This window comes from Actinoplanes sp. NPDC021490 (assembly GCF_055562135.1).
In genome coordinates, this window is sequence record NZ_JBVHFW010000016.1 from 226,971 (window position 1) to 269,256 (window position 42,286).

Genomic DNA, 42,286 nt, shown 5'->3' on the forward strand with positions numbered 1-42,286 from the left:
AGCAGCACGCCGGAGGCCAGCATCGCGGGCACCCCGCGCCGGCCCTTGCCGGCCCAGAGCACGCCGATCAGCAGGCCGACGAACGGCATCGAGAAGGCGAAGACCCGGTAGATCGCCTCGCCGCCGTAGTTGCCGGCGACCAGGGTGACCATGGGCAGGAAGCCGATCAGCGCAGGCACCAGCACCCGGCCCAGCTTCTTGCGGGTCAGGAAGACGGCGATCAGGGCGGCGAGCCAGACGCCGATGGCCAGGGCCCGCGAGACGGTCGCCGAGAACTCCTGCTCCGGCGTGTTCCAGCTGGCCGAGTTGCCCGAGGCGTTGGACAGCAGGTCGAAGCTGAACAGGCTGTACTGGCTGTTCACCGTGCCCAGGCGGGGCACGAAGAAGAGCAGCATGAGCGCGACGAGGCCGGCCAGGAACGTGCGCGGCCGCAGGATGCCGAGGATCGTCAGCGCGAACAGCGGCACCATCATCAGCACCGGGGTGAGCTGGTGCGACACGATGATCGCGGCGAACAGGCCGGTGGCGCCGAGGGCGGCGAAACGACGCGTACGGGCGTCGGTCTCGATCCGGGCCGGCATGCCCCGCACGGCCCAGGCCCGCAGCCGGCCGATGCGGCCCTTGGGCTCGGTCTTGATCTCGGGGGCGCCGACCAGCCAGCGGGTCACGATCACCCAGAAGGCCAGCATCAGCGCGAACACCATCGCCTGCGGCGAGAAGTAGCCGATGTCGACCCACATGCAGGCCTGGAAGAGCAGCACGGCCAGCGCCATGACCCGGCGGTCCTTGGTGAACTGGCGCAGCAGGGCCGCCGTCATCAGCGAGGTGACCAGCGCGAACAACAGCGAGGACCAGGCCGCGAAGGACAGCCCGTCGACGCCCGAGACCTGCGACAGCCCGGCGACCGCGGCGAAGAAGCCCGGCCACTGCTGGTAGATGTCGCTGCCGCTGATCAGGCTGCCGTTCTCGCGGATCAGGTCGACCACGCCGATGTGCTTGTACGTCCAGGCGTATTCGATCGTGCCGTCGAGCAGCGGCACGGTGGCCTGCATGATGATCGGGACCACGATCAGCGTGGCCGTGAGCACCAGCGGGCGGGCCCGGCCGAACAGCTCGACCGCGAAGCCGATGAACAGCAGCACGACGCCGACGACGAAGGGCACGCCGAGCGCGGCGCTGAAGCCGTACAGGCCGACCTCGTCGGGGGAGATCTGGGCCAGCGCGAGGATCCACAGGCCGACACCGGCGGCCAGGGTCACGAACGGGATGGCGCCGAGCGCGATGCCGTTGTCGACCGTGTCGTACGGCTTGCCGACCCGGCTCAGGATGAGCGGCACCCCGGCCCGGGTGAGACGGAAGAACTGGTAGGCCGACCCGAGGACCGTGACGCCGGCGAGCGCGCTCAGCCAGGCCACCGGCTCCCACACCCGCAGCCACAAGGTGACCGAGGACAGGAGCGTGACGATCGCGAGGCTGCCGGCCACGGCGAGCGCCCAGGAGACCAGGCGGTTGCGCACGTTGGCCACCGACAGCACCGCCGCGCCCGGGCCGAACAGGGCCAGGACGAGCAGCAGGATCAGACGGCCGGGCCCCTCGGGGACGACCTGTCCGACCAGGCCCAGCACCCCGGCGACGATGCCGGCGAGCGCGAACTCGGGCCGGTGGTCGGCGCCGGACTCGTGGTCGGCCGCGGCCGCCGGCTCCTCGATCAGCGCGGGCGCGGCGCCCCCCGTGGTGATCACCGGGGCGGGCATGAACCGGGTCTGCGACGAGTCGTCGGGACCCATCGGGATCCGTACGGTCTTGTCACCGATCTCGAGCCGGGTCGTCGCGTCCTTGTCGACGGTGGAGATAACCGCGGTCGCGTCCGGTGCCGGCTGGGCCTCGCCGGCGGCGCCGAGAACGATCCGGACAGTGGAGTCCGGCTGGTCCGGCTTATCGGCCGAGCGTTGCTGCATTGGTTCTGGGCCTCCGTCGTGACGCTGGGGCCGGGACGCGTCACGGGCAGACGCGCATCCCGGTCGATGTTTCTAAGCCTGGCTGGCGCGTACCTTAGCCCGCGCGGCCCGCCGAGACGTGAAGTAGGCTCGCGGACCCGCCAGCATGCCACGGCGGTTCGCCGAGAGCAGCTCGGAAGGGAAGTCTTCGCGGATGGTCGCAGTTCGGGCAGTGTCCTTGCCGGTCATGTCCTTCATCGCGCTCGGCACCAGCCGCAGCAGCGGGAAGATCAAAGCCGGGCGGGACACCAGCAGGCTCGTGTACGCCGCCACCAGGCCCGTGCCGTAGCCCACCATCTGCTTGCGCAGGCCCTCGAGATCGCGCCGGTGGTAGTGCCGGGTGATCGCCGAGGGCTGATAGACGATCGTGCCCCCGGTCAGCAGCACCTGGGTGAAAGCCAGCGTGTCCTCGGAGCCCATGGCCGGGGTGCCGGCGCCGAGCGCGGTGTCGAACAGGCCGATCCGCTCGATCACGCCGGGCCGGAAGGTCATGTTCGCGCCGGTGCCGAACGGCGGCAGCGGGTAGAGCGGGCTCTGCACGTGCCGGGTGTGCGGGCCGAACTCGTCCGGCTTGAACCCGCGGCCCTTGCTGTGCCCACCGAACTGCTCGAACCAGATCTGTGCCCTGGTCTCGAGCTCGGCCGGCACGATCACGCCGGAGATCACGTCGGCGTCCGGGTGCTCGTGCAGCGCCCGGGCGACCTCGGCCAGCCAGTGCGGGTCGGCCACCTCGTCGTCGTCGAGCCAGGCCAGGATCTCGCCCGGCGCGGCCTTGACGGCGGCGTTGCGGGCGAAGGAGAGACCGCCCTTGGGCTCGACCAGGTAGTCGACCGGGCCACGGGCGGCGGCCGCCCGGACCACCTCGGCGGTCGCGTCGCTGACCGGCGCGTTGTCGACGACCAGCACACGGAACGCGGGGTACTCCTGGGCGAGCAGGCTGTCGAGGCACTTGGTGAGCTCGGCCGGGTGCTCGCGGGTGCAGACCACGACGGTGATGTGCGGCGCCGTGGTGAGCACGAACCGGCGCTTGGCCAGGAAGTCGGGCTCGCTGGCCGGGTTGAGGCCGTGCACCGGAACGGCGACGTCACCGAGGCGTTCGCGTACGGCGTCACCCAGCTCGGCCTCGACCGCCCGGGCCAGCTCGGCCGGTGTCAGGCCCGCCGCCGGGATGTCGAGCAGCAGGGCGCCCAGCGGCTCGGAGAACAGGCGGATCAGCAGCCACGCCTGCTCGGCGCGGCGGCCGTCGGGCTGCACGGCCGGGATGGTCCGCAGCGGCTCGGACAGCTCGAGGTCGCGGACGATGCCCGGCAACGAGTCGTCGGGTGCGCTGCGCTGCGCCGGGATGACGCTGCGGCCGAGATCGGCGCTCATCGTGCGGCCTCCAGCGTCTTGGGAACCTTGGGGGCGCGCTTGGCGGCGACCGTCTCGACGACGCCACCCCAGCCCGCCGCGGCCACGCCGGCGACGATGCCGCCGGCGCGCAGGAAGTTCTCGGCGCCCTTGCCGGTCAGGCCGGCGCCCAGGTTGCGCAGCGCCGCCTTGGGCAGCGACCACAGGTAGGAGCGTTCGGCGCCCAGCGTGTCGCTACCGCCGTCGTCCAGGCCGGCCATCTGCACCTTGCCCCGGCCCTCGGCGTAGCAGCGCTTGACGAACCACGGGAAGGTCGAGCGGTTCGCCGGCACCTCGTGCCGGATCATCGCGCCCGGCACGTACATCCAGTGGCCGCCGTTGTGCGCGCTCATCCGCAGGCAGAGCTCGGTGTCCTCGGGGCGGTTGCGGTCGCCCAGCTTGCCGAAGCCGACCCGGAAGCCGCCGACCGCGTCGAACGTCTCGCGGCGCACCACCATGCTCGCCGACCAGACGTTGCGGATCGGCGAGGTCTCGGTGGGCATGCCGGCGTACGAGCCGCCGACCGCCCACAGGAACTCCGCGGGCATCCAGCGTGGTTCCGGACCCTCCCAGGCGGGGATGATGCCGCCGCCGGTGCCGACCACGGAGGGGTCGCTGAAGGGCGCGATGAGCCGCTCCAGCCAGTCCGGGCCGGCCGTGATGTCGTCGTCCATGAAGGCGACGAGGGCGGTCTTCGCGTGGAAGGCGCCGGTGTTGCGGTTGCCGGAGACGCCCTTGGCGTAGGCGTTCTCGAGGACGGTCACCCCCGGCAGGTCCCGCTGGATGCGGCGGAACAGCTCGGGGTTGTGATCGACGACCACGACCACCTCGGCCGGCTCGGGCTCCTGCGATCGGGCGCAGGCGACCGTCCGTACGAGCGAGGACCAGCGTTCCTCCGTATGGGTCGGGATCACGATGGTCGTGTCGAGGGGGGTGGTTTCCACGGGAGGCGTCTCCTGAAGCGAGGGGTGGGGACGGGTCTCGGTGTGGTCAGCTCAGCCGGTTGACGTCGGTGCTCACGGCGCCGACCTCGTCGCGCTCGCGCTGGGCCGGGGCCGGCGCCGGGGTGCTGCTGGGGCCGTGGGTGCGGCGGCCCGGCTGCTGGTGCACGATGACGCCACCGGGACGGCGCACGCCGTTGCGCTTCTGGCTGCGCATGCGGCCGTACTCGCTGAAGATGGTGCGCAGCACGCGGAAGCCGTCGCGGAAGGTGTTGAGGTTGGTCTCGCCGTGGATGCGGCGGTGCTCGATGCTGCCGACCTCGCCGACCTTCATCCCGTCGACCGCGGCCCGGATGTTGATCATGGTCTCGATCTCGAAGCCGTCGCCCCAGTGCTTGGTGCCGTCGGTCTTCTTCGGCAGCCGGGTGTCGGGCAGGTCGAGCACCGGCACGACGCTGGCCCAGAACGCGTTGTAGCCGTAGCAGAGGTCGGTGAACTTCGTCCCGAACAGGACGTTGACCACCACGTTGAGCCCGTCGTTGCCCAGCTTGCGCAGCTTGGTGATGTCGTGGCTGTGCCCGCCGTGGTTGAACCGGCTGCCCTTCACGAAGTCGGCGCCGTCGGTCAGCTTCTTGACGAACAGCGGGATCTCGGCCGGGTCGGTCGAGCCGTCGGCGTCGATCATCACGATGATGTCGCCGGTGCAGGCGGCGAAGCCACAGGCGAGCGCATTGCCCTTGCCCGTACGGGTCTGGTGCACCACGACGACGTCGGGGCGCAACTCGCGTGCGACCTCGACGGTCCGGTCCTTCGAGCCGCCGTCGACCAGAACCACCTCGTTGATGCTCGCCGGCAGCTTGGCGAACACGTGCGGGAGGTTGCGCTCCTCGTTCAGGGTCGGAATCACCACGCTCACGGTCGGTGACGTCCCTCCGTCACCCCTCGTGTTCGCAGCGGGCGTCGAAAACTCCATGTCGGTCCCTTCCCGGGGCGGCAATGCGGTTCGATCAGCAAATCTGGCGGCAAGAAGCGTAGGGCTTTCGCTTCTGTCGACCAACGTAGCAAGACGCTACGAAGCGTCAACTGTCCGAAAAGACAACGTAGGGGCGGCTGGGTGGATCATTGTCTCCAACCGGATGACCGCAGTGTATTCACACGGGCAACTGGGAACGATTTTCGTCACTTCGTTACCGCAGGTAACGGACATATGTGGCCGCGAAAGGCGTGTCACCCATCAAGACGACAAGTTACGCATAGCCGGGGTTAAATCCCGCAAAGCGTCCATGTCGACTTTGCCGGATTACTCGCTGTGAATCGAGTCACCGCATACGGACATTACTGTGCGTACTTGTTCGGTTGCAATCCGGTTGCCGGCTCATTGATGGGTGGCTAATGCCTGAGCTGGGTAGGTATCGACCCGGGCGGAAATCGGCCGCGCCCCCGTAGCCTGCGGGCCGCCTTACCGTTGGTGAGACGATGAACGCTGATGAAGCCCGCTGTGTCTGCGGGCATGCGCACAGTGCCCACGAGCACTACCGGCAAGGAACCGAATGCGCTCTGTGCGGTCCCGGGCAATGCCCGCGATTCCGGCGCGTCACCTGGTGGCGCCGGCTGCTGACCCCGTAGCTGAGACGGGAGTGGCGAACACCTACTAGATCTGTAGGCTAAGTCTCACTTCGAGCGAGAACTCGCAGGTCGCGATGTCTCCGCACGACAGGAGGGACTCCCATGGCACTACCCGATTTCCTGATCGCCGGCGTGCCGAAGGCGGGCACGACCGCGCTGCACGCGGCGCTCGTCGGTCATCCCGGGCTCTTCCTGCCCGCGGTCAAGGAGCCCAAATTCTTTCTCTCCGACGGGCCGCCGCCCGCGCACGGCGGGCCCGGCGATGTGCAGACCTATCAGGAACACGTCTGGCGGCAATCCGACTACGAGGCGCTGTTCGATCCGGCCCGGGAGGGCGCCCTGCTCGGGGAGGCCACCCCGTTCTATCTGCACGATCTCGCCTCGCACGAGCGGATCAAGGCGCTGATCCCGTCGGCCCGGCTGATCCTGCTGCTGCGCGACCCGGTCGACCGCGCCCACTCGAACTGGACCCACCTGTGGAACGCCGGCCTCGAGCCGGAGGCCGACTTCCTCACCGCGTGCCGGGCCGAGCCCGAGCGCGTCGCCGCCGGGTGGGCCGCGTTCTGGCACTACCTGGGCCTGGGCCGCTACGGCGAGCAGGTGCGCCGCCTGTACGAGCACTTCCCGCGCGAGCAGGTGCTGCTGCTGCGCTACAAGCAGCTCAAGGACGAGCCGGCCGCCACCCTCGACCGCGTCTGTGAATTCCTCGGGGTGAAAACCGGGGTGCTGACCGCCGTGCCGCGCGAGAACGTGAACCGGCATGTCGTCGAGGACAACGGCGTGAACCAGGTTCTGCGCTTCCTCCTGCGCGGCGGGGGCACCTTCGGGCATCGCTTCCCGGTGCCACTGCGACTGGCCGCTCGCGGTCCGTTGCTGACCCTGCTGCACCGCAAGCACGGGAACCGGCCGGTCACGACGCCGGCCGAGCGGGCCGCGCTGCTGCCCTCGTTCGCCGACGACATCGCCCTGCTGACCGAGGTGACGGGGGAGTCGTACGACGACTGGCTCTCGGTGGACCGACACGCCGCGCGCGCCTAATCCCCACTTTGCCGATAGATAATGCACACTTGTGCCGATACTCTTCGCACCCTGATCTGCCGACTCGACGAGGAGCCGCCTTGACCACCGGAACCTTCACCCTGCCGCTGCCGCGCTGGGACGACTCCACCGTCGTGGTCGAGCCGCCCGGTGACGAACCGGGGGCGTGGTCGGGTGCGCCCAGCTCGATCGTCGCGGACGGGCACGTCTACCTGGCGTACCGGCTGCGGCTCCCGATCGGCGAGGGCCGTGGCATCGCCAACGTGGTGGCGCGCTCGTCCGACGGCGTGACGTTCGAGACGATCGCCGAGGTGACCAAGGAACAGTTCGGCGCCGAGTCGCTTGAACGGCCCGCCCTGGTGCGTACGGGCGACGGCCGCTGGCGGCTCTACGTCAGCGCGGCCACCCCCGGCACCAAGCACTGGCGGGTCGAGCTGCTCGAGGCGGCCACCCCGGAGGGCCTGGCCACGGCCACCCCGCGGGTCGTGCTGTCCGGCGACGAGACAGTCGGCGTCAAGGATCCGGTGCTGCACCACGACGCGTACGGGTGGCATCTGTGGGCCTCGGTGCACCCGCTGGAGAGCTGGGACGACGCCGACCGGATGACCACCGAGTACGCGACCAGCCCCGACGGCGTGCACTGGACGTGGCGGGGCACCGCCCTCGCGCCCCGGCCCGGCGAATGGGACGCCCGGGGCGTACGGGTGTCATCGGTGCAGGTGGAAGGCGACGAGATCACCGTTGCCTACGACGGCCGCGCGACGGCCGGCGAGAACTGGGAGGAGCGCACCGGCGTCGCCCGCGGCAAGCGCTCGGCCGACGGCAGCTTCGGGCCGCTCACCGCCGAACCGGGGGAGCCGCTGGGCAGCCCGCACGCCCCCAACGGCCTGCGCTACCTGAGCCTGATCGAGCTGCCCGACGGCCGCCGGCGCGTCTACTACGAGGCGACCCGGGCCGACGGCGCACACGACCTGCGCACGGAACTGATCTGACGTGTTACCGCAGGTAGTGGGCGATGTTAGCGCCATCACGATTCCCGGGGCTGGTGGCCGGGGATCGACGGCGTTCCTCTAGCTTGAGAACCGACGAAAGGTGCGCGCGGTAAACGGCCGCACCGTCGGTGGCGGGGTCCCTCCCACAAGGAGAGGCTCCGCCATTTTCTTTCCCGGCCTGCTCCCGTCGTGCACCCGGCGTTTTGCTGCAGCCTCCCCGCCCGCCGCCGATGGTGCCCTCGTTCGACAAGACGAACCGAGGGGTCAAGGGGAGAGATCACATGGTCGGAGCAGCGATTTCCATGGTGCCGGCGTTCATCGCGCCAGTGAGCGGCTACCCCGCTCCCGTCGCGGACTGGGTCACCGACCTGGCCGAGCCGACCATCCTGGTCGCCGACGACGACGAGGACGTGCGTGACCTGGTCACCAGCAAGCTCGTGGCGGCCGGCTACCGGGTGATCACCGCCGACGACGGCGCCTCCGCCCTGCGCCAGGTGGTCACCGAGCAGCCCGACATGGTGATCCTCGACGTGTCGATGCCCGGCCTCGACGGGCTCAGCGTCTGCTACGAACTGCACTCGTCGGTCGACACCGCCCAGATCCCGGTGCTGATGTTGAGCGGCCACTCCCGGCAGGTCGACATCGACCTCGGCATGACCGTCGGCGCCGACGACTACCTGGTCAAGCCGTTCAACCCGGCCGAGCTGGTCCGCCGCGTGCGCTGGCTTCTGCTCGCCAACGAGGACTGAGGCTCCGCAGAAAAGATCCCAACGCGTTCCCGTACGGGGTGAGCGTCGTCAGATCGACATATTCGCTCGCCCCGTGCTGGCCGTCACCACCCGGCCCGAAGATCACCGCGTCCACGCCCACCGCCGTGTAGTGCCGCCCGTCAGCGGCGCCGTGCTTGGCCAGCAGCGTGCCCGGGAACCCGGCGTCGCGCGCGGCCTGCCGCAACAGCTTCACCTCGGCACTCCCCGGATCGGCGTGATGCGGGTGCCCCAGCGCCTCGACCGTCGCCGTCACACCGGTGATCTCGCTCAGCCGAGCCGCGATCAACCCCGCGCTCGACCAGTCCCCGTCCTCGGCCGGGAACCGGATGTCGAGCCACGCGCTCGCCTCGTCCGGCACCTGGTTGACGGCCGAGTTCGGCGTGTCGATGCGGGCCACGTTCACCGTCGGCCGCCACACCTCCTCCTGCGGCACCGGATAGCGCCGCAGCAGCCGGGCGACCCCCTCCGTCACCTTGACCAGGGCATTGTCGCCGAGCCACGGGTACGCCGCGTGGGCCGCGCGCCCCTTCGCGGTGAGCCGGACATGAGCCAGCCCGCGCGACTCGTTGACGATCCGGAGCCGGCTCTGCTCCCCGATGACGACGAACCCGCCCCGGACCCCCTGCGCGATCTGATGGGCCGTGCCGTCGGCGCCGCCCACCTCCTCATCGGTGACCAGCTGCAGCGCGATCGGAATGTCGAGCTCCGGCGCCAGCTCACGGAACACGGCCGCCATGACCAGCGCGGCGGCCTTCATGTCTTGCGCGCCGCGGCCGTACAGGCGGTCGCCCTCGACCTGCGGCACGAACTGCTCCGGAGCGGCCGGGACGACGTCCAGATGGGCGTTGAGAATGACCCGGAAGTCGTCCGCCCCCGCCAGGCTCACCAGCGCGCTGGGCTTGCCGTTCGACTCGAACCGCCGCACGGCGAACCCCGGGCCGACCTCGGCCAGCACGAACTCGAGGGCCCGGGCCAGCTCGCCCGGCCGATCCGACGTGGACGGAATCGAGATCAGCCGACCGGTCCGCTCCACGAGTTCCCGCAGGTCAAGCTGCATGTCCGCACCTCCACCCGAGGATCGCCCCCAAGATCGCTCCCAGCCCAGAGGCCCACCCTCCCGGGGGCCCCCGCCACCGTAGGCGATGTCAAGCCACGCCCGGCACCTTGTCCACAAACACCCTGTCATGCCTGCGAGCCCTCGTGGAGTTATCCACAGCCCCGACCGTGCCGACTTCGCCGAACGGCACCAGGTTGCGGCCGGGAGCTGCCCCAGGCTGAGCCGCTCGGGCAGGGCGCGCCGGTGATCGCCCGTAGTCGCGGCGTTGGGCGGTGGGGGAGTCGTGAGGTCGGCCGCGCGGTGAAGCTGGGTCGGATCGGGTGACAGCGCGGCACCGGACGGCCGATGAGATGGCAGCAGATACGCCCTGTTCAGCCCAGCGACGCCATGGTCACGCTCCCACGCGACAAGCGGGCGGGCGGGGCCTTGCGGAGGCGAACCGGGCCTGTATGCTCCTCGCGACCCAAATAGGGCAGGCCCGGCGACCGGCAGCGCATCCAAGGCCCGGCGCCAATTCAGGCCGCATTCTCAACGTAATCTTCCGGCAACAATGGGTCAGATCTCCGACTGCCCGAAATCCGGCACGGACGAAGAACCACTTAATGTGCGGTTAATTCTCGCCGTTCTGTTGCGTCGTCAAGAAAATAGGCGGCCGGGACGGGCGCGTGTCTGATCACAGTGGGTGGTCGGCGAACACGGAGAGTGTGCCGCCGTGACTGGCTGATGTGGTCGGTGGAGTCGGGCGCGGGCCCAGCCGCGTGGTAGACATGCGCCGTGGCGGACGGGCGGCGCAAGCGGGAAGACGTCCTGGCCGCGGCCTGTGCCGTGGTGGCCCAGCGCGGCGCCGACGCGACCCGGTTCTCCGATGTGAGCGCGGCCACCGGGGTCGGGGTGTCCACGCTGCAGTATTTCTTCGGCAGCCGGGAGGACATGCTGCTCGCGGTGTTCCGGCACTCGGCGCGCGGCGACTTCGAGGCGGTGGCGGGGCAGTTGGACGGCCTGACCGACCCCTGGCGCCGGCTTGTGGTGATCGCCTCCTATCTCAGCGGCGCCGTGGACGGCGACACGTCGTGGCGGGTCTGGGTCGAGTCCTGGCGGTGGGCCCTGCGTGACGAGGGGCTCCGGGCCGAGGTGCTCGCCGGCTACACGCGATGGCGCGAGCTCCTCGCCGCCGAGATCGAGGTTCTCGTACGGGGAAAGGACCTGGATCCTCTCGACGTGGCTCGCCAGGCGCTGGCGCTCGTCGACGGGCTCGCGCTGCCGGTGGTGCTCGGCGACCCGGCAATGGACCGCGCCGCGGCCGGACGCCTGCTGATCGACGCCCTGGCCCGCCTGACCGGGGGCACGCGGTGAAGCTTCGCCGGGCCCGGGACGACGACGCGGAGGCCGTCGCCCGCATCTGGTCGGCCGGGTGGCGGGACGGTCATCTCGGCCACGTCCCGGAAGCCCTGGTAGCCCTCCGCACCCCCGAGACGTTTCGCACGCGGGCCGCGCAGCGAACAGGTGACACGACCGTGGCGGTCGAAGGCGACGCGGTGGCCGGTTTCGTGATGGTGGTCGCCGACGAGGTGGAGCAGGTCTACGTGGACGCGGCGTTCCGCGGCGGCGGCGTGGCCCGTGCGCTTCTGGCCGAGGCGGAACGGCAGGTCGCGGCGGCCGGGCATCGGGTGGCGTGGCTGGCCGTGGTGCCGGGCAACACGCGGGCCCGGCGGTTCTACGAGCGGTCGGGCTGGGCCGACGAGGGCGCCTTCGACTACTCGGCCGCCGAGGTGCGGGTGCCCTGCCGGAGATACACCAAGCCGGTTCAGGAGTAGTCACTGCCGTACAAATGCCGCCCGGGGTGATCGCGGAAGAGCAGGCAATGGTTGTCGTCCTGCTCCGAGGGGGCCCGCACGGCCGCGCACTGCGGGATCGCGTTGATCTCGGAGGCGGACAGCGTCCACTGCACCCACCAGCCCGTGCCGGCCGCGTGCTGGCCCAGGCCGGCGTGCGCGCCCTCGTGGGGATGCTCGAGCTCGCAGTGCAGGATCCGGTCGAGCCCGTGCGCCGGCCGGGGGAGCCGGCTCAGCCAGCCGACCTGCTGGTGGTCGAGCTCGATGCGGGCGGGGCAGCGGTACGCGTCGATCACGGCCAGGCTGGTGACGAAGTTGCCGGCGCCCTTGCGTGACGAGATCAGGCCTTCGGTGCGCAGCACGCGCAGCGCCGACTGGACCGTGGTGCGGGCGACCCGATGCTCGCCGGCGAGCGTGTGCTCGGAGGGGAGTTTCGCGCCGACGCTCAGGCCGCCGGTGAAGATCTGATGTCGCAGCTCGGCCGCGATCTGCTGGTACGGGGAGAGTGCCGTGTCGGGGGACATGCAAGGCATGCTGCGTGGCTGGTCAGGCCGGAACAAGTGCGCAACCGCGACTGTCTGTTACGAATCCGCGGGCGGCAGCGAGCGCTGACGATCGCGCGGCGGCAGCGACGGCGGGGTCTCGCGGGCGCTCAGAGGGGGCTGCGTGCCGCGGCCCTCGAGCAGCGGCGTGGCCCGGTTCCATGGGGGACCACCTGCGTCTTTTCGGCGGCGCGCCATGCCCGACAGGGCCTCCAGCACGACCCGGTTGCCCAGCATCGCGGTGATGTCGGCGTGGTCGAACGGGGGTGCCACCTCGACGAGATCCATGCCTACTACGGGTAGTTCGTGGCAGACCCGCGAGACGCTGTCGAGCAGCTGCCGCGCGGTCAGGCCGCCGGGTTCGGGGGTGCCGGTGCCGGGGGCGTGCCCGGGGTCGCAGACGTCGATGTCGACCGAGAGGAAGACGCCGTCGCAGTCGTCGAGCGCGATCTCGAAGGCCTGGTCGAGCACGGCGTCGAGGCCGCGGCCGACGATCTCGCTCATGTGGAACGAGTGCATGCCCTGGTCGGCCATCCAGTCGAGGGTTTCCGGACCGGGCCAGTATCCGCGCAAACCCAACTGCAGAAAGCGGTCCCCCCGTACGGCGCCCGACTCGATCAGGCGGCGCATGGGCTGGCCGTGGCCGTAGAGCGACCCGAACTCGATGTCCCCGGTGTCGGCGTGGGCGTCGAAGTGGATGACCGAGATCCGCCCGGCGCCGTGCTGACGGGCCACGCCGGCCACGTCGGGCCACGTGATGGTGTGGTCGCCGCCGAGCACGACCGGGATCGCGCCGTGCGAACTCACGTACGCGACCGCGTCCTCGATGTTGTCGCAGCTGCGCTGGATCTCACCGCTGAACACCTCGAGATCCCCGGCGTCCCGTACGGTCAGATCGCCGCTGAGCGCATCGACCCGCATCGCCATGTGCGGGCGCGAGCCGTCGTGCGGCAGATAGTCGGTGCCCCGGATGACCTGCGGCCCGAAGCGGGCGCCGGGCCGGTGGGAGGTGCCGCCGTCGAAGGGCGCGCCGAGGATCACGACGTCGGCATCCGCGTACGTCTCCGGGTCCTGCCAGTCGCAGGCGGGCACTCCGAGGAAGGTGTAATCGGGGCCGTACATGGGTCCGTAGCGCGTCACGACGGGACTGTATCTCCATACAGTAAGTGAGTACAGCGTTTCTGCCTGGGGATCGGAGGGTACCGCCATCCGAAGATTTGATCGGGAGGTCGGTACATGCGGATGCTGGGTGGGCGTTACCAGCTCGTGCGGCGCATCGGCGTCGGCGGCATGTCCGAGGTGTGGCTCGGCCACGACCGGGTGCTCGACCGTCCGGTGGCCGTCAAGATAATGGGCCCCTCGATGGAGGGCACGATGGGCGACGCGGCGAGTGTCGATCTCGTACGCACCGAGGCCCGTTCGGCCGCCAAACTGGCGCACCCGAACGTGGCCGGCGTGCACGACTTCGGCACCTCGCCGTCGGGACCGGCCTCCCGTGACGTGCCGTACATCGTGATGGAACTGGTCGAGGGGCAGACGCTGAGCGCCCATCTGGCCGCGGGCCCGATCGACTGGCGGATCGGGGTGCGGATCTGTGCCGAGGTCGCGGCCGCGCTGGCCGCCGCGCACGCCGAGCTGATCGTGCACCGCGACATCAAGCCCGCGAACGTCATGCTCACCCCGTCCGGCGCCAAGGTGCTCGACTTCGGCATCGCGGCCTCGGCCGACACCCCGGAGCCGGATCCCGGCGTGCCGGTGATGGGCACCCCGGCCTACGTCGCCCCCGAACTGTTCGAGGGCGCCGCGGCCACCCCGGCCAGCGACATGTTCGCCCTCGGCACGCTCCTGCACCAGTGCATCAGCGGGCATCTGCCGTGGCGGGCCGAGTCGCCGACCGAGCTGGTCTACGCCCAGCGCTATCGGGATCCCGACCCGCTGCCCGAGCTCGACGGCCTGCCGCCCGAGGTCGAGGATCTGGTGTCGCGCTGCCTCAACCGTGACCCGGCCGAGCGCCCGACGGCCATGGTGGCCGCGCTGCTGCTGGCCGAGGCCGTGGACGCCCGGGTCTATGTGCCCATCCAGGACCTGCAGGCCGAGAACGCGCACCCGGCGATCTCGCCGTGGGACAAGCGCGCCGCGGAGGAGCCCACCTCCATGGCCGTGCAGGCCGGAGGCGGGCGCCACCGCGCCGACTAGCGGTCAGCCGCTGCGGGGCACGACCACCAAGGGCCGGCAGGCCCGGCGGATCAGCCGGGTCGAGACACCGCCGAGCAGCACCCGGCGTGCCGGGCCGTAGCCGCGCGAGCCGCAATAGAGCACGTCCACGTCGGTCAGGTCGGCCAGCGTGTCGACCACGTCACCGGCCACCACCTGCCATTCGGCCGTGACTCCGGGCACCGAGGCGGCCGCCGTGCGCAGCGACTGCTCGTACGTCTCCCGGGCCGTCTCGAGGAACGCGCGCTCGACATCGTCGCCGATCAGGAACGGCAGCGAGGCGTCCCCCTCGGCGACCACGGTGTAGAGCTTGAGCGTGTCCCCGGTGCGGCGGGCGGTCTCGGCCGCGGCGGCCAGCGCGGTCCGGCCGTCCGGCGTGTCCACGTAGGCCACGCCGATCCGGCGCTGCTCGGAGGGCGGGGCGGGCATCGACGCCGGGGCGATGGCGATCGGGCAGACGCTGCCGGCCAGCAGCCGCTCGGCGGTGCTGCCGGCCATCAGCCGCTCCCGGGTGGCATGCCGTCCCGAGCCGATGACCAGCATCGACGCCTGCCTCTCCTCGGCCAGGTCGTGCAGCCCGTGTGCGGCCGACGACGAGGCCACCATGGAGAAGGCCACTTCCTCCCGTACGCCCTCGAGCGTCTTGCGGGCGTCGTCGAGCACCCGCTGGGCGGCGCGGTGCCGGTCGGCGACCCACTCGGCGTCGACCCGGCCCGAGCCCAGGGCGGCCGGCGCCGGGTGCACGACGGCGACCTCGAGCGAGGCCCCGAGGGCCTCGGCGAACCAGTGCCCCAGGGCCAGCGCGTCGGCCGCCGACGAGCTGCCGTCCACCCCGGCGATCACCGGCCCGGTCATGACGGATCACCGTCCTCGGGCGTACGGGGATCGGACTCGCGGGCCCAGCCCGGGGTGGCGGTCTCCTCGCGGCGCAGGCGGGAGTTCTTGTAGCCGTACAGCCAGTAGATCAGCACGCCGATCACCAGCCAGACCACGAACCGGACCCAGGTGTCCCAGGGCAGGTCGGTCATCAGATAGAGGGCGAAGGCGATGCCCAGCACCGGCAGCACCGGCGACCAGGGCACCCGATAGGGCCGCGGCATCTCGGGGCGGGTGCGCCGCAGCACCAGCACGCCGATGTTGACCAGCACGAACGCGAACAGCGTGCCGATGTTGACCAGCTTGACGATCTCGCTGAGCGGCACCAGCGCGGCCAGGATCGAGATCAGCCCGCCGAGGATGAGGGTCAGCCGGGCCGGGGTGCCGTACCGTTGGTTGACCTTGGCCAGTCGCTGGGGGAGCAGGCCGTCGCGGCACATCGCGAAGAAGATGCGGGTCTGGCCGTACATGATGACCAGAACCACGCTGGTGATGGCCACGACCGCGCCGAGCGCGAGAATCGCGGCCGCCCAGCTGATCCCGGCGCCCTGGTCGAGCGCGGCGGCCAGCGGCGCGTCGCTGCTCTCGAGCTGCTCGGGCGAGGCGATGCCGACCGCGCCGACCGCGGTCAGCACGTAGAAGATCGTGCAGATGATCAGCGAGCCGATGATGGCCAGCGGCAGGTCGCGGGCGGGCTGCTTGGCCTCCTCGCTGCCGGTCGAGACCGCGTCGAAGCCGATATAGGCAAAGAAGATCACCGCCGCGGCCGCGGTCACCCCGTCCACTCCCTCGGGCGCGAACGGCTGGAAGTTGCCGGTGCCGAAGTTGGCGAACGCCACGACGATGAAGAACACCAGCACGATCAGCTTGACGGCGACCATCACCAGGTTGACGCGCGCGCTCTCGGTGACACCCCGGATGAGCAGGAACGTGATCGCCAGGACGACGAAGACGGCCGGCAGGTTGAAGATGCCGCCGTCCTCGGGCGACTTGGCGATCGCATCCGGCAGGGCCACCCCGAAGGCGGCGTCGAGGAACGCGTTGAGGTTGCCGCCCCAGCCCACGGCGATGGCCGCGACCGAGACGCCGTACTCCAGGATCAGGTCCCACCCGATGATCCAGGCGACCAGTTCGCCCAGGGTGGCGTACGTGTAGGTGTACGCGCTGCCGGCCACCGGGATCGACGACGCCAGCTCCGCGTAGGACAGCGCCGAGAACGCGCAGGCCACCGCGGCCAGGATGAAGGACAGGATGACCGCGGGCCCGGCGATGCCGGCCCCCTCGCCGATCACCACGAAGATGCCGGTGCCGATGATCGCGCCGACACCCATCGCGGTCAGTTGCGTGGCACCGACTGCTTTCTTGAGACCGTGGCCCTCCTCGGCCGTCTCGGTGATGAGGGACCGGACGTCGCGCACCGCGAAGATGCCCGGCCGTCCCGTTGCTCTGGCCATGCCTTCCCCCTCCCGTCATCGGCTCTCGCCTATGTGACTTTGGGCATACTGATCGTCACTCCGCAACCGGAGAGCGAGATTGGGCAGGTCGTGTCGGTGATCGGGGGCAGCCGCGCACCCGGTGTCCGCTGTGGCGCCGGAAACATGCGGCAGCCTGCGAGGACATAGAGACCAGAGGTACGGTGGCCTGACAAGCCCCAGGTGACGGAGGTTCGGCGGTGGGCGAGGCGGTGATGACGACGCGACGCCAGGCGGACGGCGCGATCGTCGTCGACGTGCGCGGCTCCCTCGACGCCGCGACCGTGGGCGCGCTGCGCGAGACCGTGCTGGGCACGCTTCAGCGCGAGCGCCCGCTGAGCCTGATCGTCGACCTCATGTATGTGACGTTCATGGATTCCCAGGGCATCGGCACCCTGGTCACGGGTTACAACGCGGCCCGCGAGACCGGCACCCGGTTCGTGCTGCGCAACCCGAGCGAGTTCGTCCACCGGCAGCTCCGGGTGACCGGCCTGACCGCCATGTTCGGGCTGCCCCCGTCGTCCTCGCCGAGCCAGACCTACACGCCCTGAATCCCGCTCCGCAGATGACGCGCGGGCGCACGACGCTGCGGCTAGTGTGCGTTCATGGAGCGGAGGCGTGATCCCGATTGGTGGACGCTTCCCGCCGCGGCCGGGTCGTGGTCGACGATCGACCTGCCCGTCAAGGCGCTGCGGGCCGAGCTGAGCATCCGGGTCTGGTCGCCGGCCGAAGCCACCGACCGCGTGCTGGTCGCCCACGACGGGCCCGACTACGACAAGCACGCCGACCTCGGGCGGTACGCCGCTGCCTCGATCACCGCGGGCCGCATCGAGCCCTGCCACGTCGTGCTGCTCCCGGCCGGTGACCGCAACGAGTGGTACGCGGCCCTCCCGGCGTACGCGCGCGGTCTTGGCCTGGAGATCCTGCCCCGGCTGACCGATCGCCTTTCGGGTGGCCGCCCGGTGGCCGCGATCGGCGCCAGCCTCGGCGCGCTCTCCCTGCTGCACTGCCAGCGTCGCCACCCCGAGCCGTTCGCCGGGCTGTTCCTGCAGTCCGGCAGCTTCTTCCAGCCTCGGTTCGACCGGCAGGAATCGGGGTTCGCGCGCTATCTGCCGATCGTGCGCTGGACCGGACGCGTGCTGCGCTCGGCGAGCGGCCCCGCCGTGCCGGCCACGCTCACCTGCGGCAGGCTCGAAGAAAATCTCGCGAACAACCGGAGCATGGCCGAGGCGCTGCGCGGGCAGGGTTATCCGGTCACCTTCGCGCAGATCGAGGGCGGTCACGACTGGCCGGCGTGGCGCGACGCCCTGGAACCGCACCTGACATCCCTGCTAAGACGAATCTGGCCGTGAGATGGGGAGGCACCCGTGGCGGACGTCGAGCACACCATCGGACTTCTACTGGGAACTGAAGACGACTGGCCGCGGGCCTTCGAGGCACTGCTGCGCCGCCTCGGGGTGATCAACGGGCCGGACGGCAAGACCCATCGGATCCTCTCCGAGCGCGTCACCATCGAGCCGTTCAACCTGCGCGACAAGCCCCGCCACGAGCTGGTCATCGACCGGCTGGCCTACTGGTACTACCACCCTCGCGAGTGGCTCAAGAAGATCGCGCTGATGGACGACGTGTACCTGCTGAACAGCCCGTTCACGTTCCAGTCGATGGAGAAGCACGCGGCCTACTGCGCGATGATCCGGCTCGGTCTCAAGGTGCCCGAGACGGTCCTCGTGCCGTACAAGAACCCCCTGGACAACAGCCGGTACGCGTACACGGCGGCCCGCTACAACCAGGCGTTCGACCTCGACGCGACGGCGGCGCAGGTCGGCTATCCGATGTTCATGAAGCCGTACGACGGTGGCGCCTGGGTCGGGGTTTCCAAGATCCGCGATCCCGAGGAGCTGCACGCCGCGTACGACGCCTCGGGCGAACGGCTCATGCACCTGCAGGCGTCGGTCGAGAACTACGACGTGTTCGCCCGCTCGCTGACCATCGGCCCCGAGACGATGGTCATGAAGTTCCGCCCCGACCAGCCCATGCACTCCCGGTACGAGGTCGACCACGGCTTCCTCGGCGCCGCGCAGGGCGACGAGGTGGTCACCATCTCGCGGCTGGTCAACGCGTTCTTCCGCTGGGAGTTCAACTCGTGCGAGTCGCTGGTGCGCGGCACCGACGTGTACCCCATCGACTACGCCAACGCCTGCCCCGACGTCGCGCTGACCTCGCTGCACTACTACTTCCCGTGGGCCATGGCGGCGCTGCTGCGCTGGTCGGTGTTCTGCGTGGTGACCGGCCGCAAGCCGCGCCTCGACACCGACACGTCGGCCTATTTCGCCATCGGTGACGACACTTCCCTCTCGTACGAGGAAAAGCTGGCCGGTTATCGCAAGCTCGCCGACGACTACTTCGAGGCCGACCGGTACGCCGACTTCTGCGACCGCTACCTCGGCAACGTCGACGAGATCGTCTACGACTGGGTCACCTCCGACGAGTTCCGCTCGCTGCTGCGCGAGACCGTCCGGGCCATGTACCCGGTGCACGAGCACGAGAAGTTCCTCGCCCACTTCGGCGGCCTGCTCGACGCCTGGGTCCGCGACCGCAGCCGCTAAATCTGTCGGACCCGGCGGCTAGGGTTCTCAGCGTGAGGATCCGGATCGAGGCGAGCGACCTGCCCGCCGCTCGCACGGGGGCCCAGGCCGATGCGCTGCGCCTGGCCAACGTGCATGTGGGGGTGCAGCGCCAGCGGGAGGTGGTCTCGCTGTTCCCGGCGTGGGCCGAGTCGGCCACCTGGGAATTCGAGATCACCTCGCGCGAGGTCGACGAGCTGCTCGACGTGGGCGGCCCCTGGGTGCACGGCCGTCCGGGCGCCCGGTTCCTCTATCTGAGCTGGGGCAATGTCGACGGCGAGGCCTTCGCCATGTTCCGGCGGGCCAAGCTCCTGTTCGGCGACGTGCCGACGGCCCTGCTGCGCGGCGCCCACGAGAGCGAGGCGGTGCTCACCGCCTCGCTCGGGCTGACCGACGAGCTCGGCGGCCCGCTGTCGGCCCGCGTCCGGCCACCGGCGATCGTCTGGGAGCTGCGGTGACCAGCCTCGTCCAGGCCGAGGTGCGGGTGCTGCACGGTTTCGTCGGCCGCGACGGCTCGATCAACCTGTGGGGTGAGGGCGGGCCGTCGGGTGAGTCCGGGCATCCGTTCGCGCTGCCGGCCGCACGGCTGCCCGCGGGTCAGGCCCGAGCGGCCACGCTCGTGCTGCCGTCCACCAGCGCCGGCCCGCTGCCGTCGCCCCAGCTCGGCCTGCCGCCCCGGCGCGGCACCCCCAAGCTGCGGGCCTGGCCGGTGCCGGCCGTGACCGTCCCGTTCCTTGACGCCGAGGTGGCCGCCGAGTTCGACGGGCGGCTCGGCCGCTCGGTCGAGTGGCTCATCGAGCTCTGCGAGTTCGCCGCGAGCCTGGTGCGCCGCGGCCGCGTGCTGCCGGCCGTGCACCCGCACGGCCCGACCGCGCGCTGGCGGCCTGTGCTCACCGGCTTCGACGTCGTCCACCGCGACGATCTGCTGCGCCGGCTGCCCGCCGCCGCCCGGGCCGAACGCGCCCGCCCCGGCGACGTGGCCGGGCTGCCCGCCGAGGACGCGCTGGCCGCGGCGCTCGACCGCCTCGTCGACGGTCTGGTCCGCACCCGGCTGGCCGAGGCCGGCGTGCGACTGGGCGACGGCTGGCTGGCCGCGCTCACCGGCGAACCGGCCTTCCCGGGCGCCCCCGCGCTGGCCGACGAACTGGCCGAGCGCCTCGGCGAGTGGCACACCAGCGCGGTCACCGGCGCCGCCGTCCGGCTCTGCTTCCGCCTCAGCCACCTGGCCGACCTCGAACCCGACGAGCCCGACGCGGTCGACCCCGGCCCGGCCGCGATCCCGGTCCGCGACGCCTGGCTGCTCGAGTTCCTGCTGCAGGCGGTCGACGAGCCCAGCGCCCTGGTCACCGCGGCCGACATCTGGCAGGACAGCTACGCCCCACTGCGCCGCTGGACCCACCACCCGCAGGAACGCCTGCTCGGCGCGCTGGGCCGCGCCGCACGCCTCTATCCCGACCTCGACGCCGCGCTGCACGTGCCCCGCCCGGTCGACATGGTGCTCGACACCGAGGAGGCGCACCGCTTCCTCACCCACGCGGCCACGCTGGAAGAGGCCGGCTACGGCGTCCTGCTGCCGGCCTGGTGGCGTGACAAACCCGGTCTCGGGCTCGGCCTCAACCTGCGCCCCCGCGATCCGATCCCCGCCGTGCTGCGCGACCAGACCGCCGACCTGGCCCATCTGGTCGACTACGACTGGGGGCTGGCCCTGGGCGGGCGCGTGCTCACCAGCGAAGAGCTCGCCGACCTGGCCAAGGCCAAGGTCCCTCTCGTGCGGCTGAGGGGCCGCTGGGTCTATCTTGACGCCGAGCGCCTCGACGCCGGGCTGCGCTTCCTCGCCCGCGGCGGCGGCACGATGACCGCGGGCAACGCGCTGCGCACGATCAAGCTGCTGCCGCCCGAGGAACTTCCGCTGCCGGTCACCGCCACCAGCGGCGCGGGATGGGCGGCCGACCTGCTCTCGGGCGAGCTCGAACACCGCCTCGAGCTGCTCGACGCGCCGGCCGATCTGCGGGGCGAGCTCCGGGCGTACCAGCGAAGGGGTTTCTCCTGGCTGGCCTTCCTCGATCAGCTCGGCCTGGGCGCGTGCCTGGCCGACGACATGGGTCTGGGCAAGACCGTGCAACTGCTGGCCCTGCTGCTGCATCGGCGCTCGGGGCCGGCCCTGCTGATCTGCCCGCTGTCGGTGCTCGGGAATTGGCAGCGGGAGGCCGCCCGGTTCGCGCCGTCGCTGCGGGTGCATGTGCTGCACGGCGCCGACCGGGTTGTCGACGCCGACGCCGACATCGTGCTGACGACGTATTCCACCGCCGTACGCGATGCCGACCAGCTGGCCGCCGTGCAGTGGGACCGGGTCGTGCTCGACGAGGCCCAGCACGTGAAGAACAGCGCCGGTGAGGCCGCGCGGGCCATCCGCCGCTTCCCGTCGCGCATGCGGGTCGCGCTGACCGGCACCCCGGTGGAAAACCGGCTGGCCGAGCTGTGGTCGATCCTCGACTATCTCAATCCCGGAGTGCTCGCGTCGGCCCACACGTTCCGGGCCCGCTTCGCCGTGCCCATCGAGCGCTACGCCGACGAGGACGCGGCCGCACGCCTGCGCCAGGCCACCCGGCCGTTCCTGCTGCGGCGGGTCAAGAGCGACCCGGTCGTCATCAGCGACCTCCCCGACAAGCAGCACGTACGCCACCTGTGCGGGCTCACCGGCGAGCAGACCACCCTCTATCGGGCGATCCTCGACGAGATGACCAACCGGCTGGACGAGAGCACCGACCGCTGGAACAAGGGCATCGTGCTGGCCGGCATGACCAAGCTCAAACAGGCCTGCGTGCACCCGGCGCTGCTGCTGGGCGACGGGTCGCCGCTCCCCGGGCGCTCGGGCAAGCTGGAACGCCTCGAGGAGATCGTCGACGGGGCGCTGGCCCAGGGCGAGAGCGTGCTGTGCTTCACCCAGTTCGCCAAGTTCGGCGCGATGCTGACCCCGCATCTGGCCGCCCGGTTCGGCGCCCCCGTACGTTTTCTGCACGGCGGCCTGACCCGGGGCGCCCGCGACGCTCTCGTCAGCGGCTTCCAGAACGACGATCGTCCCGGCGTCTTCGTGCTCTCGCTCAAGGCCGGTGGCACCGGGCTCAACCTCACGGCGGCCAACCACGTCGTGCATGTCGACCGGTGGTGGAACCCGGCCACCGAGGAGCAGGCGACCGACCGGGCCTTCCGCATCGGCCAGCAGCGCGACGTCACCGTCCACACGCTGGTCTGCCTGGGCACGCTGGAGGAACGCATCGACCGCTTGCTGGCCGACAAGGGCGTGCTGGCCGCGCGCGTGGTCGGCAACGGCGAGAGCTGGCTGACCGCCCTGTCCACCACCGAGCTGCGGGATCTGCTCACGCTCGCCCCGGAGGCCATCGTTGACTGACTTGCCGGTGGCCTTCCTGGGCACGTTCGAGTCGCTGCGGATGGGCCCGACCTTCTCACGCGGCCGGCGCGACGAGCGGGCCGGGCACGTCCGCAGCCTGACCATCTCGTCCAGCCTGGTGGTGGCCCAGGTCCGGGGGCCGGACGACTCGCGCGCCTTCCGCTCGCGGATCGCGGTGCGGGCCTTCGGGGCCTCCGAGTGGGCGGCCCTCGAGGCCTCGCTGGCCCGGGAGGCCCGCTTCACGGCCCAGCTGCTCGACGGCCGGATGCCCGCGGGGATAGGCGAGGTGTTCGCGGCGGCCGGGTTGAGCCTGGTGCCGTTGGCCCTCGACGAGGTGGCCCTGGACTGCACGTGCGAACGCTGGCCGATGCCCTGCATCCACCTGGCCGCCACGTGTTACGCGCTGGCCCGCAGCTTCCGCGAAGACCCGTTCGGCGCCTTCGCCTGGCGTGGCCGCGGCCGCGACGAGCTGCTGTCCCACTTGCGCGACCTGCGAAGCGCCCTCGCCGTCACCGAAGCCGGCAAGCCCTCCCACGCCGCTTCACGCCCGCCCTCGGCCACCGCAACGCCGCCGCCCACCTTCGCGGCCGGCTCCTCAGAAGACGCCACTTCCGCGGCCGGCTCCTCCGCGCCCTCTGCCTCCGCGGCCGGCCAAACGTCGGGATACTCCTCCGACCCCGGCGGTGATCTTGGTGAGCGGCTCGGTGAAGTGGCCGAGTTCTGGGGATCGCCGACGCCGGCTGTGTCGCTCGGGGGACGGCCCGGGGCGGTCAGCCGGCCGGACGCGCTTCTTGACCAGCTTGATCCGCCGCGGCTGTCCGAGGGAGGACGGCCGATCGCGGAGGTTCTGCGGCCCGCCTATCTCGCGCTGCCGGACGAGTAGCGGCCCCTACCCGTTCTCATGATCGGCTCCTCGGCCGTTCGGCCCATGCTCGGACCCTAACGGGGTACACGCTCCGAAACGTGTCTGTGACATTCCGTGAGCGTGATGTCCTTTTCTCGGCATAGCGTTTTGTCAAGAGAAGGTGGATTATGAACCGTATTACCCGGATGCTTACCGTCACCGGCCTGGGCCTGGTCACGGGCGTCACGATGGGTGCGGGTCCGGCCATGGCGGCCACCGGAAGTGACGCGGGCACGTCGAAGACGTCGAGCGTTTCCCAGGACAACCGCCGTGACCGTGTTGTCGGCTACTACCGCAGCTACGGCGAGTGCGTCATCGCCGGCCGCATCGGCGAGCGTTGGAACCGCTGGGACGACTTCGACTGCGAGCGGGTCGGGCGTCGCACGTTCGCGCTCGAGGTCAGCTGGGACCGGGGCTGGCACGACCGTGGCCACGGCCGTCCGTGGTTCAACGACCGGGACCGTGATCACCGCGACCGCGACCACCGCGACCGTGACCACCACGGCGACCGCGACCGTGACCGCGACCGTGGCGACCGCGACGACCGTGACCGTGGCGACCGTGACCGTGGCGACCGTGACCGTGGCGACCGTGACCGCGGCGACCGTGACCGTGGCGACCGTGACCGTGGCGACCGTGACCGTGGCGACCGTGACCGTGGCGACCGTGACCGTGGCGACCGCGGCGGCGACAACGACTGAAGCACGGTTTCGAGAAGCGAGCCACGGCCGGGGGCCGTGGCTCGCTTTGCCGTGCGGCCTACCAGGCGACCGGCGCGTAGTCCTTCAGGAAAACCCCGTACAGATCTTCGCCGGCCTCGCCGCGCACGATCGGGTCGTACACCCGGGCCGCGCCGTCGACCAGGTCGAGCGGCGCGTGGAAGCCCTCCTCGGCCAGGCGCATCTTCGTCGGATGGGGGCGCTCGTCGGTGATCCAGCCGGTGTCGACGCTGGTCATCAGGATGCCGTCGGCGAACAGGTCGACCGCGCTGGTGCGGGTCAGCATGTTGAGCGCCGCCTTGGCCATGTTGGTGTGCGGGTGGCCGGCGCCCTTGTAACCGCGGCTGAAGATGCCCTCCATGGCCGACACGTTGACCACGTACTTGCGGGGGGACGGCGACAGCTTCATCGCCGACCGGAGCCGGCTGACCAGCACGAACGGCGCCGTCACGTTGCACAGCTGGACCTCGAGCAGCTCGAGCGGGTCGACCTCGTGCACCCGGTCGCTCCAGCTGTTCGTCGGCGTGGTGTCGGGGACCAGCCCGCCGGCGTCGATCGCGACCGAACGCGCGGTCAGCGCCATCTCGGTGATCTGCTGGGGCGTCAGCACGGGCGCCCCGGTCGTGAGGGCGGCGGCCGGTGAGGCGCCCGCGGTGCCGAAATATTCCAGCTCGGGGAGTGGCCCGTTGGGCAGGGACTCGGACTCGGCGGCGCTGATCGCCGCGTACGACCCCGGCGTACGCCGGACGGTCTGCGCCGCGTTGTTGATGATGATGTCGACGTGGCCGCGCGCCGCCACCGAGTCGGCCAGGCCCACCACCTGGGCCGGGTCGCGCAGGTCGAGCCCGACCACGCGCAGCCGGTGCAGCCAGTCCGAGCTGTCCGGCATGGCCGTGAACCGGCGGACCGCGTCGTGCGGGAACCGCGTCGTGATCGTCAAGTCGGCCCCGTCGCGCAGCAGCCGCAGCGCGATGTACATCCCGATCTTGGCCCGGCCGCCGGTGAGCAGCGCCCGCCGCCCGGCCAGGTCGGTGCGGGCGTCCCGCCGCTCGTGGTTGAGGGCGGCGCAGGCGGGGCAGAGCTGGTGATAGAAGGCGTCGACCTGCGTGTACCGCTGCTTGCAGACGTAACAGCCGCGGGCCTGGTGCAGCACGCCGGCCGTGGCGGCCCGGACAGTGCTGCGCAGCGGGATGCCCGCCGTCTCGTCGTCGATGCGGCCCGGCGCCCCGGTCGCGGTGGCCTCGGTGACCTCCCGGTCGTTGGCCAGGATCGCATCGCGGCGTTCCCGCCGGCGCTTGTGCTTCACCGTCTTGAACAGCGCGGCCGTCGCCCGCCGCACCGCCACGGCGTCCGGGTGCTCCGTGGGGAGCGCCTCCACCTCGGCGATCACCTCAAGACACAGCGCCAGCCGCTCGGCATCCACCCCGGCGGTCGTTACCGCTTCGCCCGTCATCCGATCCGTCCTTCACAACCCGATCCGTCGCAGGAACTGTACTGATCCCGGCGACTGATCGGCCGCCCAAGCCCCCTCCGGAGGAGATGAGCCGCAACTCATCCCTCGATGCCGAGGACGGGCCGGCACTCCTCGACCCCGGTCAGCTCGATGTCGTCGCGGCGCGTCCGCTCCCACACCTGGAGGGGCAGCCGCCACTGCTGGATCCGCGCGGGCTCGCCCCGGCGGGTGTCCCAGTCGGTGCTGTTCGGCTCGTAGCTCAGGCCGCGGGAGATCCGGTTGGACGCCTCGTTGTCGGCGAACGCGTCGCTGCCCGCCTCGCGAGCGCCCAGCCCGGCGAAGGCCAGGTGAAGAACGGCCGCCCGCATCTCCCGGCCGAGCCCCTGCCCGCGGCGGCCCGGGGCGAGCCACGAAAAGGTGGTCACCGTGCCGAACCGCGTGAAGTTGCGGCCGGAAAGGTCCTGCATGCCGACCGGTTCGCCGTCGACCATCACGGCGAAGTAGAGCCGCCAGGCATCCGGGGTGACCCGGCCGCGGCCGGTCCAGATGCCGCGCAGCCACCGCCACTCACGCTCCGGGTTGTCGGCGTAGAACGCGATCGGGTCGTCGAACGGCCACGGCTCGGCGTCGGCTATCCCGGCCCGGACCAGGGGCACAAGACGTTCCAGCAGGTCGTCGGACGCGCCGGCCAGGGTCAGGCGTGGGGTGCGGACCTCGACGTTGAGCGGCGGATAGGTGTGGGCCACAACCGGACGCTAACCAGCCCGTCCGGGGCGCGCATCCGGATTTGCCGCGGGTCAGGCGGGGACGGGAAGGCCGGCGACGGTCTCGCGCAACGACTGCACCAGGGCCTCGGTCAGCGGGTTGGGGCGGCGGTGCTGCGGCGTAACGATGCCGATGTAGCGGCACGGGCACGGCGGGGACAGGGGCACCATGGCCAGACCGCCCGGGGCCGCGGTCAGCGCCACCTGGGGGATCATGCTGATGCCCACCCCGGCCCGCACCAGCGACTGGGCGAAGACGTAGTCCGTGCCCCGGCAGGCCGTGCGGATCTCGTAGCCGGCCAGGGCCGCGTAGTGGTCCAGCATGTCGACGATCTCGAGGCAGCCGTGCACCCAGCGCTGACCGGCCAGCTCGGCGATCGTCAGCGACTCGCGACCGGCCAGCGGATGGGCCTCGGGCAGCACGATCCACATGGGGTCGTCGAGCAGGGCCGTCCAGGTCAGGCCGGAACGATCCCCCGGGCGTACGGGGGGAAGGTCGTCGAAGTGATAGACGAGCGCGAGGTCGGCCGCGCCCGAGCGCACCAGGGGCAGGGCGTCGGCCGGCTCGTTCTCGAGGACCGTCAGCTCGACCCCGGGACGTTCGGCCGCGAACCGGGTCAGCGCGGGTGGCAGCAGACGCTGGCCGCCGCTGGTGAACGTGGCCACGGTGAGGCTGTCGGGCGTGCCCAGCCGGGTGATCTCGCGCTCGGCCCGGGACAGCTCGGCCGCGATGGCGTCGCCCGCCTCGACCAGCACCCGGCCCGCTTCGGTCAGCGACACCCCGCGCGTGCTGCGCTGGACGACGGCCGTGCCGCCCAGCTCGCGTTCCAGCGCGCTGATCTGCTGCGACACCGCGGACGGCGTCAGCAGCAGGGAAGCGGCGGCCTGGTTGAAGCTGCCGAGCCGGGCGACCTCCCGCAGCACGGCCACACGACGTACGTCGATCATAAGCTCACCTAACGACGACCTCAGCAAGTCAGTACTACCGCTTACTACCGTACGGGGGCAAGGTCGTTGGTGTGAATCGTCGCGCCTGGCTTCTCTTCCTCGCCGTCTCGGTGCTCTGGGGCGTCCCGTACTTCCTGATCAAGGTGGCCATCGAGGACCTGTCGCCGATGCTGGTCGTCTTCGGCCGCGTCGCGATCGCCGCGCTCGTGCTGCTGCCGATCGCCGCCGCCCGCGGTTCGCTGGCCCGGCTGCGCGGCCGGATGGGCTGGGTGACCGTGCTGTCGGTCGTGCACATCCTCGGCCCGTTCCTCCTGATCACGTACGGCGAGACGCACATCAGCTCCTCGCTGACCGGCCTGCTCATCGCGGTCGAACCGGTCGCGATCGCCCTGCTGATGGCCCGCTCGGAACGCCTCACCCCGATCCGCGTGGCCGGTCTGGTGCTCGGTTTCGGCGGCGTGGCGCTGCTCGTCGGGCTCGACCTCTCCGGCGATCGCCTGGGCCTGCTGGGCGCCGGGATGGTGCTGATCGCCGCGCTCAGCTACGCCGTCGCCACCATGCTCGTGCAGCGCCGCCTCTCCGACGTGCCGGCCGAGTCCCTGGTCGGGGCCACGACCGGCATCACCTCGGTCGCGCTCCTGCCGTTCGCCGCCTTTTCACTTCCTTCCCATCCCGTACGGGGGGAGGCCTGGGCTTCGCTGGCGGCGCTCGGCCTGTTCTGCACCGCGCTCGCGCTGCTGGCCTTCTACCAGCTCATCGGCGAGGTCGGCTCGACCCGGGCGGGCCTGGTGACGTACGTGAACCCGGTCGTCGCGGTCCTGCTCGGGGTCGTGCTGCTCAACGAGAGCTTCGGAATCAGCACGCTCGCCGGGTTCGCACTGGTCGCCACCGGGTGCTGGCTCTCGACGCGGCCCGTCCCCGAGGTCGTCGAACTGGCGGTGGCCCGCTCCTGACCGGCGTGGCCCGCTCCTGACCGGCGTGGCCGAGCGACCCAGCGCCAGCGGGCCGCTCGGCCACGTCCCCTTTCGCGATCCACCGCTTAGGCTGACCGGCATGGGCCAGCGGATTCTGATCACCGGGGCGCGGCGCGGCATCGGGGCGGCCATCGCCGTCGGGCTCGCCCGTCCCGGCTGTGAGCTCGTGCTGCATCACCTGGCCGCCGCCGACGAGGCCGAACGGGTCGCGCACCTCTGCCGAGACCTCGGCGCCGCAGTCACCCTGCTCGACGCCGACCTGGCCGACCCGGGCGCCGTACGCATCCTGGCCGACCAGGCCGGCCCGATCGACGTGCTGGTCAACAACGCGGCCCGGGCGTCCAACGCCGACTTCGCCGGGATGTCGCTGGCCGAGTGGCAGCAGACGTTCGCGGTCAACGTCACCGCGCCGATGCTGCTGGCCCAGACGCTGAGCACCGGCATGGCCGAGCGGGGCTGGGGCCGCATCATCAACGTCGTCTCGCCGACCGTGCGGCTGGGCGGCCCGTCCGGTCCCGCGTACGTGTCGAGCAAGGCCGCCCTGATCGGCCTCACCCGCTCGCTGGCCCGCGCGCTCGGCCCGTCCGGCGTCACCGTCAACGCGCTGTCACCCGGCGCCATCCGCACCGAGGGCGAGGCCGAACTCGCGGGCGGCCGCGACGAGCAGGCCCACGCGCCGATCGTGGCCGCGCAGGCCGTGCCGCGGGCGCTCGTGCCCGAGGACGTGGTGGCCGCCGTACGCCTTTTGGTCTCGGAGGGGTCGGGCGCGCTCACCGGCCAGGTGCTCGAGGTCGGCGGCGGGCTCGTCTTCCGCTGAGCCGCTGTCCGGCCGGGTTCCGTGCCGTCCGGCGAGCGGCTGTTCGTGCCCGGTTTCTCGTCGTCCGGCAGGCAGCTACTCGGCGGGTTCCGTGCCGTCCGGCGAGCGCTGTTCGTCCGGGTTTCTCGTCGTCCGGCAGGCGGCTACTCGGCGGGTTTCTCGTCGTCCGGCTTGCGGCGCGGGGCCGGGGTCTGGTCGGCCAGCGTCGCGGGCCGGCGGGCCGGCTTGTGCTCGGCCAGGCTCTCCGGGCGCTTGCGCTCGGCGGTCGGGCGGCGGGTGTATTGGGCCAGGTCGGCCGGGCGGGACTCGCGCAGGTGGTCACCCAGGTCGGCCGGGCGGGTGGTGCGCAGGTGGTCACCGAGATCGGCCGGTCGGCGCTGCGCCGGAACCGCGGGCGTGACCGGCGCAGGGGTTGGCGGCGTGACCGGCGCGGGGCTTGGCGGCGTGACCGGCGCGGGAGTGACCGGCGGAGCCGCTGCCGGGGTGATCGGTGGCGTCGGCGGTGCCGGGCGGACCGCATACGGCTGATCGCCGCGCAGGGCCGGGCGAAGCAGCGGTGACGGCTCGTCCACCGGCTCCGGCCGGCGAGTCGGAAGCGGCTCGGCCACTTGGCGCGCCGGGAGCGGTTCGCTGACCGGCGGCTTGGCGATCGGCTGCTCGAAGGCCGCCGGCTGTCGCGTCGGAAGCGGCTCGGCCGCTCGGCGCTGCGGCAGCGGCTCGCTGACCTGGCGCCGAGGGAGCGGCTCAGTGACCTGGCGCTGGGGGAGCGGCTTGTCGTACGGGGCCGGACCCGGATCCTCGGGCATCGGCGCGGGCTCGTCGAAGATCGTCAGGCGGCGCCGGGCCGGGGTCTCGTCGGGCTCGGTCGTGCGCCGCGCCGGGAACAGGTCGGAGAGACGGTTCGCCGTGCCACTGCCAGTGGTGGGCGGCTCGATCAGCGACGCGGGTGGCTCCGCGGCGGGCACGGGACGCTTCGGCAGCGGCTCGGCGACCGGTTCGGCCGACGCGACCGGCACGGCGGGTGCCGCCGGGACGACCGGCACGGACGGCTTCTTCGTCTCGAACGGCCGGGTCACCTCGGACGGCCGCGTCACCCCGGACGTCGGCTTCGGCTCGGCTGCCGGCTTCGGGTCTTCGGCCGGGGACGTGGATCCGAGACGCCGGGCCCGGGCGATGTCGGGCGCGGGCATGCGGCGGGTCGACTCGAGTTCCGGCAGCTGAAGCTTGCGGGTGGCGTCGAGGTCGGGCGCGTCGAAGCTGCGCGTGACGGCGGGATCCTCGTCGTCGACCTCCGGCGTAGCGACGTCGGCCACCGGATCGGGCTCAGCCTCCGGCGGCGTGACCGGGTCGGCCTCCGGAGTGACGATCACGCCCGAGGTCTCCGGATCCGGCGACTCGAAGGCCCGTACGGCCTCCCGGTTGGGCGCCTCGAAGATCGCGGTCGCCTCCAGGTCCGGCGCGTCGAAGCTGCGCGTCAGATCGAGCTCGGGCAGCGCCGCATTGTGGGTGCGCTCGAAGTCCGGGCGGTCGCCGAAATAGGGCACCGGCGGTTCCGAAGGCTCGGCCGGCAGCTGCAGCGAGCTGGCAAACGTCCCAGCCGACGAGGGCGCGAAGAAGAAGTCGTCCGGAGCGGAGTAATCGGTGTACTTGCTGACCGACTCCGACCGGTAGACCCCCGGCTCGGGATAGTAAGGAACCGGCAGATTGAGCGCCGCCGCGGCCAGAGGCGGATCGGGCTCGTCCTCGACCAGCTCCGCGTCAACGGTCTCATCGCCCGACGCGTCGTCCCACCGCCAGACCGGAACCGAGGCCGGCTCGCGGTGCCGGGCCCAGATGGCGTCCGCTGCGGCCTCCGCGCTGGTGTCGACTTCCCCGGAAGCCGACGGGCTGGCGGCGAAGTCTCCGGCAATCGGCTCGGCGGTCGGCTGACTGGTGCCGGCGTATGGGGAAGCCGGCTGGGTGGCGTTGGCAGCCGGCTCGGCGGTTTCAGCCTCAGCGGCGACCGGCTCGGTGACGTCGACGTCAGCGGTAGCCGGCGGAGTGGCCGCGGCCTTCGTGACAACCGGTTCGGCAGTCTCGGCCTTGGTGGCAACCGGTTCGGTGGTGTCGGCCTTGGTGGCAACCGGTTCGGTGGTGTCGGCGTTCGCGGTGACCGGTTCGGTGGTCTCGGCCTTGGTGGCAACCGGTTCGGTGGTGTCGGCGTTCGCGGCAACTGGCTCGGGGGTCTCGGCCTTGGCAGCGGCCGGTTCGGTGGTCTCGGCCTCCGCGGCAACTGGCTCGGTGGTGTCGGCGCTTCCTGCACCCGGCTTGGCAGTCTCTGCGCTCGCTACAACCGGCTCGGCAGTCTCACTGCTAGGTGCCACGGGCTCGCTAGCCGCGGCGGTGCTGACTTCGTTGGTGATCGACGTGGCACTTTGCGGCGCGACCGGCTGATCAGCCTGGACATTGGCCACCGGCGCCGCACTGCCCGTTCCCAAGCCCCGCACTCCCAGCCCACTCTCCGACATTTCGGATATGTCGGAGATGTCAGAGGAGTTGGAAGGAGATGGAGAAGTGGGCTGGCTGGTCGCATTCAACTTCGCGTTCGCCATGGGGACGGACGACGTTCCGGCGGCGGCCTCGTCCTCCACCGAGGCGGAGTGCTCGTCCGCAAGAGGAACGTTCTCCGCGACGGAAGACTTGTCCGCCAAAGACGGCTCCGCTACGGATGGCTCGTCCGCTCCGGAAAGCTTGTCCGCTACGGATGGCTCGTCCGCCCCGGAAAGCTTGTCCGCTGCAGGAGGCTTGTCCGCGGTGAAAGGCTCGTCGGCGACGAAAGCACTGCTCGCGGCGAAAGGCTCGTCCGCCCCGGAAGGCTTGTCCGCGGCGGCGCCCACCACCGGTGCGCTTGCCGAGGCGCCCACGACCGCTGCGCTCGCGACGGCGGCCGATTCGGCCTCGGGCTTCGTGCCCGGCTCCGACTCGACCTTCACCAGGCCATCGGAGGAGGAGAGCGAACCACCCGAGCCGTCATCCTCCACGGTCTCGCCCTCGACAACCTCGTCATCCCCGTCGCCGGCCTTCGGGCCGCCCGATTCCCCGGCGGCCTTCCCCTCCGGCTCGTCCTCGATGATCTCGGCGTCGACCACGTCGTCGTCGGCCACCGCGGGCTTGTCGGTCACGCGCGGGATGACCTGGGTGGCGACCTCCCGGGACGACAGCGCCTGCGCCATCATGCCCGGGGGCAACAGCATCACGCCGGCCGCCTCGCGGTCCCAGTCGGCCCTCTTTGCCGCCGACGGCCCGGGCGGCAAGGCCAGCACCGCCGTAGCCTCGCCGGCCGCGTGCCGTCCGGCAGGCAATGCCGGCGTTTCCTCGCCCGCGTGCTCGGCCAGCCCGGCCCGCTCCTGCAAGCGCTTCAGCGGGCCCGGGGCCCACCACGCGGCGTTGCCGAGCAGCCCGAGGACGGCCGGGACGAGCAGCATCCGGACCACGGTGGCGTCCAGGAACAGGGCCACGATCATGCCGATACCCACGAACCGCATGGTCGTCACCGACGACAGCGCGAACGCCCCGGTCACCACGATGAGCAGCAGCGCGGCCGCGCTGATGACCCGGCCGGTGCGGGCCAGGCCGACGGTCACCGCCTCGTTCGTGGAGGCGCCGTGTGCACGGGCCTCGACCATGCGCGAGAGCAGGAACACCTCGTAGTCGGTGGACAGGCCGAACACGACGGCCGCCATCAGCACGACGATGCCCGCCTCGAGCGGGGCCGGGGTCACGCCCAGCCAACTCGCGCCGTGGCCGTCCTGGAAGATCCAGACCAGGATGCCGAAGGTGGCGCTGAGGCTGAGCGCGCTCATCACCACGGCCTTGATCGGCAGCAGGATCGAGCCGAAGGCCAGGAACATCAGGATCAGGGTGGCCCCGACCAGCATGCCGACCATCCACGGCAGCTTGGCCGCGGTGGCCGAGAGGCTGTCGACGTTGCGGGCCGTGGTCCCGCCGACCAGCAGTTCGGCGCCGTTGGGCACGGGCAGCGACCGGATGTCGTCGACGACCTGCCGGGCCTCCACGCTGAACGGGTCGGTCGAGTCGAGCGTCGCGTTGAAGACGGTGACGTCGCCGGCGCGCTGGGCCGGGCCGAGCTGGGCGATGCCGTCGATCTGGCGGAGCGTCACGGCGAACGCGGAGGTGTCGGCGTCGCCGCGCAGCACGATCGGCAGGCCGTCGCCGGTGAACTGCGGATAACCGGCCTTCAGCGTCTCGATCGCCACCCGGGCCGGGTCGCCGGCGGGCAGCGTACGCTCGTCGGCCTCGCCGAACCGGACACCGCTGATCGGCGCGGCCAGCACCAGCAGACCGGCCAGGATCGGCAGCGCGAACAGGACCGGGCGGCGCAGCACGGCGGCGGCGACACGGCCCCACAGCGACTGCTCGGGCGCGACCTCCTTGCGGCCGGGCAGGCGGATGGGCAGCTTGTCGACGCGCGGGCCGAGCACCGCGAGCATCGCCGGCAGCAGGGTCAGCGACAGCACCGCGGCCAGCCCGACGGCGGCCAGACCCCCGTACGCGAGGGACTTGAGGAAGCCCTGCGGGAACAGCAGCAGACCGCCGAGCGCGATCATCAGCAGCGTGGCCGAGAAGACGACCGTGCGTCCGGCGGTCGCGACCGTGCGGCGTACGGCGTCGGCGGGGGTCCGTCCGGAGGCCTGTTCCTCGCGGAAGCGGCCGACCATGAACAGGCCGTAGTCGATCGCCATGCCCAGGCCGAGCAGGCTGGCCACGTTGACCGCGAACGAGTTGACCTCGTGCACCCCGGCCACCGCGTGCAGGATGCCCAGCGAGCCGAGCACCGCGGCCCCGCCGACGAGCACGGGCAGCGAGGCGGCCACCAGCGAGCCGAACAGGAACAGCAGCAGGATCAGCGTGATCGGCAGCGAGATGATCTCGGCCTTGGCCAGGTCTTCGGTGGAGCGGGTGGAGGTGGCGTCGGACAGCACGACCGCGCCCGAGAGCTGCACCTTCGTGCCCTCGACGGCGAGTTTGTCGTCGATCTCGCGGAACGCGTCGAGCTTGGCCCCGTCGTCGTCGCCCTGGAGCGTGACGATCGCGATGCCGCTGGACTTGTCCTTGGCCGCGAACTGCGAGGACTTCGTCTGCCAGTACGACGTGGTGCCCGCGACGGCCGACTTGGGCAGCAGCGCGAGCCGGGTGCGGATCTTCTTGCCGAGCTCGACGTCGTCGATCTTGACCTTGGCCGGCGTGTAGAGGACCACCAGATCGCCGCCCGGCGCGCCGAACGCCTTCTCGACAGCCTCGGTGGCCTGCGAGGACTCACTGTTCGGGTCCTGATATCCGCCCTCGGTGAGCTGGCCGAAAACTCCGAGCCCCCAGATGCCCGCGCCGATCACCGCGACGAGCGCGACGGACAGCACCGGCCACCGGAAGCGGGCGACCCACGATCCCCAGCCCGCGAACATCTCAACCCCTCTGAATCCCTGACTACCGCCGGATCCCGGCTGGAGTGCTATGAGAACACTTCACGAAAGCGCCGCCGCTTCCAGGGCCACCCCAGCGCAACCTTTCCCGTACGCGGTGTCGGTGGTCCACGTCAGCCGCACCTGGCCGGATCTCGGCGCCTGGTAGGCCACGGTCACCACGGCGGTACGCAGCGTGCCACCGCGGTTGTCGAGAACGGTAGAGCCGGTCGAGTCACCCGTGCTCAGCCGCGCGGTCAGCTTTCCGCGCGCGGAGACGGTCCCGACATAGAGCTTGAGGATCCGCGGGGTGGTTCCGGCCGGCGCCGTGAGCGTGAAGCCGTTGCCCTTGCCGCACGTACGGATGCCGGTGCGGGTGCCGGCCGCGGTGGCTACCGGATCGCCGCCGGTCCACGTGAACGTCTGCGGGCTCAGCGAGTGCCGGAACCGGGGCGCGGTCGGAGCGCCCTCGAGGATGCGGAATTCGCCGCCCTTGTCGCGTTCCAGGGAGAAGGTGCCGTCGAGCCCCCAGTGCACCCAGTCGCTCTCGCCTTCCTCCGTCAGATCGACCTTTCCCGGTACGGGACCCTGGGCGATCCGGAGCTGGTCGCGCGAGGGCGGCTTCACCGTCGGCGGCGGCGTTGTCCGGGACGGGGTGGGCGTCGGGCTGCCCAGCGGGATGAGGCCGGGGCTGGCCGGCGTGGGCAGTCGCACGTCGCCGAGCGCCGGAGCGGGCGGATCGAGCGGCGGGGCCGCCTCCTCGCTGCTGCTCAGGCCGCGGGAGGCGATGAACCCGAAGCCGATGACGACCAGCACGCCGGCCAGGATCACGGCGGCGGACGACAGGTACTCGTTCCACTCGTGGCCGGACTTGTCGCGTCGCCCGGGGGGCTCGGCGCGGTGGCTGGTCCGGCCTCGGCGGCGACCATCCGCGGTCGACGGCAACCGACCCTCCTGCAAGTGCGTTACGGGTGTTTCACAGAGCGAACAAACGTGCGTGAGTGCAAACAATCGCACTTCGATGCGTGACGGAGTAGAGCGAAATCAGTGACCAACCGTATGGGCGATCATCCGCCTCAGCGGTTCGGCCGAGGTTTCCCATGGGCTTCGTCACCACTACAGGTACCGTGTCCGAAGTTTCCGGCCGACGCCGATACAGGAGAGTCGAAGACATATGAGCACCGAGACCGCCCGACCCATCACCGGCGACCGAGCGAAGCGCCGCACCCAGGCCGTCGCCGGCGCCGTCGCCGGGGTGGCCGTGGTCGCCGTCCTGGTGACCGTCTTCGTCACCGTCCGCGGCGGCGACCCCGACCAGCCCGCCGCGGCGCCCGCCCCCGCGTCGGCCGAGGCCGCACCCGAGGCCGTGCCGACCGAGGCCGTCCCCACCGAGGCTGCTCCCTCCGAGCCCGCGGCCGGTGCCCCCGCGCCGGTCAACACGCCGCCCGAGCTGTCCAAGGAGCCCACGGTCAAGCCCGGCACCGGCACGCTGACCGAGCTGAAGGTCACCCCGCTGGTGGCCGGTCGCGGCCCGGTCGTCAAGGCCGGCCAGACCGTCACCGCCAACTACGTGCTGATCAGCTACAAGACCGGCCAGGTGGTCGACTCGTCGTGGCAGCGTGGCGAGCCGTTCAGCACCCCGATCGGCACCGGCCGCGTCATCCAGGGCTGGGACAAGAGCATCCCCGGCCAGAAGGTCGGCAGCCGCCTCCAGATCGACGTGCCCGCGGCCATGGCCTACGGCGCCGAGCAGGGCGACCTCCGCTTCGTGGTCGACATTCTGGCCGCGCAGTAACTCAGAGGTCGGCCACCACGACGTCCAGCTGACGGGGGCGGCCCGCGGGAACGGGCTGCTCCTCGACGGTGTACTTCAGGTCGCGCAACGCCGTGACGATCTCGTCCACCGAGCCCGGCGCGGCGGCGGCCTCGGCCAGGGAGCGTACGAGACGGCCCTTGGTCGCCTTGTTGAAGTGGCTCACCACCGAACGCCTGGGCACGCCGTCGACCACCCGCTCGTGCAGGACCCGGACGGTGGCCGACGTGGCCGCGGGCGGGCTCCACATCGCGCCGTAGGCTCCCGAACGCAGGTCGAGCACCGGCCGCCCGGCCGCCTGAGGATCCAGGGCCCCGGGCAGAGCCTTCTTCCAGTACGCGGTGAGCCCGCCCAGCACCGGCAGGGTCACCCCGACCGACAGCCGGTAGGCCGGGATCCGGTCGTCGAGACGCACCACGCCCCACAGCCCGGAGAACACGACCGCCCGCGAATCCAGCCATTCGCGGGCCGCCGGGGCCAGCGAGTGCGCGTCCAGGGCCTCGTACAGGACCCCGCTGTAGATCGAAGCGGCGGGAGCGGCGGCCGCCGTGTGCAGCGACGCGTTCCGGACGACCTCGCCCGCCTGCCCCGCCGACAGGCCCAGCACGGCCAGCGAGTCGGCCATCGCGCGGGCACTGGTCCGCTTGCTCATCGACACCAGCCGGGACAGCACCCGCTTACGCGCCGTGGTCAGGGCCGGCAGCCACAGCGAGGCCGGGTCGGCCGGGTCACCGGAGCCGGCGGGCGTCTTGCCCTCGGACGGCGGAAGCAGGATCAGCACGCCCGCGAGATTAGTCGGCGTCCCGGCCGGTCAGCGCGTCACCCACCGTCTGGTAGACCGCCAGCCGCGGCGTCAGCCCGATCGTGTCGAGCAGCCGGCCCAGGAAGTCGCCGGGCGCCGCCAGCCGCAGCCAGCCGCCGGTCGCCGACGCGCGGTTGTGCCCGATGACGAGGGCACTGAGCCCGGTCGAATCACAGAACTCGATGCCGGACAGGTCGACCACGATGCGCGGGGCCGGCCGGTCGAGCACCTGGTCGAGCGTCGTCGTCAGGGTCGTCCCGCTGTCGATGTCGAGATTGCCGCGAACAGTGACCACTACGGAGTCATCCGCGTTCCCCACCACGGACACATGCACGGCGACCTCCAGTCTCGAAAACAACTGGCTACCTTCTGCCCAATCGGTGACCGAAAGTCACCCCGATCCCGGGAAGCCGGGACAGAAAGGTTTCATCGCGTGGACAGCCGCTTACCGACCCGCTGCCGGGGGCATGGGATATCTATACGCTCCTAGGCAGATCCACGCTCACATCGGAGGCCGCCATGTCCGTCAACCCCCGCGCCGGCAAGCCCGCCGAGGCGCGCGACCTGATCGACGTGCCCAGGGTCGTCTCGCGCTACTACACCGAGCGGCCCGACGCCGAGGTGGTCGGCGAGCGGGTCACCTTCGGCACCTCCGGTCACCGCGGCTCCAGCCTCAAGAACGCGTTCAACGAGGACCACATCGCGGCGACCAGCCAGGCGATCGTCGAATACCGCCGGGCGCAGGGCACCGACGGCCCGCTCTACCTCGGCCGGGACACGCACGCGCTGAGCGAGCCCGCGATGATCACCGCGCTCGAGGTGTTCGCGGCCAACGACGTCACCGTGCTGATCGACAGCCGCGACGGCTACACCCCGACCCCGGCCGTGTCGCACGCGATCCTCACCTACAACCGGGGCAAGTCGTCCGGCCTGGCCGACGGCGTGGTCGTGACCCCGTCGCACAACCCGCCCGACGACGGTGGCTTCAAATACAACCCGCCCAACGGCGGCCCGGCCGACACCGACGCCACCAAGTGGATCCAGGACCGGGCCAACGCGCTGATCGTGGCCGGGCTCAAGGACGTGCGCCGGGTGCCGGCGGCCCGGGCCCGCGAGTCGTCCTCGGTGTCGGGTTACGACTTCCTCGACGCGTACGTGGGAGACCTTCCCGCCGTGATCGACCTTGAGGCCATCCGGTCGGCCGGGCTGCGCGTGGGGGCCGATCCGCTGGGCGGGGCCAGCGTGGCCTACTGGGGCGCGATCGCCGAGCGGTACGGGCTCGACCTGACCGTGGTCAACCCCAACGTCGATCCCACCTTCGGCTTCATGACGCTCGACTGGGACGGCAAGATCCGGATGGACTGCTCGTCGCCGTACGCGATGGCCTCGCTGATCGAGCAGAAGGACCGCTTCCAGCTGGCCACCGGCAACGACGCGGACGCCGACCGGCACGGCATCGTCACCCCCGACGCCGGGCTGATGAACCCCAACCACTACCTGGCCGTGGCGATCAACTACCTGTTCGCCAACCGCACCGACTGGCCCTCCGCGGCCGCGATCGGCAAGACCCTGGTCTCCTCCTCGATGATCGACCGGGTCGCCGCCGACCTGGGCCGCCGCCTCGACGAGGTGCCGGTGGGGTTCAAGTGGTTCGTGCCCGGCCTGCTCGACGGCTCGATCGGCTTCGGCGGCGAAGAGAGCGCCGGCGGCTCGTTCCTGCGCCGCGACGGCGGCCCGTGGAGCACCGACAAGGACGGCCTCCTGCTCGACCTGCTGGCCTCCGAGATCCTGGCCGTCACCGGGCGCACCCCCAGCGAGCACTATCGCGACCTCACGGCCAAGTTCGGCGAGCCCGCGTACGCCCGGATCGACGCACCGGCCACCCGCGAGGAGAAGGCGATCCTGGGCCGTCTCTCGCCCGAGCAGGTCACCGCCAAGGAACTCGCGGGCGAGCCGATCACCGCCGTGCTCACCACCGCCCCCGGCAACGGCGCGGCGATCGGCGGGCTCAAGGTCGCCACCGAGTCGGGCTGGTTCGCCGCCCGCCCGTCCGGCACCGAGGACGTCTACAAGATCTACGCCGAGTCCTTCCACGGACCCGATCAGCTGGCCCGCATCCAGGAGGAAGCACGCGCCGTGGTGGGGGCCGCGCTGAAGGGCTGATCTGCTCAGATTCAGCGTCCGGCGGCCGACTGGAGGGCGGTAGGGACTACCGACTCAGGCCATAGGACGCGCCGCATGACTGAACCCGTGGGACCCGCCGCCCGGCGTGCGGGTAGCGGGCTCGTACCCGTGCTGGTCGCGACGGCCGCCACCCTGGCGGTCGCCGTGTGGCTGGCGGTGCGTGATCCCCAGGACGTTGTGGCCGGCTACGCCGGCAGCCCGATCGCCATGGCCGTCGCGGCGTGGTCGCTGCAACGCCTGGGCTCGATGGTGGTGCTGCCACGGGTGGTGCGCGCGTTCTGGCGTCAGCTCGGGCACGCCGCCGTCATCCTGCTGATCAGCAGCACCACGGCGCTGGCGCTGGCCAACAACAACGCCGGCATGTCCCTGTATGTGGCCGTGCCCATGCTGACCGGCATGTTCTGGACGATGTCGGCCTTCCTGCGCCTGCCGATGGGCGACCGTACGACGCTGGGCTGGCTCCGGGTGCTGCTCGACCTGGCCACCGTGGGCGTCGCCGGTACGCTGGTCTTCCACTACGTCGTCCTCAACTCGGCGCCGCCGGCCACCGAGCTGACCACCCGGATCGCGGCCGCCACCGTCGGCGTGGCCGGCCTGCTCTGCCTGGTGGTCATCGGCAAGGCCGGGGTCCGCCCCGACGCCCCCATCGACGCGCTCGCCCTGCGCCTGCTGACCGTCGCCCCGATCGTCGCGGTCGTGCTGGCCGTGCTGCTGATCGACGGCAACCACTTCCTGCGCCTGGCCATCTCGGTCATCGGCAGCCCGCTGGTCGCGCTCTCGTTCAGCGCCGCCGCCTACCGGCAGCGGACGATGCTGCGCCGGCCGGCCGCCGCACCCCCGGCCCGCACACGCCGCTCGGTCTACGAATTCCTGCCGTTCCTGGCCGTCCTCGGAACCGCCGCGCTCGTCGCGGTCGTTTCGATCCGCCAGATGGAGGGCCGCGAGCGCACCCTGATCGTCGGCGCGGTGCTGATCACCGCCCTGGTCGTGGCCCGCCAGCTGCTGGGCCTGCGGGAGAACCGGAACGTCCTGGCCGGCCTGCGCGAGCAGCAGGCCGAACTGCAGCGGCTGGCCATGACCGACCCGCTGACCGGCCTGGCCAACCGCACCCGGTTCGTCACCGTGCTCACCGAACGGCTCGCCGCCCACAAACCCTGCACCGTGCTGCTGATCGACATCGACGACTTCAAGACGGTCAACGACACCATGGGCCCGGCCCTCGGCGACCAGCTGCTCTACCAGGTGGCGCGGCGGCTGCGCGAGAACAGCGGGGCCCACGAACTGCCCGCCCGGCTCGGCGGCGACGAATTCGCCGTCCTCATCGACGTCGAGGAGATCGACTCGGCCGAGGAGGCCGCCGCCCGCATACTGATGGCCCTGGCCGAGCCGTTCCGGGTCGGCGAGCACCACCTGCTCGCCCACGCCAGCCTGGGCGTCGCCATCGCCGGCCCCGGCGACTCCGCCGACGAGGTGCTGCGCAACGCCGACATCGCGATGTACGCGGCCAAGGAAGGCGGCAAGGCGGCCTGGACCCGCTTCGAACCGCGGATGCGCCAGGACGTCGTCAACCACGCCCGCCTCGGCAGCGAACTCCACAACGCGATCATCCGGCACGAACTGTTCCTGCTGTACCAGCCGGTCTTCGACATCGTCACCGGCCGCCTCCACGGCGCCGAAGCCCTGGTGCGGTGGAGACACCCGACCCGCGGGTTCGTCTCACCCGGCGACTTCATCCCGGTCGCCGAACGCTCCGGGCTGATCGTGCCGCTCGGATCCTGGGTGCTGCGCGAGGCCTGCGAACAGCTGGCCCGCTGGCGCCACGAACACGGCGACGGCGCGATCAAGGCGATCAACGTGAACGTGGCGGTCCGGCAGCTGCGCGAATCCGGCTTCGTCGACGAGGTCGCGGCCGTGCTCAGCGACACCGGGCTGCTGCCGCAGAGCCTCGTGCTCGAAGTGACCGAATCGTCGGTCGCCGACGGCCGGCAGGTGCGCGAGACGCTGCACGCGCTGCACGAGATGGGCGTACGGCTGGCCCTGGACGACTTCGGCACCGGGTCGTCGTCGCTCAGCCTGCTGCGAGCGTTCCCGGTCGACGTCCTCAAACTGGACAAGTCGTTCGTTGATGGCATCGCCGACGGGGAGGACCGGGGGCGGCTCGCGGTGGCGGCCGCGGTGGCTCAGCTTGCGGAGTATTTACAGCTGAGCGCGGTGGCTGAGGGGATCGAGAGTGAGGCTCAGCTGGAGCGGCTGCGGGAGATGGGGTATCGGCTGGGGCAAGGGTTCTTCATGTCCAAGCCGTTGAGTGCGGGGGATGCTGGAGCGTTGATGGCGGGGGTGCCTGCTCCGGTTTCTCGGGTTGCTTGATTTGGGGACCGGATCAAGGACTTTGGTACGGGGTCTACAGGCGCAACTGTCTTTTTGGCTTCGCTTCGCTTCGCGTGGCGATCGCCTTGTAACCGGTGAGATGGCAGGTGTTTTTCCGCCGCAGCAAAGAGCGCTGCGTCGAAAAAACACTTGCCATCTCACCGGCGGCGATCGCCTGGTGCGCTACACCTACCCGTTCACTTAACTAAGTGAGTGTTTGAGAGTGGTGTCGCACGGCGTGTCCCTGCCCGTTTCGGGAACGCCGTGATGCTGTCGGGGTGGAGCGTGAACGGCGGTATCCGT

General features: G+C 71.2%; 34 protein-coding genes (1 of these 34 running past the window's edge). 18 read left to right on the plus strand and 16 right to left on the minus strand.

The window, feature by feature from the left end:
* The 4 genes from ACZ3I4_RS34835 to ACZ3I4_RS34850 all read right to left on the minus strand — a co-directional run.
* Positions 1-1,958, minus strand: the 5' portion of a protein-coding gene (locus ACZ3I4_RS34835; protein ID WP_465386337.1) for a hypothetical protein. The gene continues 475 nt to the left of window position 1, outside the view; only the first 1,958 of its 2,433 coding nucleotides appear in the window; the start codon lies at positions 1,956-1,958; its stop codon lies off the left edge, out of view.
* A gap of 72 nt (positions 1,959-2,030) precedes the next feature.
* Positions 2,031-3,368: a glycosyltransferase family 2 protein gene (locus ACZ3I4_RS34840; RefSeq protein WP_465386338.1), complete on the minus strand. Its 1,338-nt coding sequence runs from the start codon at positions 3,366-3,368 to the stop codon at positions 2,031-2,033.
* A complete protein-coding gene (locus ACZ3I4_RS34845) occupies positions 3,365-4,330 on the minus strand; it encodes a glycosyltransferase family 2 protein (RefSeq protein ID WP_465386339.1) in 966 nt (321 codons plus the stop codon). The genes ACZ3I4_RS34840 and ACZ3I4_RS34845 overlap by 4 nt, the downstream gene beginning before the upstream one ends.
* Positions 4,331-4,376: 46 nt before the next feature.
* A complete protein-coding gene (locus tag ACZ3I4_RS34850) occupies positions 4,377-5,234 on the minus strand; it encodes a glycosyltransferase family 2 protein (RefSeq protein WP_465386340.1) in 858 nt (285 codons plus the stop codon).
* 821 nt (positions 5,235-6,055) lie between these two features.
* On the opposite strand from ACZ3I4_RS34850, the gene ACZ3I4_RS34855 reads away from it, so the two are divergent.
* The 3 genes from ACZ3I4_RS34855 (at position 6,056) to ACZ3I4_RS34865 (ending at position 8,732) form a co-directional block, all read left to right on the plus strand.
* Positions 6,056-6,991 (plus strand): sulfotransferase family protein, encoded by a 936-nt coding sequence (locus tag ACZ3I4_RS34855; protein WP_465386341.1) that lies wholly within the window; start codon positions 6,056-6,058, stop codon positions 6,989-6,991.
* An 80-nt stretch (positions 6,992-7,071) separates the two neighbouring features.
* The gene (locus tag ACZ3I4_RS34860; RefSeq protein WP_465386342.1) at positions 7,072-7,983 is read left to right on the plus strand and encodes a glycoside hydrolase family protein; all 912 of its coding nucleotides are present in this window, start codon (positions 7,072-7,074) and stop codon (positions 7,981-7,983) included.
* A 281-nt stretch (positions 7,984-8,264) separates the two neighbouring features.
* Entirely contained in the window at positions 8,265-8,732 is a 468-nt protein-coding gene (locus ACZ3I4_RS34865) for a response regulator transcription factor (protein WP_465386343.1), read from the plus strand.
* Here ACZ3I4_RS34865 and ACZ3I4_RS34870 read toward each other — a convergent pair.
* On the minus strand, positions 8,674-9,810 hold the full coding sequence (locus tag ACZ3I4_RS34870; RefSeq protein WP_465386344.1) for a M20 family metallopeptidase: 1,137 nt from the start codon (positions 9,808-9,810) through the stop codon (positions 8,674-8,676). The two genes, ACZ3I4_RS34865 and ACZ3I4_RS34870, sit on opposite strands and share 59 nt — an antisense overlap.
* A 774-nt stretch (positions 9,811-10,584) precedes the next feature.
* Between ACZ3I4_RS34870 and ACZ3I4_RS34875 the strand changes: the two genes are divergently transcribed.
* Both ACZ3I4_RS34875 and ACZ3I4_RS34880 read left to right on the plus strand, forming a co-directional pair.
* Positions 10,585-11,163 carry a TetR/AcrR family transcriptional regulator gene (locus ACZ3I4_RS34875; RefSeq protein WP_465386345.1) on the plus strand — a complete coding sequence of 193 codons (579 nt, stop codon included), beginning with the start codon at positions 10,585-10,587 and terminating at the stop codon, positions 11,161-11,163.
* A complete protein-coding gene (locus tag ACZ3I4_RS34880) occupies positions 11,160-11,624 on the plus strand; it encodes a GNAT family N-acetyltransferase (protein ID WP_465386346.1) in 465 nt (154 codons plus the stop codon). Before ACZ3I4_RS34875 ends, ACZ3I4_RS34880 begins: the two co-directional genes overlap by 4 nt.
* Here ACZ3I4_RS34880 and ACZ3I4_RS34885 read toward each other — a convergent pair.
* Both ACZ3I4_RS34885 and speB read right to left on the minus strand, forming a co-directional pair.
* Positions 11,615-12,166, minus strand: a complete 552-nt coding sequence (locus ACZ3I4_RS34885; RefSeq protein WP_465386347.1) for a GntR family transcriptional regulator — start codon at positions 12,164-12,166, stop codon at positions 11,615-11,617. The two genes, ACZ3I4_RS34880 and ACZ3I4_RS34885, sit on opposite strands and share 10 nt — an antisense overlap.
* Positions 12,167-12,223: 57 nt before the next feature.
* Positions 12,224-13,324 carry an agmatinase gene (speB, locus tag ACZ3I4_RS34890; protein WP_465386348.1) on the minus strand — a complete coding sequence of 367 codons (1,101 nt, stop codon included), beginning with the start codon at positions 13,322-13,324 and terminating at the stop codon, positions 12,224-12,226.
* Positions 13,325-13,420: 96 nt separating this feature from the next.
* Here speB and ACZ3I4_RS34895 point away from each other — a divergent pair, with 96 nt between their 5' ends.
* The gene (locus ACZ3I4_RS34895; protein WP_465386349.1) at positions 13,421-14,380 is read left to right on the plus strand and encodes a serine/threonine-protein kinase; all 960 of its coding nucleotides are present in this window, start codon (positions 13,421-13,423) and stop codon (positions 14,378-14,380) included.
* A 3-nt stretch (positions 14,381-14,383) separates the two neighbouring features.
* Here ACZ3I4_RS34895 and ACZ3I4_RS34900 read toward each other — a convergent pair whose 3' ends face one another.
* A complete protein-coding gene (locus ACZ3I4_RS34900) occupies positions 14,384-15,253 on the minus strand; it encodes a universal stress protein (protein WP_465386350.1) in 870 nt (289 codons plus the stop codon).
* The gene (locus tag ACZ3I4_RS34905; RefSeq protein WP_465386351.1) at positions 15,250-16,728 is read right to left on the minus strand and encodes an amino acid permease; all 1,479 of its coding nucleotides are present in this window, start codon (positions 16,726-16,728) and stop codon (positions 15,250-15,252) included. The genes ACZ3I4_RS34900 and ACZ3I4_RS34905 overlap by 4 nt, the downstream gene beginning before the upstream one ends.
* A 233-nt stretch (positions 16,729-16,961) precedes the next feature.
* On the opposite strand from ACZ3I4_RS34905, the gene ACZ3I4_RS34910 reads away from it, so the two are divergent.
* The 7 genes from ACZ3I4_RS34910 (at position 16,962) to ACZ3I4_RS34940 (ending at position 24,384) form a co-directional block, all read left to right on the plus strand.
* Positions 16,962-17,297, plus strand: a complete 336-nt coding sequence (locus ACZ3I4_RS34910) for an STAS domain-containing protein (protein WP_465386352.1) — start codon at positions 16,962-16,964, stop codon at positions 17,295-17,297.
* A 54-nt stretch (positions 17,298-17,351) separates the two neighbouring features.
* Positions 17,352-18,098: an alpha/beta hydrolase gene (locus ACZ3I4_RS34915; protein ID WP_465386353.1), complete on the plus strand. Its 747-nt coding sequence runs from the start codon at positions 17,352-17,354 to the stop codon at positions 18,096-18,098.
* 15 nt (positions 18,099-18,113) lie between these two features.
* Positions 18,114-19,352: an ATP-grasp domain-containing protein gene (locus tag ACZ3I4_RS34920; RefSeq protein WP_465386354.1), complete on the plus strand. Its 1,239-nt coding sequence runs from the start codon at positions 18,114-18,116 to the stop codon at positions 19,350-19,352.
* A 32-nt stretch (positions 19,353-19,384) separates the two neighbouring features.
* Entirely contained in the window at positions 19,385-19,828 is a 444-nt protein-coding gene (locus tag ACZ3I4_RS34925; RefSeq protein WP_465386355.1) for a DUF5990 family protein, read from the plus strand.
* Positions 19,825-22,779 (plus strand): DEAD/DEAH box helicase, encoded by a 2,955-nt coding sequence (locus tag ACZ3I4_RS34930; protein ID WP_465386356.1) that lies wholly within the window; start codon positions 19,825-19,827, stop codon positions 22,777-22,779. Before ACZ3I4_RS34925 ends, ACZ3I4_RS34930 begins: the two co-directional genes overlap by 4 nt.
* Positions 22,772-23,662, plus strand: a complete 891-nt coding sequence (locus ACZ3I4_RS34935) for an SWIM zinc finger family protein (protein ID WP_465386357.1) — start codon at positions 22,772-22,774, stop codon at positions 23,660-23,662. The genes ACZ3I4_RS34930 and ACZ3I4_RS34935 overlap by 8 nt, the downstream gene beginning before the upstream one ends.
* Before the next feature lie 149 nt (positions 23,663-23,811).
* The gene (locus tag ACZ3I4_RS34940) at positions 23,812-24,384 is read left to right on the plus strand and encodes a hypothetical protein (protein WP_465386358.1); all 573 of its coding nucleotides are present in this window, start codon (positions 23,812-23,814) and stop codon (positions 24,382-24,384) included.
* Between the two features lie 58 nt (positions 24,385-24,442).
* Here ACZ3I4_RS34940 and ACZ3I4_RS34945 read toward each other — a convergent pair whose 3' ends face one another.
* From ACZ3I4_RS34945 to ACZ3I4_RS34955, 3 genes are all read right to left on the minus strand, one after another.
* On the minus strand, positions 24,443-25,855 hold the full coding sequence (locus ACZ3I4_RS34945) for an SDR family NAD(P)-dependent oxidoreductase (protein ID WP_465386359.1): 1,413 nt from the start codon (positions 25,853-25,855) through the stop codon (positions 24,443-24,445).
* 98 nt (positions 25,856-25,953) lie between these two features.
* The gene (locus ACZ3I4_RS34950; RefSeq protein WP_465386360.1) at positions 25,954-26,601 is read right to left on the minus strand and encodes a GNAT family N-acetyltransferase; all 648 of its coding nucleotides are present in this window, start codon (positions 26,599-26,601) and stop codon (positions 25,954-25,956) included.
* A gap of 51 nt (positions 26,602-26,652) precedes the next feature.
* Complete coding sequence (locus tag ACZ3I4_RS34955; RefSeq protein WP_465386361.1) at positions 26,653-27,567, minus strand: LysR family transcriptional regulator; 915 nt, start codon at positions 27,565-27,567, stop codon at positions 26,653-26,655.
* Between the two features lie 71 nt (positions 27,568-27,638).
* On the opposite strand from ACZ3I4_RS34955, the gene ACZ3I4_RS34960 reads away from it, so the two are divergent.
* Together ACZ3I4_RS34960 and ACZ3I4_RS34965 are read left to right on the plus strand one after the other, a co-directional pair.
* Positions 27,639-28,520, plus strand: coding sequence for a DMT family transporter (locus ACZ3I4_RS34960; protein ID WP_465386362.1), 882 nt, complete (start codon positions 27,639-27,641; stop codon positions 28,518-28,520).
* Positions 28,521-28,620: 100 nt separating this feature from the next.
* On the plus strand, positions 28,621-29,358 hold the full coding sequence (locus tag ACZ3I4_RS34965) for an SDR family NAD(P)-dependent oxidoreductase (protein ID WP_465386363.1): 738 nt from the start codon (positions 28,621-28,623) through the stop codon (positions 29,356-29,358).
* Between the two features lie 143 nt (positions 29,359-29,501).
* Here ACZ3I4_RS34965 and ACZ3I4_RS34970 read toward each other — a convergent pair whose 3' ends face one another.
* The gene (locus tag ACZ3I4_RS34970; protein WP_465386364.1) at positions 29,502-34,820 is read right to left on the minus strand and encodes an MMPL family transporter; all 5,319 of its coding nucleotides are present in this window, start codon (positions 34,818-34,820) and stop codon (positions 29,502-29,504) included.
* Positions 34,821-34,880: 60 nt separating this feature from the next.
* Positions 34,881-35,762, minus strand: a complete 882-nt coding sequence (locus ACZ3I4_RS34975; protein WP_465386365.1) for a hypothetical protein — start codon at positions 35,760-35,762, stop codon at positions 34,881-34,883.
* A 229-nt stretch (positions 35,763-35,991) separates the two neighbouring features.
* Between ACZ3I4_RS34975 and ACZ3I4_RS34980 the strand changes: the two genes are divergently transcribed.
* Positions 35,992-36,612 carry an FKBP-type peptidyl-prolyl cis-trans isomerase gene (locus ACZ3I4_RS34980; protein WP_465386366.1) on the plus strand — a complete coding sequence of 207 codons (621 nt, stop codon included), beginning with the start codon at positions 35,992-35,994 and terminating at the stop codon, positions 36,610-36,612.
* A 1-nt stretch (position 36,613) separates the two neighbouring features.
* On the opposite strand, the gene yaaA is transcribed toward ACZ3I4_RS34980, so the two are convergent.
* Together yaaA and ACZ3I4_RS34990 are read right to left on the minus strand one after the other, a co-directional pair.
* The gene (yaaA, locus tag ACZ3I4_RS34985; protein ID WP_465386367.1) at positions 36,614-37,411 is read right to left on the minus strand and encodes a peroxide stress protein YaaA; all 798 of its coding nucleotides are present in this window, start codon (positions 37,409-37,411) and stop codon (positions 36,614-36,616) included.
* Positions 37,412-37,421: 10 nt separating this feature from the next.
* Complete coding sequence (locus ACZ3I4_RS34990) at positions 37,422-37,790, minus strand: STAS domain-containing protein (protein ID WP_465386368.1); 369 nt, start codon at positions 37,788-37,790, stop codon at positions 37,422-37,424.
* A 161-nt stretch (positions 37,791-37,951) separates the two neighbouring features.
* Here ACZ3I4_RS34990 and pgm point away from each other — a divergent pair, with 161 nt between their 5' ends.
* Complete coding sequence (pgm, locus tag ACZ3I4_RS34995; protein WP_465386369.1) at positions 37,952-39,595, plus strand: phosphoglucomutase (alpha-D-glucose-1,6-bisphosphate-dependent); 1,644 nt, start codon at positions 37,952-37,954, stop codon at positions 39,593-39,595.
* A 75-nt stretch (positions 39,596-39,670) separates the two neighbouring features.
* A complete protein-coding gene (locus ACZ3I4_RS35000) occupies positions 39,671-41,983 on the plus strand; it encodes a putative bifunctional diguanylate cyclase/phosphodiesterase (RefSeq protein ID WP_465386370.1) in 2,313 nt (770 codons plus the stop codon).
* Positions 41,984-42,286 lie beyond the last annotated feature (303 nt).

Excerpts from the sequence above, each read along its gene's own strand:
- ACZ3I4_RS34980 (WP_465386366.1), top strand. The coding sequence starts at position 35,992 with ATGAGCACCGAGACCGCCCGACCCATCACCGGCGACCGAGCGAAGCGC.
- ACZ3I4_RS34895 (WP_465386349.1), top strand. The coding sequence starts at position 13,421 with ATGCGGATGCTGGGTGGGCGTTACCAGCTCGTGCGGCGCATCGGCGTC.
- ACZ3I4_RS34915 (WP_465386353.1), top strand. The coding sequence starts at position 17,352 with ATGGAGCGGAGGCGTGATCCCGATTGGTGGACGCTTCCCGCCGCGGCC.
- ACZ3I4_RS34940 (WP_465386358.1), top strand. The coding sequence starts at position 23,812 with ATGAACCGTATTACCCGGATGCTTACCGTCACCGGCCTGGGCCTGGTC.
- pgm (WP_465386369.1), top strand. The coding sequence starts at position 37,952 with ATGTCCGTCAACCCCCGCGCCGGCAAGCCCGCCGAGGCGCGCGACCTG.
- ACZ3I4_RS35000 (WP_465386370.1), top strand. The coding sequence starts at position 39,671 with ATGACTGAACCCGTGGGACCCGCCGCCCGGCGTGCGGGTAGCGGGCTC.
- ACZ3I4_RS34945 (WP_465386359.1), bottom strand. The coding sequence starts at position 25,855 with ATGACGGGCGAAGCGGTAACGACCGCCGGGGTGGATGCCGAGCGGCTG.
- ACZ3I4_RS34855 (WP_465386341.1), top strand. The coding sequence starts at position 6,056 with ATGGCACTACCCGATTTCCTGATCGCCGGCGTGCCGAAGGCGGGCACG.
- ACZ3I4_RS34900 (WP_465386350.1), bottom strand. The coding sequence starts at position 15,253 with ATGACCGGGCCGGTGATCGCCGGGGTGGACGGCAGCTCGTCGGCGGCC.
- ACZ3I4_RS34905 (WP_465386351.1), bottom strand. The coding sequence starts at position 16,728 with ATGGCCAGAGCAACGGGACGGCCGGGCATCTTCGCGGTGCGCGACGTC.
- ACZ3I4_RS34885 (WP_465386347.1), bottom strand. The coding sequence starts at position 12,166 with ATGTCCCCCGACACGGCACTCTCCCCGTACCAGCAGATCGCGGCCGAG.
- ACZ3I4_RS34870 (WP_465386344.1), bottom strand. The coding sequence starts at position 9,810 with ATGCAGCTTGACCTGCGGGAACTCGTGGAGCGGACCGGTCGGCTGATC.
- ACZ3I4_RS34955 (WP_465386361.1), bottom strand. The coding sequence starts at position 27,567 with ATGATCGACGTACGTCGTGTGGCCGTGCTGCGGGAGGTCGCCCGGCTC.
- ACZ3I4_RS34910 (WP_465386352.1), top strand. The coding sequence starts at position 16,962 with ATGACGACGCGACGCCAGGCGGACGGCGCGATCGTCGTCGACGTGCGC.
- ACZ3I4_RS34970 (WP_465386364.1), bottom strand. The coding sequence starts at position 34,820 with ATGTTCGCGGGCTGGGGATCGTGGGTCGCCCGCTTCCGGTGGCCGGTG.
- ACZ3I4_RS34840 (WP_465386338.1), bottom strand. The coding sequence starts at position 3,368 with ATGAGCGCCGATCTCGGCCGCAGCGTCATCCCGGCGCAGCGCAGCGCA.
- ACZ3I4_RS34865 (WP_465386343.1), top strand. The coding sequence starts at position 8,265 with ATGGTCGGAGCAGCGATTTCCATGGTGCCGGCGTTCATCGCGCCAGTG.
- ACZ3I4_RS34965 (WP_465386363.1), top strand. The coding sequence starts at position 28,621 with ATGGGCCAGCGGATTCTGATCACCGGGGCGCGGCGCGGCATCGGGGCG.